The sequence below is a fragment of the Streptomyces sp. 378 genome (assembly GCF_030124145.1).
Lineage (GTDB): Bacteria > Actinomycetota > Actinomycetes > Streptomycetales > Streptomycetaceae > Streptomyces.
Map to the genome: position 1 here is coordinate 56,345 of NZ_JASKMS010000014.1, position 56,927 is coordinate 113,271.

General features: G+C 72.8%; 48 protein-coding genes (1 of these 48 cut by a window edge). 19 read left to right on the plus strand and 29 right to left on the minus strand.

The features are described from left to right. The 4 genes from QNO09_RS20110 to argG form a co-directional block, all read left to right on the plus strand. Positions 1 to 688, plus strand: the end of a protein-coding gene (locus tag QNO09_RS20110) for a methylmalonyl-CoA mutase family protein (protein WP_283971593.1). The gene continues 1,121 nt to the left of window position 1, outside the view; only the last 688 of its 1,809 coding nucleotides appear in the window; its start codon lies beyond the left edge, outside the window; its stop codon occupies positions 686 to 688. Then, positions 688 to 2,880: a methylmalonyl-CoA mutase gene (gene scpA, locus QNO09_RS20115; RefSeq protein WP_283971594.1), complete on the plus strand. Its 2,193-nt coding sequence runs from the start codon at positions 688 to 690 to the stop codon at positions 2,878 to 2,880. The genes QNO09_RS20110 and scpA overlap by 1 nt, the downstream gene beginning before the upstream one ends. Next, the gene (gene meaB / locus QNO09_RS20120) at positions 2,877 to 3,872 is read left to right on the plus strand and encodes a methylmalonyl Co-A mutase-associated GTPase MeaB (RefSeq protein ID WP_283971595.1); all 996 of its coding nucleotides are present in this window, start codon (positions 2,877 to 2,879) and stop codon (positions 3,870 to 3,872) included. Before scpA ends, meaB begins: the two co-directional genes overlap by 4 nt. Before the next feature lie 84 nt (positions 3,873 to 3,956). Then, positions 3,957 to 5,411: an argininosuccinate synthase gene (gene argG, locus QNO09_RS20125; RefSeq protein WP_283971596.1), complete on the plus strand. Its 1,455-nt coding sequence runs from the start codon at positions 3,957 to 3,959 to the stop codon at positions 5,409 to 5,411. Between the two features lie 81 nt (positions 5,412 to 5,492). Here the strand turns inward: argG and pntB are convergent, their stop codons facing one another. Next, positions 5,493 to 6,926, minus strand: a complete 1,434-nt coding sequence (pntB, locus tag QNO09_RS20130) for a Re/Si-specific NAD(P)(+) transhydrogenase subunit beta (RefSeq protein ID WP_283971597.1) — start codon at positions 6,924 to 6,926, stop codon at positions 5,493 to 5,495. Between the two features lie 6 nt (positions 6,927 to 6,932). Next, positions 6,933 to 8,486 carry a Re/Si-specific NAD(P)(+) transhydrogenase subunit alpha gene (locus tag QNO09_RS20135; RefSeq protein ID WP_283971598.1) on the minus strand — a complete coding sequence of 518 codons (1,554 nt, stop codon included), beginning with the start codon at positions 8,484 to 8,486 and terminating at the stop codon, positions 6,933 to 6,935. Positions 8,487 to 8,786: 300 nt separating this feature from the next. Between QNO09_RS20135 and QNO09_RS20140 the strand changes: the two genes are divergently transcribed. Beyond that, entirely contained in the window at positions 8,787 to 10,316 is a 1,530-nt protein-coding gene (locus QNO09_RS20140; protein ID WP_283971697.1) for an MFS transporter, read from the plus strand. A gap of 42 nt (positions 10,317 to 10,358) precedes the next feature. Here QNO09_RS20140 and QNO09_RS20145 read toward each other — a convergent pair whose 3' ends face one another. Genes QNO09_RS20145 through QNO09_RS20180 form a run of 8 tightly spaced genes read right to left on the minus strand, consistent with a single transcriptional unit; the run spans position 10,359 to position 18,772 of the window. Beyond that, entirely contained in the window at positions 10,359 to 11,780 is a 1,422-nt protein-coding gene (locus QNO09_RS20145) for an NADH-quinone oxidoreductase subunit N (RefSeq protein ID WP_283971698.1), read from the minus strand. A gap of 5 nt (positions 11,781 to 11,785) precedes the next feature. Beyond that, positions 11,786 to 13,294: a complex I subunit 4 family protein gene (locus QNO09_RS20150; protein WP_283971599.1), complete on the minus strand. Its 1,509-nt coding sequence runs from the start codon at positions 13,292 to 13,294 to the stop codon at positions 11,786 to 11,788. A gap of 5 nt (positions 13,295 to 13,299) precedes the next feature. Beyond that, positions 13,300 to 15,150, minus strand: coding sequence for an NADH-quinone oxidoreductase subunit 5 family protein (locus tag QNO09_RS20155; RefSeq protein ID WP_283971600.1), 1,851 nt, complete (start codon positions 15,148 to 15,150; stop codon positions 13,300 to 13,302). Next, positions 15,147 to 15,452, minus strand: a complete 306-nt coding sequence (nuoK, locus tag QNO09_RS20160) for an NADH-quinone oxidoreductase subunit NuoK (RefSeq protein WP_283971601.1) — start codon at positions 15,450 to 15,452, stop codon at positions 15,147 to 15,149. The genes QNO09_RS20155 and nuoK overlap by 4 nt, the downstream gene beginning before the upstream one ends. Then, entirely contained in the window at positions 15,449 to 16,012 is a 564-nt protein-coding gene (locus tag QNO09_RS20165) for an NADH-quinone oxidoreductase subunit J (RefSeq protein ID WP_283971602.1), read from the minus strand. The genes nuoK and QNO09_RS20165 overlap by 4 nt, the downstream gene beginning before the upstream one ends. An 18-nt stretch (positions 16,013 to 16,030) precedes the next feature. Then, entirely contained in the window at positions 16,031 to 16,975 is a 945-nt protein-coding gene (locus QNO09_RS20170) for an NADH-quinone oxidoreductase subunit H (RefSeq protein ID WP_283971603.1), read from the minus strand. Continuing rightward, complete coding sequence (locus QNO09_RS20175) at positions 16,968 to 18,398, minus strand: hypothetical protein (RefSeq protein WP_283971604.1); 1,431 nt, start codon at positions 18,396 to 18,398, stop codon at positions 16,968 to 16,970. Before QNO09_RS20175 ends, QNO09_RS20170 begins: the two co-directional genes overlap by 8 nt. Before the next feature lie 23 nt (positions 18,399 to 18,421). After that, positions 18,422 to 18,772, minus strand: coding sequence for an NADH-quinone oxidoreductase subunit A (locus QNO09_RS20180; RefSeq protein ID WP_283971605.1), 351 nt, complete (start codon positions 18,770 to 18,772; stop codon positions 18,422 to 18,424). A gap of 160 nt (positions 18,773 to 18,932) precedes the next feature. Between QNO09_RS20180 and QNO09_RS20185 the strand changes: the two genes are divergently transcribed. Continuing rightward, a complete protein-coding gene (locus QNO09_RS20185; protein ID WP_283971606.1) occupies positions 18,933 to 19,148 on the plus strand; it encodes a heavy-metal-associated domain-containing protein in 216 nt (71 codons plus the stop codon). A gap of 130 nt (positions 19,149 to 19,278) precedes the next feature. Here QNO09_RS20185 and QNO09_RS20190 read toward each other — a convergent pair whose 3' ends face one another. Next, positions 19,279 to 20,310 (minus strand): DUF8832 domain-containing protein, encoded by a 1,032-nt coding sequence (locus QNO09_RS20190; RefSeq protein WP_283971607.1) that lies wholly within the window; start codon positions 20,308 to 20,310, stop codon positions 19,279 to 19,281. Between the two features lie 174 nt (positions 20,311 to 20,484). Between QNO09_RS20190 and QNO09_RS20195 the strand changes: the two genes are divergently transcribed. The 4 genes from QNO09_RS20195 (at position 20,485) to QNO09_RS20210 (ending at position 24,701) form a co-directional block, all read left to right on the plus strand. Next, complete coding sequence (locus QNO09_RS20195) at positions 20,485 to 20,757, plus strand: heavy-metal-associated domain-containing protein (protein ID WP_283971608.1); 273 nt, start codon at positions 20,485 to 20,487, stop codon at positions 20,755 to 20,757. 30 nt (positions 20,758 to 20,787) lie between these two features. Then, positions 20,788 to 23,061 carry a heavy metal translocating P-type ATPase gene (locus QNO09_RS20200; RefSeq protein ID WP_283971609.1) on the plus strand — a complete coding sequence of 758 codons (2,274 nt, stop codon included), beginning with the start codon at positions 20,788 to 20,790 and terminating at the stop codon, positions 23,059 to 23,061. 216 nt (positions 23,062 to 23,277) lie between these two features. Further along, the gene (locus QNO09_RS20205) at positions 23,278 to 24,204 is read left to right on the plus strand and encodes a polysaccharide pyruvyl transferase family protein (RefSeq protein ID WP_283971610.1); all 927 of its coding nucleotides are present in this window, start codon (positions 23,278 to 23,280) and stop codon (positions 24,202 to 24,204) included. Between the two features lie 176 nt (positions 24,205 to 24,380). After that, a complete protein-coding gene (locus QNO09_RS20210; protein WP_283971611.1) occupies positions 24,381 to 24,701 on the plus strand; it encodes a DUF3040 domain-containing protein in 321 nt (106 codons plus the stop codon). Between the two features lie 218 nt (positions 24,702 to 24,919). Here QNO09_RS20210 and QNO09_RS20215 read toward each other — a convergent pair whose 3' ends face one another. After that, on the minus strand, positions 24,920 to 25,528 hold the full coding sequence (locus QNO09_RS20215) for an HAD-IIIA family hydrolase (RefSeq protein WP_283971612.1): 609 nt from the start codon (positions 25,526 to 25,528) through the stop codon (positions 24,920 to 24,922). Further along, positions 25,525 to 26,526, minus strand: coding sequence for a glycosyltransferase (locus QNO09_RS20220; protein WP_283971613.1), 1,002 nt, complete (start codon positions 26,524 to 26,526; stop codon positions 25,525 to 25,527). Before QNO09_RS20220 ends, QNO09_RS20215 begins: the two co-directional genes overlap by 4 nt. Before the next feature lie 144 nt (positions 26,527 to 26,670). On the opposite strand from QNO09_RS20220, the gene QNO09_RS20225 reads away from it, so the two are divergent. Together QNO09_RS20225 and QNO09_RS20230 are read left to right on the plus strand one after the other, a co-directional pair. Further along, complete coding sequence (locus QNO09_RS20225) at positions 26,671 to 27,459, plus strand: polysaccharide deacetylase family protein (protein WP_283971614.1); 789 nt, start codon at positions 26,671 to 26,673, stop codon at positions 27,457 to 27,459. A gap of 28 nt (positions 27,460 to 27,487) precedes the next feature. Next, on the plus strand, positions 27,488 to 27,928 hold the full coding sequence (locus tag QNO09_RS20230) for an SRPBCC family protein (protein ID WP_283971615.1): 441 nt from the start codon (positions 27,488 to 27,490) through the stop codon (positions 27,926 to 27,928). A gap of 50 nt (positions 27,929 to 27,978) precedes the next feature. Here the strand turns inward: QNO09_RS20230 and QNO09_RS20235 are convergent, their stop codons facing one another. The 5 genes from QNO09_RS20235 to QNO09_RS20255 form a co-directional block, all read right to left on the minus strand. Then, the gene (locus QNO09_RS20235) at positions 27,979 to 29,130 is read right to left on the minus strand and encodes an XdhC family protein (protein WP_283971616.1); all 1,152 of its coding nucleotides are present in this window, start codon (positions 29,128 to 29,130) and stop codon (positions 27,979 to 27,981) included. A 37-nt stretch (positions 29,131 to 29,167) separates the two neighbouring features. After that, positions 29,168 to 30,625, minus strand: coding sequence for an NCS2 family permease (locus tag QNO09_RS20240; protein WP_283971617.1), 1,458 nt, complete (start codon positions 30,623 to 30,625; stop codon positions 29,168 to 29,170). 111 nt (positions 30,626 to 30,736) lie between these two features. Continuing rightward, the gene (locus QNO09_RS20245) at positions 30,737 to 33,136 is read right to left on the minus strand and encodes a xanthine dehydrogenase family protein molybdopterin-binding subunit (protein WP_283971618.1); all 2,400 of its coding nucleotides are present in this window, start codon (positions 33,134 to 33,136) and stop codon (positions 30,737 to 30,739) included. A gap of 2 nt (positions 33,137 to 33,138) precedes the next feature. Continuing rightward, positions 33,139 to 33,723 carry a (2Fe-2S)-binding protein gene (locus tag QNO09_RS20250; protein WP_283971619.1) on the minus strand — a complete coding sequence of 195 codons (585 nt, stop codon included), beginning with the start codon at positions 33,721 to 33,723 and terminating at the stop codon, positions 33,139 to 33,141. Then, the gene (locus QNO09_RS20255) at positions 33,723 to 34,613 is read right to left on the minus strand and encodes an FAD binding domain-containing protein (RefSeq protein ID WP_283971620.1); all 891 of its coding nucleotides are present in this window, start codon (positions 34,611 to 34,613) and stop codon (positions 33,723 to 33,725) included. The genes QNO09_RS20250 and QNO09_RS20255 overlap by 1 nt, the downstream gene beginning before the upstream one ends. 378 nt (positions 34,614 to 34,991) lie before the next feature. Here QNO09_RS20255 and QNO09_RS20260 point away from each other — a divergent pair, with 378 nt between their 5' ends. After that, on the plus strand, positions 34,992 to 36,665 hold the full coding sequence (locus QNO09_RS20260) for a PucR family transcriptional regulator (RefSeq protein WP_283971621.1): 1,674 nt from the start codon (positions 34,992 to 34,994) through the stop codon (positions 36,663 to 36,665). A gap of 155 nt (positions 36,666 to 36,820) precedes the next feature. After that, positions 36,821 to 37,588, plus strand: coding sequence for a hypothetical protein (locus tag QNO09_RS20265; RefSeq protein ID WP_451523873.1), 768 nt, complete (start codon positions 36,821 to 36,823; stop codon positions 37,586 to 37,588). 375 nt (positions 37,589 to 37,963) lie between these two features. On the opposite strand, the gene QNO09_RS20270 is transcribed toward QNO09_RS20265, so the two are convergent. Next, positions 37,964 to 38,770, minus strand: a complete 807-nt coding sequence (locus QNO09_RS20270) for a GntR family transcriptional regulator (RefSeq protein ID WP_283971623.1) — start codon at positions 38,768 to 38,770, stop codon at positions 37,964 to 37,966. 178 nt (positions 38,771 to 38,948) lie between these two features. Here QNO09_RS20270 and QNO09_RS20275 point away from each other — a divergent pair, with 178 nt between their 5' ends. Then, positions 38,949 to 39,800 (plus strand): (2Fe-2S)-binding protein, encoded by an 852-nt coding sequence (locus QNO09_RS20275; RefSeq protein ID WP_283971624.1) that lies wholly within the window; start codon positions 38,949 to 38,951, stop codon positions 39,798 to 39,800. 302 nt (positions 39,801 to 40,102) lie between these two features. Further along, the gene (locus tag QNO09_RS20280) at positions 40,103 to 41,143 is read left to right on the plus strand and encodes a DUF2637 domain-containing protein (protein WP_283971625.1); all 1,041 of its coding nucleotides are present in this window, start codon (positions 40,103 to 40,105) and stop codon (positions 41,141 to 41,143) included. A 56-nt stretch (positions 41,144 to 41,199) separates the two neighbouring features. Here QNO09_RS20280 and QNO09_RS20285 read toward each other — a convergent pair whose 3' ends face one another. After that, a complete protein-coding gene (locus QNO09_RS20285) occupies positions 41,200 to 41,682 on the minus strand; it encodes an ATP-binding protein (protein WP_451523870.1) in 483 nt (160 codons plus the stop codon). Between the two features lie 426 nt (positions 41,683 to 42,108). Beyond that, the gene (locus tag QNO09_RS20290; protein ID WP_283971626.1) at positions 42,109 to 42,732 is read right to left on the minus strand and encodes a hypothetical protein; all 624 of its coding nucleotides are present in this window, start codon (positions 42,730 to 42,732) and stop codon (positions 42,109 to 42,111) included. Positions 42,733 to 42,964: 232 nt separating this feature from the next. Between QNO09_RS20290 and QNO09_RS20295 the strand changes: the two genes are divergently transcribed. Beyond that, on the plus strand, positions 42,965 to 44,311 hold the full coding sequence (locus tag QNO09_RS20295) for a helix-turn-helix domain-containing protein (RefSeq protein ID WP_283971627.1): 1,347 nt from the start codon (positions 42,965 to 42,967) through the stop codon (positions 44,309 to 44,311). A 60-nt stretch (positions 44,312 to 44,371) separates the two neighbouring features. On the opposite strand, the gene QNO09_RS39990 is transcribed toward QNO09_RS20295, so the two are convergent. Beyond that, the gene (locus QNO09_RS39990; protein WP_502962324.1) at positions 44,372 to 45,349 is read right to left on the minus strand and encodes a protein phosphatase 2C domain-containing protein; all 978 of its coding nucleotides are present in this window, start codon (positions 45,347 to 45,349) and stop codon (positions 44,372 to 44,374) included. A 1,531-nt stretch (positions 45,350 to 46,880) separates the two neighbouring features. On the opposite strand from QNO09_RS39990, the gene QNO09_RS20305 reads away from it, so the two are divergent. Beyond that, entirely contained in the window at positions 46,881 to 47,363 is a 483-nt protein-coding gene (locus tag QNO09_RS20305) for a DUF456 domain-containing protein (protein ID WP_283971629.1), read from the plus strand. 3 nt (positions 47,364 to 47,366) lie between these two features. On the opposite strand, the gene QNO09_RS20310 is transcribed toward QNO09_RS20305, so the two are convergent. The 6 genes from QNO09_RS20310 to QNO09_RS20335 form a co-directional block, all read right to left on the minus strand. After that, complete coding sequence (locus QNO09_RS20310) at positions 47,367 to 47,861, minus strand: methylated-DNA--[protein]-cysteine S-methyltransferase (RefSeq protein WP_283971630.1); 495 nt, start codon at positions 47,859 to 47,861, stop codon at positions 47,367 to 47,369. Beyond that, positions 47,861 to 49,273 (minus strand): DNA-3-methyladenine glycosylase 2 family protein, encoded by a 1,413-nt coding sequence (locus QNO09_RS20315; RefSeq protein WP_283971631.1) that lies wholly within the window; start codon positions 49,271 to 49,273, stop codon positions 47,861 to 47,863. The genes QNO09_RS20310 and QNO09_RS20315 overlap by 1 nt, the downstream gene beginning before the upstream one ends. Before the next feature lie 87 nt (positions 49,274 to 49,360). Then, positions 49,361 to 50,476: a ribosome small subunit-dependent GTPase A gene (rsgA, locus tag QNO09_RS20320; RefSeq protein WP_283971632.1), complete on the minus strand. Its 1,116-nt coding sequence runs from the start codon at positions 50,474 to 50,476 to the stop codon at positions 49,361 to 49,363. Between the two features lie 208 nt (positions 50,477 to 50,684). Then, positions 50,685 to 52,178 (minus strand): cellulose binding domain-containing protein, encoded by a 1,494-nt coding sequence (locus QNO09_RS20325; protein ID WP_283971633.1) that lies wholly within the window; start codon positions 52,176 to 52,178, stop codon positions 50,685 to 50,687. A gap of 236 nt (positions 52,179 to 52,414) precedes the next feature. Beyond that, on the minus strand, positions 52,415 to 53,734 hold the full coding sequence (locus tag QNO09_RS20330) for a radical SAM protein (protein WP_283971634.1): 1,320 nt from the start codon (positions 53,732 to 53,734) through the stop codon (positions 52,415 to 52,417). Positions 53,735 to 53,866: 132 nt separating this feature from the next. Continuing rightward, positions 53,867 to 54,874 (minus strand): hydroxyacid dehydrogenase, encoded by a 1,008-nt coding sequence (locus QNO09_RS20335; RefSeq protein WP_283971635.1) that lies wholly within the window; start codon positions 54,872 to 54,874, stop codon positions 53,867 to 53,869. Positions 54,875 to 55,051: 177 nt separating this feature from the next. Between QNO09_RS20335 and QNO09_RS20340 the strand changes: the two genes are divergently transcribed. After that, on the plus strand, positions 55,052 to 56,311 hold the full coding sequence (locus QNO09_RS20340) for an FAD-binding protein (protein WP_283971636.1): 1,260 nt from the start codon (positions 55,052 to 55,054) through the stop codon (positions 56,309 to 56,311). Positions 56,312 to 56,441: 130 nt separating this feature from the next. Here QNO09_RS20340 and QNO09_RS20345 read toward each other — a convergent pair whose 3' ends face one another. After that, complete coding sequence (locus QNO09_RS20345; RefSeq protein WP_283971637.1) at positions 56,442 to 56,792, minus strand: helix-turn-helix transcriptional regulator; 351 nt, start codon at positions 56,790 to 56,792, stop codon at positions 56,442 to 56,444. Positions 56,793 to 56,927 lie beyond the last annotated feature (135 nt).

The following is a 56,927-nucleotide window of genomic DNA, read 5'->3' on the forward strand; positions in this document are numbered from 1 at the left end:
CATCGACCCGGCGGGCGGCTCCTGGTACGTGGAGCGGCTCACCGACGAACTCGCCCACGCCGGCTGGGAGTTCTTCCAGCGCGTCGAGCGGCTCGGCGGCATGGCGGCCGCCCTGCGGTCGGGCGACGTCGAGCGGGATCTCGCCGAGACCTGGCAGGCCCGCACGGCCCGGCTGGCCAAGCGGCGCGAACCCGTCACCGGGGTCAGCGAGTTCCCGTTCCTCGCGGAGAAGCCGGTCGTCCGCCCGAGCGCTCCCGAGCCGCGCTCCGGAGGGCTGCCGCGCGTACGCCGGGACGAGGCGTACGAGACGCTGCGCGCCCGGTCCGACGCCCACCTCGCCGCGACCGGCTCCCGGCCCCGGATCTACCTCGCCGCGCTCGGCCCGGCCGCCGCGCACACGGCACGCCTGACCTTCGCCTCGAACCTCTTCCAGGCCGGCGGCATCGAGCCGGTCACGGAGGGCACCTTCGAGCAGAGCGGGGCGACGGAGGCCGTGCTGTGCTCCAGCGACGCGCTGTACGCGGAGCGGGCCGAGGCCGCCGTCCGGGAGCTCAAGGCCGCCGGGGCACGGCATGTGTTCCTCGCGGGCCGCCCCGGGGAGTACCCCGGAGTCGACGACCACGTCTTCGCGGGCTGCGACGCCGTGGCCGTGCTGTCCGCGACCCTCGACCGCATGGGAGTGTCCTGATGTCCGCCCCTACCGGCCCGTCCGTCCCCGACTTCTCCGGGATCGAGCTGGGCACCCCGGCCCCCGACGGTGGCGCCGACGAGTGGCGCACGGCGGTCAAGAACGCGTCCGGCGGGGACGACCTGCTCTGGGAGACGCCGGAGGGCATCGCCGTCAAGCCCCTCTACACCGGCCGTGACCTGGAGGGCCTGGACTTCCTCGACACGTACCCGGGCACGGCGCCGTCCCTGCGCGGCCCGTACCCGACGATGTACGTCAACCAGCCCTGGACGATCCGCCAGTACGCCGGCTTCTCCACGGCCGAGGAGTCCAACGCCTTCTACCGGCGCAACCTCGCGGCCGGCCAGAAGGGCCTTTCGGTCGCCTTCGACCTGCCCACGCACCGCGGTTACGACAGCGACCACCCGCGTGTGACGGGTGACGTCGGCATGGCGGGCGTGGCCATCGACTCGATCTACGACATGCGGCAGCTGTTCGGCGGCATTCCGCTGGACAAGATGACCGTGTCGATGACGATGAACGGCGCGGTGCTGCCGGTGCTGGCGCTGTACATCGTGGCGGCCGAGGAACAGGGCGTGCCGCCGGAGAAGCTGGCGGGGACGATCCAGAACGACATCCTCAAGGAGTTCATGGTCCGCAACACCTACATCTATCCGCCGAAGCCGTCGATGCGGATCATCTCCGACATCTTCGCCTTCACCTCGCAGCGGATGCCGCGCTACAACTCCATCTCCATCTCCGGCTACCACATCCAGGAGGCGGGTGCGACGGCCGATCTGGAGCTGGCGTACACGCTCGCGGACGGCGTGGAGTACATCCGCGCGGGACGTGAGGCCGGCCTGGACGTGGACGCGTTCGCGCCCCGGCTGTCGTTCTTCTGGGCGATCGGCATGAACTTCTTCATGGAGATCGCCAAGCTGCGTGCGGCGCGCCTGCTGTGGGCGAAGCTGGTCAAGCAGTTCGACCCGCAGAACGCCAAGTCCCTGTCACTGCGCACCCATTCGCAGACCTCGGGCTGGTCGCTCACCGCGCAGGACGTCTTCAACAACGTGACGCGCACCTGCGTCGAGGCCATGGCGGCCACCCAGGGGCACACACAGTCGCTGCACACCAACGCCCTGGACGAGGCGCTCGCCCTGCCCACCGACTTCTCGGCGCGCATCGCCCGCAACACGCAGCTGCTGCTCCAGCAGGAGTCCGGCACGACCCGCGTGATCGACCCGTGGGGCGGCAGCGCGTACGTGGAGAAGCTGACCTACGACCTGGCCCGGCGCGCCTGGCAGCACATCGAGGAGGTCGAGGCCGCGGGCGGCATGGCCAAGGCCATCGACGCGGGCATCCCCAAGCTGCGCATCGAGGAGGCCGCGGCCCGCACGCAGGCCCGGATCGACTCGGGCCGCCAGCCCGTCATCGGGGTCAACAAGTACCGGGTGGAGACCGACGAGCAGATCGACGTCCTGAAGGTCGACAACTCCTCCGTGCGGGCGCAGCAGATCGAGAAGCTGCGGCGGCTGCGCGCGGAGCGGGACGAGCAGGCCTGCCAGGACGCGCTGGACGCGCTGACCCGGGCCGCCGGCGGCGAGGGCAACCTGCTGGAGCTGGCGGTGCGCGCGGCACGCGCGAAGGCCACGGTCGGGGAGATCTCCGACGCCCTGGAGAAGGTGTACGGACGGCACGCGGGGCAGATCCGTACGATCTCCGGCGTGTACCGCAACGAAGCAGGGGAGTCGCCGTCCGTGGACCGCACCCGAGCGCTGGTCTCCGACTTCGAGGAGGCCGAGGGCCGCCGCCCGCGCATCCTGGTCGCGAAGATGGGCCAGGACGGCCATGACCGCGGCCAGAAGGTGATCGCCACGGCCTTCGCCGACCTCGGCTTCGACGTGGACGTCGGCCCGCTGTTCCAGACGCCCGCCGAGGTGGCCCGGCAGGCCGTCGAGGCGGACGTGCACATCGTCGGCGTCTCCTCGCTGGCGGCCGGTCACCTCACCCTCGTCCCGGCGCTGCGCGAGGCACTGGCCGAGGAGGGCCGCGAGGACATCGTGATCGTGGTCGGCGGGGTGATCCCGCCGCAGGACGTGCCGACGCTGCTGGAGATGGGCGCCGCGGCCGTCTTCCCGCCCGGGACGGTGATCCCGGACGCGGCGTACGACCTGGTGAAGCGGCTGTCGGACGACCTCGGGCACGACCTGTGATCGATGTCGACGCGTATGTGAAGGGCGTGCTCGACGGGAAGCGGGCGATCGTCGCCCGTGCCATCACACTCGTCGAGTCGACGCGGCCCCAGCACCGGGCGCTGGCCCAGGAGTTGCTGACCGCGCTGCTGCCGCACAGCGGCCGGGCCCGGCGGATCGGCGTCAGCGGGGTGCCCGGCGTGGGCAAGTCGACGTTCATCGACGCCTTCGGCACGCTGCTGACCTCGCTCGGGCACCGGGTGGCGGTCCTGGCCGTCGACCCGTCCTCCAGCCGTACGGGCGGCTCCATCCTGGGTGACAAGACCCGGATGGAGCGCCTGGCCGTGGACCCGGCGGCGTTCGTACGCCCCTCCCCCACCGCCGGCACGCTGGGCGGGGTCGCCAAGGCCACGCGCGAGTCGATCGTGGTGATGGAGGCGGCCGGCTACGACGTGATCCTGGTGGAGACGGTCGGCGTCGGCCAGTCCGAGACGGCCGTGGCGAACATGGTCGACTCCTTCCTGCTGCTCACCCTCGCCCGCACCGGCGACCAGCTCCAGGGCATCAAGAAGGGCGTGCTGGAGCTGGCCGACGTGATCGCCGTCAACAAGGCGGACGGCCCGCACGAGCGCGACGCCCGTGCCGCCGCGCGGGAACTGGCGGGCGCGCTGCGCCTGATGCACGGCAGGGACGCGTTCTGGACGCCCCCGGTCCTGCACTGCAGCGCCCGGGAGTCGACCGGCCTGGACACCGTCTGGGAACGCCTCGAACAGCACCGCACCCTGCTGGACTCCACCGGCCGTCTCACCGCCAAGCGCCGTGACCAGCAGGTCGACTGGACCTGGAACATGGTCCGCGACGAACTCCTCGGCCGCCTCACCGCCGATCCGGCGGTACGGGCGCTGGCGCCGGTGCTGGAGCGGCGGGTCAGGGCGGGCGAGCTGACCCCGACGCTGGCCGCCGAGCGGATCCTCGGTGCGCTGGGCGGCGGCTCCGAGGCAACGGGTTCCTGAACCGAACCGCGACCGGAAGCAGCCGGAGCGGCGACTTCACATACCCGGCTTGCATGAGTATGCAATGTGATACATACTCTTTCTATGTCCAAGGTCCTCACCTCCCTGCCCGCCGGCGAGCGCGTCGGCATCGCCTTCTCGGGCGGTCTCGACACCTCCGTCGCGGTCGCGTGGATGCGCGACAAGGGCGCCGTCCCGTGCACCTACACCGCCGACATCGGCCAGTACGACGAGCCCGACATCGCCTCGGTGCCCGGCCGTGCCCAGACCTACGGTGCCGAGATCGCGCGTCTGGTCGACTGCCGCGCGGCACTGGTCGAGGAGGGCCTGGCCGCGCTGACCTGCGGCGCGTTCCACATCCGCTCGGGCGGACGGGCGTACTTCAACACCACCCCGCTCGGCCGCGCCGTCACCGGCACGCTGCTGGTCCGGGCGATGCTGGAGGACGACGTCCAGATCTGGGGCGACGGCTCGACCTTCAAGGGCAACGACATCGAGCGGTTCTACCGCTACGGCCTGCTCGCCAACCCGCACCTCAGGATCTACAAGCCCTGGCTGGACGCGGCGTTCGTGACCGAGCTCGGCGGCCGCAAGGAAATGTCGGAGTGGCTGCTCGCCCACGGCCTGCCCTACCGGGACAGCACGGAGAAGGCGTACTCCACGGACGCCAACATCTGGGGCGCCACCCACGAGGCCAAGACCCTGGAGCACCTCGACACCGGCGTCGAGACGGTCGAGCCGATCATGGGCGTGAAGTTCTGGGACCCGTCGGTCGAGATCGCCGCCGAGGACGTCACCATCGGCTTCGTCGAGGGCCGCCCGGTGTCGGTCAACGGCAAGGAGTTCGCCTCCCCCGTCGACCTGGTGATGGAGGCCAACGCCATCGGTGGCCGGCACGGCCTGGGCATGTCCGACCAGATCGAGAACCGCATCATCGAGGCCAAGAGCCGCGGCATCTACGAGGCCCCGGGCATGGCCCTGCTGCACGCCGCCTACGAGCGGCTGGTCAACGCCATCCACAACGAGGACACCGTCGCCCAGTACCACACCGAGGGCCGGCGCCTCGGCCGGCTGATGTACGAGGGCCGCTGGCTGGACCCGCAGGCGCTGATGATCCGCGAGTCGCTGCAGCGGTGGGTCGGCGCGGCCGTCACCGGCGAGGTGACACTGCGGCTGCGGCGCGGCGAGGACTACTCGATCCTCGACACCACGGGCCCGGCGTTCAGCTACCACCCGGACAAGCTGTCCATGGAGCGCACCGAGGACTCCGCGTTCGGCCCGGTGGACCGGATCGGCCAGCTCACCATGCGCAACCTGGACATCGCCGACTCCCGCGCCAAGCTGGAGCAGTACGCCGGCATGGGCCTGATCGGCACCGGCAGCCCCACCATCGGCGCCTCCCAGGCCGCCGCGACCGGGCTGATCGGCACCATGCCGGAGCTGCCCGAGGGCGGCGCCGAGGCCATCGCCTCGCGCGGCGCGGTCTCCGAGGAGGACGCGTGGCTGGACCGCGCGGCGATGGAGTCCGGCACGGACTGACCGCACGGCGGCACGCGGGAAGACACGGGAAGGCCGGCTCGACGGTGTCGAGCCGGCCTTCGCGTTCGGGTGCCCGGTGGTTCAGCGTGACGTGCCGGCCATCTCGCGGACCGGAGCGTCAAGGGCGTCGAGGCCGCGCAGGATGTCCTCCACCCGCTGCTTGGCGTCGCCGAAGAGCATCTGGGTGTTCTCGCGGAAGAACAGCGGGTTCTGCACGCCCGCGTACCCGGCGGCCATGGAGCGCTTGAAGACGATCACGTTGGCCGCCTCCCACACGTGCAGGACCGGCATGCCGGCGATGGGGCTGGACGGGTTGTCGGTGGCGGCCGGGTTGACCGTGTCGTTGGCGCCGATGACCAGGACGACCGAGGTGGCGGCGAAGTCGTCGTTGATCTCGTCCATCTCCAGGACGATGTCGTACGGCACGTTGGCCTCGGCGAGCAGCACGTTCATGTGCCCGGGCAGCCGGCCGGCGACGGGGTGGATGCCGAACCGCACCTCCACGCCCCGCTCACGCAGCTTGCGCGCCAGTTCGGCGACCGGGTACTGGGCCTGGGCGACGGCCATGCCGTAGCCGGGCGTGATGATGACGGAGCCGGCGTCGCGCAGCAGTTCGGCGGTCTCCTCGGCGTTGATCTCCCGGTGCTCACCCTGCTCGCCGTCGTCGGCGGTCGCCGCCGGTGTGCCGAATCCGCCCGCGATCACCGAGAGGAAGGACCGGTTCATCGCCTTGCACATGATGTACGACAGGTAGGCGCCGGAGGAGCCGACCAGCGCGCCGGTGACGATGAGCAGGTTGTTGGCGAGCAGGAAGCCCGAGGCGGCGGCCGCCCAGCCCGAGTAGCTGTTCAGCATGGAGACGACCACCGGCATGTCACCGCCGCCGATGGAGGCGACCAGGTGCGCGCCGAGGGCGAGCGCGATCACGGTGACCGCGATGAGCAGACCCATGCCGGGGCGTACGACGAACGCCGCCGTGAGCCCCACGAACGCGACGAGCGCGCCGATGTTGAGGACGTGCTTGCCCGGCAGCGTCAGCGGACGGGAGTTGATGCGGGCGGAGAGCTTCAGGTAGGCGACGACGGAACCCGTGAAGGTGACGGCGCCGATGAACACCCCGATGAACACCTCGGCGTGGTGGATGCCCAGCAGCGAACCGGAGAGTCCGGGGTCGACGTCGAGGTAGCCGTTCCAGCCGACGAACGTGGCGGCGAGGCCGACGAGGCTGTGCATGATCGCGATCAGCTCCGGCATGCCGGTCATCTCGACGACCCGGGCCCGCCACAGGCCGATGCCCGCGCCCACCGCCGTGGCGACGGCGATCAGCACCAGCCCGGTGGCGGTGATACTGCGGGAGGCGAGCCCGACTGTGGCGGCCAGGGCGACGACCATGCCCGCGATGCCCCAGACGACTCCGGAGCGGGACGTCCTGTGCTGGGAGAGGCCGGCGAGGCTGAGGATGAACAGCAGCGCGGCGACGACGTAGGCGGCCTGGGCGGCCGTGTCTGTGGTCATCCCTGATCAGCCCTTCGAGAACATGCCGAGCATGCGGCGGGTGACGGCGAATCCGCCGAAGATGTTGATGCTCGCCAGCAGGATCGCGGCGAACGACAGCACGGTGACGGCGGTGTCGCCGTGCCCGATCTGCAGCAGTGCTCCGACCACGACGATGCCGGAGATGGCGTTGGTGACGGACATCAGCGGGGTGTGCAGGGCGTGGTGCACATTGCCGATGACGTAGAAGCCGATGACGATCGCCAGGACGAACACCGTGAAGTGGCCGAGGAGTTCGCTCGGTGAGAAGGCCGTCACCAGGAAGAGTGCGAGCGCTCCGGCGGCGACGAGGGCGTACGAGGACCAGGCCGGGCGGGAGGGCTTCGCCGGCGCCTCGGACGGGGCCGCGGCTTCCGGGGCCGGTGCGGCGGCGGGCGCGGCGGACACCTGGACCGGGGGCGGCGGCCAGGTCTTCTCGCCCGCGCGGACCACGGTCATCGAGCGCTGCACGACGTCGTCGAAGTCGAGGACGAGTCGGCCGTCCTTGCCGGGGGTGAGCAGCTTCAACAGGTTGACGATGTTCGTGCCGTACAGCTGCGAGGCCTGGGCGGGCAGCCGGCCGGGCAGGTCGGTGTAGCCGATGATCGTCACGTCGTTGTCGGTGACGACGGCCTTCCCGGCGACGGTGCCCTCGACGTTGCCGCCCTGGGCGGCCGCCATGTCGACGATCACGCTGCCCGGCTTCATGCGCGCGACGTCCTCGGCGCTGATCAGCCGCGGTGCCGGGCGGCCCGGGATGAGCGCGGTGGTGATGATGATGTCGACGTCGGCGGCCTGCTCGGCGTACAGCTGCGCGGCGAGCCGGTTGTAGTCGTCGGAGGTGGCCTTGGCGTAGCCGTCGGTGCTCACCTCCTGCTGGACGCCCACCGCGAGGAACTCCCCGCCCAGGGAGCGCACCTGCTCGGCGACCTCGGGGCGGGGGTCGGTGGCGCGGACCACGGCACCGAGGCTGCGGGCCGCGCCGATCGCCGCGAGCCCCGCCACTCCGGCCCCGGCCACGAGCACCTTGGCGGGCGGCACCTTGCCGGCGGCGGTCACCTGGCCGGTGAAGAAGCGGCCGAAGGCGTGCGCGGCCTCGACGACGGCCCGGTATCCGGCGATGTTCGCCATCGAGCTGAGGACGTCCAGGGACTGGGCGCGCGAGATGCGCGGGACGGCGTCCATGGCGAGCACGGTGATCGGACGGCTCGCCAGTTCCTCGACCAGTTCCGGGTTGAGGGCGGGGCTGATCAGCGCGATCAGCGTCGCCCCGTCGCGCAGCCGGCCGATCTCCTCGCCGGAGGGGGCGTTGACCTTCAGCACGATCTCCGCCTGCCACGGGTCGCCGAGCCGGGCTCCCGCCTCCTCGTAGGCCGCGTCGGAGAAGCGGGACGAGGCTCCCGCTCCCGGTTCGACCGTCACGTCGTAGCCGAGCGCGACGAGTCTGCCCACGGTGGCCGGTGTCGCCGCCACCCTGGTCTCGCCCGCAGTGGATTCGGCCGGTATGCCGATCCCCTGGGGTTGCGGTTCCGCTGGGACCATCGTCTGCCTCTCCCGTCGTTCGACTGCCTGTCCTGCTTGGTGCCCGCATCCTGCACGTTCGACGCGGCATCCGTGGCGGGCCGTGGTCACATGGCGCAGGAGGCCGTCCTCACACCACCGAGGGGTTGCCGTGGGACGCGTTCGGGGGGTATGGGTGTGTCGCCCGGGGCCAAAGAGTCCTGTGATGCGAGACGACGGGGCCCGGCGCAGACTGATGGCGTGAGCAGCACGCGCCCGGGGCGCGGCGAGGCCGCGCCCCCCTCCCGATCCGCATCGCAGCAGTCCGTGGCACTGGCGGCGATGATGTTCGCCGTCGCCATGACCTTCATCGACCAGACCATCGTGTCCATCGCGGCCCCGGACATCGACCGCGAACTGGGTCTGTCGTCCTCCGGCCTGCAGTGGGTGGTCAACGCCTACCTGCTCGCCCTCGCCGCGTTCTTCGCCCTCGGCGGCCGGCTCGCGGACCTCTACGGGCCGCGCCGGATCGTCGTCATCGGCACCCTGGTGTTCGTCGTGTCGTCGGTGCTGTGCGGCTGTGTCCCCGAGGGCGACGCCGCGCAGACCTGGCTGATCGTCTTCCGCTCCACCCAGGGGCTCGGGGCGGCCTTGCTGTTCCCCGCGGCCCTGGCCGTGGTGGTGTCGGTGTTCCCGGTCGAGCGGCGGGGCCGCGCCCTCGCCCTGTTCTTCGGGGTCACCGGCGCGCTGACCGCCGTCGGCCCGCTGCTGGGCGGCTGGCTGACCAGTTGGACGTGGCGCGCCGTGTTCTGGGTGAACGTGCCCGTGGCGATCGCGGCGCTGGTCCTCACGGCCCTGGCGCACATCCCCGACCGGCGGCGCTCCGGCACCCTGGACGTCCCGGGCGCCGTCCTGATCGCGGCCGGTATGGGCCTGAGCGTCCTCGGCTTCCAGCAGGCCTGGTCCTGGGGCTGGGACAGCTGGGCGACCTGGGTGTGCATCGCGGGCGGCCTCGCGATCCTCGCCGGGTTCGTCCGCTTCGAGCGGCGGGTGGAACATCCGCTGATCGACCTGCGGGTCTTCCGGGACAAGGCGTTCACCGTGGACGCGGCGGTGCTGTTCTTCTCGATGCTCGCCTTCGTCCCGCTGTTCTTCTTCACCTCCGTGTACGCCCAGGTGTCGCTGAGCGCCTCGCCGAACCAGGCGGCCCTGTTCCTGTTGTACTTCTTCGTCGGTTTCGCCATCGCCTCGCAGTGGGGCGGCCGGATCCTCGACAAGAAGGGCGCGCGTCCGGCCCTGAAGCTGGGCACGGCCGTGGGCTGTGTCGGTTTCGCCCTGTGGGCGGGCAAGCTCACCGACCTGTCCATGCACGACCAGTGGCCCTACGCCGCCCTCGCCGGGGCCGGTATCGGCTTCGTCCTGGCGCCGGCCTCCACGGACGCCGTCAACCGGGCCATCGGCGCCTCGTACGGCGAGGACACCGGCATCACCCAGACCGTGCGCAACTACGCGGCGAGCGTGGGCCTGGCCGTCTACGGCACGATCCTGACCCACGTCACGACCGACAACGTGGTGGGCACCCTGACGTCCCGGGGCATGTCCGCCGCCGACGCGGACACCGTGGCCCGCGACGTCACCGAGTCGATCACCGGCAGCGGCGACTCCCGGCCGCTCACCGGCACCGGCCCCGCCGCCGAGGCGGCCCGGGAGTCGATGTCCGCGATCCGCATGGACTTCGCCGAGGCCAACCAGTGGGTGTTCTACGGCATGGCCATCGCCCTGGGCATCGGCTTCCTGTGCGCCCTGCGGCACCCGGGTGGCAAGGTGGCCGACACCTCCTCGGTGGAGGAACCGTTCGAGCGGACGCACTGACCGGTGCCCCGCCTCCGTTCCAGGACGTGACACGGACGGCCGTCAGGGCGCGAGCGGACCGCCCAGGACGTCGAGGACGGTCCCTCCGAGCAGTCCGAGAACGACGGATCCGGCGGCCGCGCCGCCGGCGACCGCAGCTGCCGTCCGTGACGTCCTGCGGGCGTCACCCGCGGGTCCGCGTGCGAGGAACGCCGGGGCGATCCAGCGCAGGTAGTAGAAGAGGGACGCCACGGTGTTGACGGCCGCGACGACGGCCAGCCAGGCGTAGCCGCCGTCGATGGCCGCGCTGAACGCCTCCAGTTTGCCGAGGAAGACCGCGGTCGGGGGCGTGCCCACCAACCCCAGCAGGCAGACGACGAGCGAGGCCAGCAGGGCCGGGTGCGTCCGTGCCAGGCCCCGGTAGTCGTCGATGGCGTGGGCGCCGGGGAGTGCGCAGACGACGGCGAAGGCCCCGAGGTTGGTCAGCGCGTACCCGGCCAGGTAGTACAGCAGCGCCTCCTGGCCGAGGTCGGTGCGTCCGGCGACGGCCACCGGGAGCAGAAGGTAGCCGACCTGGCTGATGGTGGAGTACGCGAGCAGCCGTTTGACGTCCTGCTGGAAGAAGGCCGCCAGGTTGCCCAGGGTCATGGAGGCGACCGAGAGCACCGCCACCAGGTCGGCCCAGGGCAGGTCGGCGTCCGCCAGCGGCACCGCGCCGAGCCGGTAGAGGGCCGCCAGGGCGCCGATCTTCGGGATGGTGGTGAGGAAGGCCGCGACCGGGGCCGGGCTGCCCTGGACGGCATCCGGTACCCAGAAGTGGCCGGGCACGCCTCCGGCCTTGAACAGGACACCTGCGAGCAGCGCGAGCGTGCCGACCGCCACCAGTCCGGCCGGTGCCTCGGCGAGCTCGGAGCGCAGCACGGGGTACGCGGTCGCCCGGCCGGCGGCGAGCAGGACGGTGACGCCGGTGAGCATCAGGACGCCGAGGAGCGCCCCGACCACGTAGAACTTCAGGGCCGCCTCGGTGCCGGGGCCGTCCTTGCGGAACCCTGCGAGCGCGTAGGCGGGCACGCTGGCCAGCAGGTAGCCGGCGGCGAGGAGCAGCAGGTCCTGGGCTCCGGCGAGTACGAGGGCACCTACGGCGGCGAGCTGGAGGAGGACGTAGAACTCGGTTTCGCGCGGGTCGGCGTACAGGCGGGGCATGGCGAGCGCGAGGACGAGCAGAGTGCCGCCGAGGATGACGATCCTGCTGGTGGCGGTGACCGGATCGATGGCGAAGGACTCGCCGAAGGCCGTCTTCACCGGCCCGGCCGCGGCGATCGCGGCAGCCGCGATCCCTCCGATACAGGCCGCGCCCGCCAGAGCCCCGGTCAGCCACTGGCGGTGACGCGGAAGCCACGCCCCGAGCAGCAGCCCGAGCACGGCCGAGGCGGCGAGCAGGACCTCGGGCAGGAGGTCGAGGGGGTTCTCGTTCATCGCGGTCATCTCGTTCATCGCGCGAGCAGCTCCAGCACGGCGCGGGAGGCCGGTTCGATGACGTCGAGGACAAACCGGGGTGCGAGGCCGAGGACGACTCCCAGGGCCAGCAGGGGGACGATCGCGAGTCCTTCGTGGAGGCGGATGTCCGGGAAGGGCCGGTCGGTGCCGGGCGCGGCAACCGGCAGCCGCAGCGGTCCGAGGAAGATCTGTTGCAGGGCGCGCAGGAACAGGCCCGCGGTGAGCAGGATCCCGAGGACGGCGAGGCCGGTGGCGACCGGCTCGGGCCCGAGGCTCCCGGTGAGGATCTGGAACTCGGCGATGAAGCCGGAGAAGCCCGGCAGCCCGAGCGAGGCGAAGGCGGCGACGCCGGTCAGCGCGGCGAAGACGGGCGCCCGCCCGGCCACGCCGGAGTACGCGGACATCTCGTACGTGCGCCCGCGCTCGTACAGCACGCCGGACAGCAGGAACAGCGCGCCGGTCAGCAGGCCGTGGCTGACCATCTGGAAGACCGAGCCGGTCACGGCGAGGCGGCGGGCCTCTTCCTGGCCGTCAGCGACGGCCCCGGCCGCGCCGATCGCCAGGAGGATGTAGCCCATGTGGTTGACCGAGGTGTAGGCGACCATCCGCTTGAAGTCGGACTGAGCGAGGGCGACCAGGGCGCCGTAGAGCACGGAGACCACGCCGACGACCACGAACACGAGCGCGTAGTCGCGCCAGGCGCCGGGCAGGACGGGCATGGCGATGCGCAGGAAGCCGTAGGTGCCCATCTTCAGCAGCACGCCGGCGAGGATCGCCGACCCGGCGGCCGGGGCGTCGGTGTGGGCGGGGGGCAGCCAGGTGTGGAAGGGCACGGTCGGGGTCTTCACCGCCAGTCCGACGGCGATGGCGAGGAGGACCAGGGCTCCGTAGGCGGAGCGTCCGGCGAGGGGGTTGGCGTCGGCCAGTTCGACGATGTCGAAGGTGTGCGGGTCGGCGGCCAGGTAGAGGCCGATGAAGCCGAGCAGCAGGGCCAGGGAGCCGATGAAGGTGTAGAGGAAGAACTTCAGCGCGGCGCGGGCCGCGTTCTTGTGCCCCCATCCGGCGATGATGAAGTACATCGCGACGATCGACAGGTCGAAGAAGACGAAGAAGAGGATCAGGTCGAGGGCGACGAACAGGCCGAGGCAGGTGGTCTGGAGGAAGAGGAACAGGGCCGCGAACTCCCGGGGCCGTCGGGTCTCACGCCACGCGTACAGGGCGCAGGCGAGGAACAGCACGCAGGTGACGGCCACCAGCGGCAGGGACAGGCCGTCGACTCCGACGTGGTAGCTGATGCCGGCGCTGGGGATCCAGCGGGCCCGCGTCTCGTACTGCATGCCGCCGTCGGACCGGTAGCCCGCCCAGACGATCACCGTCAGGATCAGTTCGGCGGCGGCGGTCGCCGCCCATGCCGTCAGGAACAGCCTGCGGGGCGCGCTGCGCGGCACGCACAGCAGGAGGGCCGCGATGGCGGTCGGGAGCAGGACGATGGCCGTGAGCACGGCGGTCACCTCACGAGGACGAGGACGACGGCGAGGACGGTGAAGGCGGCGACCGCCTGGGCGAGGTACTGGTGCAGTTGCCCGGTCTGCGGCCGGCGCGCCAGGCGGCCGAGCGCGCGGGCACCGCCCGCCACGCCCTCCACGGTGCCGTCGACCAGCCGCTCCGCCTGGGCGTCGGTCCACCGCGCCAGCCGGACCGAGCTGCGGGCGGTGCCTTCGGCGGCGCGGTCCAGCACCCGGTCGTCGAAGGCGGCGAGCGCGTCGGCGAGGCGCAGCACCGGGTTCACCAGGAGCGTGCGCGCGGCGGACTCCATGCGGAGCCACTCCGACGCCGGGGAGGCGATCCGGCCGGGCAGGGCGAGCAGTTGCGGACCGCGGAACCAGACCACGGCGGAGACGGCCACCGCGAGCGCGCCGGGCAGGGCGAACTCCCATACGTGCGGGCCCGGTCGGGCCTCGCCGCCGAGCACCCGCCCCACCGCGTCCCGTACGGGCGGGAAGGACGTGACGGTCAGTGCGGCGCAGGCGACGGCCAGCGCCACGAGCGGCAGCCGGGCCGCGAACGGCGGCGGCTGCTCACGGCCGGCCGGTACGGCGACGGGCTGCCAGACGAACCACAGGGCCTTCGCACTGTAGACGGCGGAGATCACCGCACCGGCCAACCCGACCACGTAGAGCGCCGCGTTGTCCTCCAGGGCACCGGCGAGGAGTACGTCCTTGGCCGCCCACAGCGCCAGGGGCGGAACCCCTGCCAGTGCAAGGGCCGCGACGGTGAAGGTGATTCCGGCCGTACGGTGCCGCCGGGCCGCGCCGCGCAGGGCGGGCAGCGCCTTGGTGCCGAGGGCCGTCAGCCAGGCGCCCGCGACGAGGAAGGCGAGACTCTTCGCGGCGGCGTGGGCGATGAGCTGCATAGTTCCGCCGGTGACCGCGCCGGTCCCGGCGGCGAGCACCATGAAGCCGATCTGTGCGCAGGTCGAGGCTGCGAGGAGCTGTTTGAGGTCGGTCTGCGCCACGGCGACCAGGCCGAGCACCACCGCCGTCACCGCGCCCGCCCACGCCACCACCGGTCCGCCCCAGCCGGACTGCGCGAGAAGCGGCTCCAGCCGGAGCAGCAGATACGCCCCGGCCACCACCATGGTCGCCGAGTGCAGCAGGGCGGAGACCGGGCTGGGGCCCTGCATGGCCCTGGACAGCCAGAAGCTGAACGGCAGTTGGGCCGACTTGCCGAACGCGGCCGCGATGACGCCGGCGGTGATGATGTCGGACCACGCGCCGGTGGCGGCCGTGAGGTCCTCCAGGGCGAGGGAACCGGCCTGTCCGCTCGCCAGCGCCGCCCCGGCGGCGAGATAGAGGCCGAGGTCGGCGGCGCGGGTGGTGAGGAAGGCGGTGTTGGCGGCGTCCCCGCGCTCGGGGTCGCGCCACCAGTAGCCGATCAGCGCCCAGGAGGTGGCGCCCATCACCTCCCACGCCATCAGCAGGACCGGCAGCGTGGTCGCGGTGACCGTCGTCAGCATCGCGCCGCCGAACAGCAGCATCAGCCCGAAGAACCGGGCGCGTGCCTCGCCGGGTCCGATGTCCGTGACACTGAACAGCAGGACGGCCGCGGTCACCGCCGTGACGGTCACGACCATGAGGCCCGACAGCCCGTCGACCGCGAGTCCGGCGGGAAGCCCTTCGAGCAGCGGCGCCTCGACCCGCGGGTGCCCGAACGCCACCGCGACGGCCAGGCCGAGCGCGACGACGGCCGTGCCGACCGCGACGCCGGGGGCGTACCGGTCCGCCGGGCGGCCCGCGACCGCGAGCAGCGTCCCCACGGTCAGCGGCAGCGCGACGAGCACCCACAGCAGCGCGCTCACTCCTTCAGCTCCGCGGCCATGTCGGTCATGTCGACCTCACGGGATCGGAACAGCGCGGTCACGACGGCGAACCCGATGGCCATCTCCACCGCCATCACGGTGACCGCGAGAACCACCAGCACCTGCCCGTCGGCGGTGCCCGGGGCGATGTAGTGCCAGACGGCCGCCGCGCCGACGATGATGCCGCCCAGCATCAGTTCCAGTCCCATCATGAGCATCACGATCGACTGCTGGGTGAGCGCGCCGAACAGACCGATGCAGAACAGCGCGGCGGCGAGCAGCAGGAACAGTTCCAGGGTCATCGGCCCGTCCCTCCCCGGACCGGGTCGTCGGCCCTCCGTGCTTTCAGGTCGTCGCCGAAGCGGTCGTAGCGGCCCCGGCGGGTGGACAGGACGACGGTCGCGACGATGGTGGCGAACAGGGCGAGTCCCAGGGTCATCATGGTCAGCATCTGAGGACCCATCAGCGACATACCCAGGTCCATGGTGGGATCGTCCGACGGCCTGCCGCGCCGGGACGGCCACGGGGCGAGCAGGATCCCGGCGGCGAGCACGGCGAAGAGCGCCGCGCTGATCGCGACCGCGCCCTTCGTGTTGTGGACCATGGTCATCGGCATGAGCCCGGCCGGGTTCATCATGTACATCACCATGAACACGGCCATGATGGCCATCTCGATGGTCATCATCAGCACGATCACCACGCCGAGGTAGTCCAGCCCGAGCAGCAGCACCTCGCCGCCGACGCAGAGCAGCGAGGTCAGCAGCGCGTACGTCGCCCGGGCCATCGAGTCGAACCGGAACACCATGACTCCGGCGGCCACCGCCAGGAGAGCCAGCACCCAGAAGATCAGGTCATCGAGCATCGGCGGCATACCTCCCTCTCATCGGTTCAGGACGACGACGGCCACGAACAGCGCCTGAAGCAGCGTCAGCGGTACCAGCACCATCCAGGCCAGCTCCATGTACCGCTCCATCCGCAGTACGGGCAGTGCCCGGCGAGCGGCCACCAGCAGCGCCAGGACGGCGGCGGTCTTGATCAGCGTCCACGCCCAGCCCGGCAGCAACGGGCCGTGCCCGCCGCCGAGGAACAGCGGCACACTGAAGCCGGCGGTCACCACGAGCAGCACCCACCGCCCGCCCAGGAACACCAGCCGGTCCACACCCGCCAGTTCGGCCGCCGCACCACCGGCCGCGTCCCGCGACACCGGGTACGCGAACGGCCCCCAGAAGGACATCGCGAGCGCGCTCAGCAGATAGACGACGAACGCGGCCGGCATCCACACCACGAACCACAGGCCGTCCTGGGCCGCGACCACGTCCCCCACCCGCAGGGACTCGGCTCCCAGGGCGGCGGTGGTGAGCGCGAACATGTGCGGCAGTTCGTACGCGAGACCCTGCGCCAGGAACCGGTACCCGCCGATCAGCGACAGCGCCGAGTTCGGTCCCCAGCCCGCCATCCACACCGCCGCCCAGGCCAGGGCCTCCATCGCGTTGAACCACACGATGCCGACGGACGGATCGCTCACGGCACGGAAGCCCCACGGCAGTACGGCACCCGCGAGCACGGCGGCCACCGGAACCAGCGCCACGCCGAGCCTTCCGAGCAGCCGGTCGGCGGCCGTCGTACGGCGCGGCCGCTGAACGAGCAGCCGCAGCGCCTCGCGTAACGGAGCCGTCGCCCGCAGCCCGGCCTCCCGGACACTTCCGGCGGGCCCGCGCTCGGCCGATCCGGACAGCACCGCGTCGAATCCGGCCGCGACCACGGCCCCCACGGCCAGGGCGACAGGAAGGACGAGGGTCGCCCACAGGGGCGCTGCATCAGGCATGGACCACTCCGGGCACGGGTGCGAGGGCGAGTTCGTCGAGGTCGGGGTCCAGGCTGGCCACGATGATCCGTGCGCAGGCGAACTCGGCACCGGTCAGGAGGTCGGGGAGAACGTCGAGCAGCGCTCGCGACGGCGGCTGTGGCCCGTCCAGCCGGCCACGTGGGCCGGTCCGGTCGTCCGGCGCCAACGGCCGTGTGTCGTCGAGCCCTTGGAGGCCGCGCTCGGTCTCGCTCAGCCACCTCAGCAGCCGGTCGTACGCGTCCCCGTCCGCGGCGAGCGCCGGTCCGGTCACTCCGGCAGCCCGCGCCCTGTCCGCCGGCAACTCCCCGAGTCCGGCGATCGACCAGCGCAGGGACCCGGACCGTCCGACTCTGCGCACCGTCCTGCGCAGATCGCCGCCGACCCGCTCGCGCGGCGCCCCCGACAGCAGCTCGTCCCGCAGCCGACGGCACCGCGCCGCGACGTCGTCCCAGCCGACGACGGCGAGCAGCCGTCCCGCGCTGTCCAGATGCGCGGCACAGCGTCGGCGTGCCGCGCCCCCTCTGGCGACTTCCTCGCCGTGCGCGGCCCGCAGCCAGGGCTCGTCCCAGAACGGCGGTCGCGGGCCGTGCGCCACGGAGAGGTGGTCCACCTCGACGTCCTGTACGACGTCTCCCTGCAGGGTGAGACGGAGAATGAGACCCGTCGGCCAGTCGCTCAGCGCGGGACCGATCGGCACGTGCAGCCGGTCGAGCCGCAACTCGTCCCGGTCGTCCGCCCGATCGGCCATCGGCAGGCCCGCCACCTCGCCCATGGCGTGCATGTCATGACCCATGTGATCCATGTGGCCGCCGTGCCCTTGGTGGTCCATGTTGCCGCCATGGTCGTCACCCGTGCCGTGGTCGTCATGACCCTGGCCGTCGGATGCTTCGGGCGGCGAGCCGTCGTGGTGTGCGCCGTGGCCGTGCCTGTCTTCGTGTCCCTCGTGGTCGCCGTGGCCGTGCTCGTGGTCGTCCCCGTGTTCCTGCGAACCGGACGGGTGGGGCTCGTCCTGGTGAGATCCGGGCTCGTGCCCCGCGTGTCCGTGGCGCGGGCTCGGCGTCTGGTCCGCCATGGCGCGATGGTGCGCGGAATCGGCTGCCGCGTCGGCGCCGTGCGGAGTCGCCGCCCTGTCGGCCAGGTCCCCGCGCGCCGTGCCGAGGGCGTGTGCGACCTGCCCGCTCTCCCCCACCACGACGCGCACGGCGGGCTCCGGCATCGACCGCTCGATGCGGTCCAGCCACTCCGCGTCCTCCGGCGCCGGAACGCCGCAGACGACCAGCAGATCCGCGGCGGCCGGAGCGCCGACCACGGGCCACCCCCGCCGGCGCACCTCCGCCTCCGTCTCCAGCCGGAGTTCCGTCGCTCCGGGCAACGTGACCGCGAGCACCGCCGGACGGTTCATCGCCGTACGCCGGACAAGCCCCCTCAGGTCCACCTCAGAGCCCCCTCACGCCACGCGTACGCCACCGCCGCGAACAGGATGCCGAGGAAGAGGAACATCTCGACGACGGCCGAGGTACCCACCTCCGAGACGACCTTCACCCACGGGTACATGAAGAGCATCTCCATGTCGAAGGCGAGAAAGATCATGGTGACCGGGTACCAGCGCACATGGAACCGGGACACGGCGTGCTCTCCCGGCTCGAGCCCTCCGGCGAAGGGGCCGGTTTCGAGGGGAGCCCGCGCTGCCGCCAGCCACAGGCCCAGCCCGTACAGGCCGATCAGACCGGCCCCCACCACACCGAGGAGGACCAGCATCGGCTGCCATGAATCCATTCCGCCCGACCTCCGTTCTCGGCGTCCTACCGCACATGGTGCGGGACCGTCCGGTCCGGGCCCTGGAAGCAGGGCCCGGACCGCCGGGAACAATCCCGCCCAGGACCCGGTTACCCCCCAGGGGTATGGTGATGCCTCCTTCTCGAGAAAGGAGAAGCACATGGTTCAGAAGGTGTACGACGTCAAGGGCATGACGTGCGCTCACTGCGTTCAGGCCGTCAGCTCCGAACTCGCCGGTCTCCCCGGGGTCGATGACGTCCAGGTGGATCTGCCGTCGGGCAGGGTCACGCTGCCCAGCGAACAGCCGCTGGATCGCGCCGTCGTCGCCGCGGTCGACGAGGCCGGTTACGAGCTCGCCGGCGGAGAGGCCCGGTAGCCCGGCGGGCGGACCCGCTGCGCCGGGCTGCCGGTCGCCCCGTCGTCAGGCTCACGACGGCGGCACTGCTCCCGGCCACGGCCTCCCATCGGCGGCTCATCGGCCGCGCTCGCCCACCGTCCCGCGCGCCTCAGTGCGTGTGCCCGGCCTCCTCCTCGGCGGACCGGGTCCGCGAGGGCTGCCCGGACGCGTCCGCCGCACCGCCCGCGTGCACCGTGAAGGCCGCGGTACGGACCTTGCCCTCGTGCTGGAAGTCCAGGAACAGGCGGTACGCGCCGGCGCTCGGCGCCGTCGCCGTGAACGAGACGTCGGGGCCGGGCTTCGTCCTGCCGTCGCCGGGCTCGCCGTTGGGGTGGACGTGCAGGTAGGCGAGGTCACCCGAGCGCAGGGCGACAAGGTGGCCGTAAGCGCCCAGGTAGGGCTGGAGGTTGCGGACCGGCTTGCCGTTCTTCGCCACGTTCAGCGTGAGTTCGCCGGCCTTGCCGGGGGTCAGCGCGCCGCGCAGCCTCACCTCGTAGCCGTCGACCTTCGCCGTGGTGTTGCGCTCGGGCAGTTCGCCGGGCTCGTACGGCCCGGACGCGGCGAGGTCGGCACCGAGGGTGAGCGCTTCGCCCCCCTTCGGCTTGAAGTCGGCGAAGACGCGGTAGCCGCCGGCCTCGGGCAGGTTGACGGGCGTCGACCAGGTGCCGTCCGCGGCCCGGGTGGGGTGCAGGTGGCGGTAGACGGCAAGGTCACGTGAGGCGACGATCAGGTGCAGATCCTTGCCGTGCTCGCGCTGGTACCCGGTGACCTTGCGTCCGGTCCCGTCCCGGACCACGGCGAAGCGCAGGTCGGTCTTCTTGCCGGCCTCGACGCGCGGGGTCTTCAGGTCGAGCGTGTAGCCGCCGCTGGAGATCTCGAGGCCGCCTGGCGGTGCCGCCTCGTGACCGCCGCCCTGCGCCTCGCGGTGCCCGGCCGTCTCTTTCTCGTGCCCGGCCGTCTCTTTCTCGTGCCCGGCCGTCTCTTTCTCGCGGCCGGCGGACGCGTGGCCTCCACCGTCACTGTGCGTGCCGCTCTTCGGCTCGGGCGAGATCGGGCCGACCACGCCGCCCACGCCGTAGGCGGTGCCGAACGTCGCGGCGAGCGCGGCGGCGAAGACGGTGATCCTCAGTCCGGTGTTCATGACCACTCCTACTCTCCGGGCCGCTCATGCAGGCGACCGACGCCTTCAACATACCCCCATGGGGTATCAAGTCAAGTCCGGGCAGTGCTTGCCATGCTATACGGGAGGGGGGTATACATGAAGGCGTTCCTGAATACCCCCTAGGGGTATAAGCCACTAGTTGCCGGAGGACCCGTGTCGAACTGCTGCACCCCCGACGGAAGCTGCCACACCACGGCGGAGAACAAGACCACCTACAAGGTCGACGGCGTGGGCAGCGCGCACTGCCAGGGCGTCGTCGCCAAGGCGGTGGGCGGCCTGGAGGAGGTCGCCGCGGTCGAGGTCGAGATCGGCACCGGCCTGGTCACGGTGACGACCGCGGCCGAGCCCGACGAGGCGCTCGACGCGCTGATCGCCAAGACCGTCGACGAGGCCGGCTACGACTTCGCCGGCCGCGTGACCGCCTGACATCGCATCCGTGAGCTCCGGGGAGCAGACATGACCACCACCACGTCCGGCGCCGCCGAGGTCGAACTCGCCATCGGCGGCATGACCTGCGCCTCGTGCGCCGCCCGGATCGAGAAGAAGCTCAACCGCCTGGACGGGGTCGAGGCCACCGTCAACTACGCCACCGAGAAGGCGAAGGTCACCTTCCGCGAGGACGTGACCGTCTCGGACCTGATCGCCACGGTCGAGGCCACCGGCTACACCGCGCGGGAGCCCCGGCCCGAGACCGCCCGCTCCGACGACTCGGCGTCCGGTGAGGGCTCGGCCCAGGAGGAGAGCGACGAGCTGCGGCCGATGCGCCAGCGGCTGACCGCCGCCGTCGCGCTCGCCGTCCCCGTGATCGCGATGGCCATGGCCCCGGCGCTGCAGTTCGAGTACTGGCAGTGGCTCTCGCTCACGCTGGCGGCGCCCGTGGTGACCTACGCCGCCTGGCCCTTCCACAAGGCCGCCTGGACCAACGCCAAGCACGGTGCCGCCACGATGGACACGCTGATCTCCGTCGGTACCTCGGCGGCGTTCCTGTGGTCCCTGTGGGCACTGTTCTTCGGCACGGCCGGTACGCCCGGCATGACGCACCCCTTCGAGCTGACCATCGCCCGCACCGACGGCGCCGGGAACATCTACCTGGAGGCCGCGGCCGGCGTCACCGCCTTCATCCTGGCCGGGCGCTACTTCGAGGCGCGCTCCAAGCGAAAGGCGGGGGCGGCGCTGAAGGCCCTGCTGGAGCTCGGCGCCAAGGAAGTCACGGTGGTGCGTGACGGCCGGGAAGAGCTCATCGCCGTCGGCGAGCTGAAGGTCGGCGACCGGTTCCTGGTGCGGCCCGGTGAGAAGATCGCCACCGACGGTGTGGTCGTCGAGGGATCGTCCGCCGTGGACGCCTCCATGCTCACCGGCGAGTCCGTACCCGTGGAGGTCGGCACCGGGGACGCCGTCACCGGTGCCACGCTGAACGCCGGCGGCCGCCTGGTCGTCGAGGCCACCCGTGTCGGCGCCGACACCCAGCTCGCCCGCATGGCCAAGCTGGTGGAGGACGCGCAGAACGGCAAGGCCGCCGCACAGCGGCTCGCCGACAGGATCTCCGCGGTCTTCGTACCGGTCGTGATCGCCCTGGCGCTCGGCACCCTGGGCTTCTGGCTCGGCAGCGGCGCCGGACTGACCGCCGCCTTCACCGCCGCGGTCGCCGTCCTGATCATCGCCTGCCCGTGCGCCCTGGGCCTGGCCACGCCGACCGCCCTCATGGTCGGCACCGGGCGCGGCGCCCAGCTCGGCATCCTCATCAAGGGCCCGGAGGTCCTGGAGACGACGCGCAAGATCGACACCATCGTCCTGGACAAGACCGGCACCGTCACCACCGGCAAGATGACCCTGCTCGCCGTGCACACCGCCGACGGCACCGGCGAGGACGACGTCCTGCGCCTCGCCGGCGCCCTGGAGCACTCCTCGGAGCACCCCATCGCCCAGGCCGTCGCCTCCGGCGCCGCCGCCCGGGTCGGCACGCTCCCCGCTCCGGAGGACTTCGCCAACATCGCCGGCCTCGGCGTCCAGGGCATCGTCGAGGGCCGCGCGGTCCTGGTCGGACGCGAGAAGCTGCTGGACGAGTGGGCCATGTCCCTGCCGGAGGAGCTGCGGCGCGCCAAGGCCGAGGCCGAGGCGGCCGGGCGTACCGCCATCGCGGTCGCCTGGGACGGCGAGGCCCGCGCGGTCCTGGAGGTCGCCGATGCCGTCAGGGAGACCAGCCCCGAGGCCATCGAGCGGCTGCGCGGGCTCGGCCTCACCCCCATCCTGCTGACGGGCGACAACAAGGCGGTCGCCGAGGCGGTCGCCGCGGAGGTGGGCATCGCCCCCGAGCACGTGATCGCCGAGGTCATGCCGCAGGACAAGGTCGACGCCGTCAAGCGCCTGCAGAGCGAGGGCCGTTCGGTCGCGATGGTCGGTGACGGCGTCAACGACGCGGCCGCGCTGGCTCAGGCCGATCTGGGCCTGGCGATGGGAACGGGTACGGACGCCGCGATCGAGGCGGGAGACCTGACGCTCGTGCGGGGCGACCTGAGGGCCGCGGCGGACGCCATCCGCCTGTCCCGCAGGACGCTGGGCACCATCAAGTCCAACCTCTTCTGGGCCTTCGCCTACAACGTCGCCGCGCTGCCGCTCGCCGCCGCCGGCCTGCTCAACCCGATGATCGCCGGAGCGGCCATGGCCTTCTCCTCGGTCTTCGTGGTCGGCAACAGCCTGCGGCTGCGCGGCTTCCAGCCCGCCGACCGCTGAAGCGGCCGACGACCAGGACGGGAAGGAGGCCGCCGCGGCCGGAGAGCAGACGACGGCAGCGCCGGGTTCGCGTCCGACACGGGGAGTTCCTGCTGGAGGTACAGGCGGTGAGCACGGCCACCGACCGGGCGGACGTCACCTTCTACACTCGGTGACGGCACGGCATATAGCCGTAATGCCCTGATTGCCTTCTCGCGGGGCGGGCACTCAGGGCATGTGCACACACAAGAGCGCGAGCGACCGCGCAGGGTGCTGCTCACCGGGTGGTTCAGCTTCCGGGACGGGGAAGCCACCGCCGGGGACGTGTTGGCCCTGCGCCGGGTGGAGGACGTGCTGCGGGGCACGGGCCTTCCCTACGACGTGGCCTGGAGTCCCCGCTTCCGTCCGGAGGCGCTGCATCTGGACCGGCTGTGGCCCGAGGACTACACCCATCTGGTGTTCGTGTGCGGCCCGCTGCACGGGCCGCAGATCGAGGAACTGCACCGGCGGTTCGCGCACTGCGTGCGGATCGCCGTCGGCACCTCGGTGATCGATCCCGCCAGCACGGCCGTGACCGGCTTCCATCGGGTGCTGCCCCGGGACGGACCGGACAGTGAGCCGGTGGAGGACCTCGCGGCGCGCGCCCCGGACGTACCGGCACGGCCCGTCGTCGGGGTGATCCTCACCCACGGGCAGGCCGAGTACGGGCATCTGCGGCGGCACGGGCAGGTCGCCGAGGAGGTGACGCGCTGGCTGGCCGGGAAGGACTGCGGCCGGCTGGAGCTGGAGACCCGGCTGGACACGCACGACTGGCATCTGAGCGCGACACCCGCGCAGTTGCAGTCCGTGCTGGCCCGCCTGGACCTCGTCGTCACGGACCGGCTGCACGGTCTGGTGATCGCGCTGCGCGTCGGCACGCCGGTGCTGGCCGTCGACCCGGTCGCCGGCGGCGCCAAGCTGACCGCGCAGGCCCGCGCGTGCGGCTGGCCCGCGCTGGTGCCCGCCGAGCGGCTGGACGTGCGGCAGCTGGACCGCTGGTGGGACTGGTGCCTGACCGGCGGCCGGGTGACCGCCCGGCAGATCCGTGACGGGTTCCGCGAGGGCACCGTGCCGGACAGCGCGGACCGGCTCGTCGAGGCGCTGGCACGGCCGGTGCCCGGTTAGCCCGAGGGCACGGCCGGTGCCCGGTTAGCCCGAGGGCACGGCCGGTGCCCGGTTAGCCCGAGGGCACCACGGGGCACCCGGTGGTACGTCCCCTGCTGTACGTCCCCCCGCTGCACTTCCCCCGCCGCACGTCCCCCTCGGAGGAGAGACGGTCCGGCCGCCCGGAAGGAGAGAGCGTGTCCATCGGTCGACTTCCCGAGAACGAGCAGCGCATCCTCGACGAGATGGAGCGGGCCCTGCGCCGCGACCGTCGCCTGGCCCGCAGGTTGCGCACCCACCGAGTGAGCCGCCGCCCCGACCCCGCCCGCGTCCTGGCCCGCCTGGGTTCCTACCGCCCCCGTGGCTGGACCGTGGCGGTCCTGCTCGCGGTGTCGGTCGGGCTGATGGTGGCCGGCATCGTCACGTCCGAGCCAGGTGTGATCTGGGCGTTCGCCGCGCTGTGGCCCCTGACGCTGTTCGCCGCGTTCCGGCTGATGTGCCGGTGGTGCGAGGACTGAACCCCCTCTCCTGGCCGTACCGATACCCAGCCGCTGGGCGCGACCGGCCCGAACAGGGTGACGGAGCGCGTGGCGTGGGTGGCCGCGAGGTGGGGGCCCGGGGCGGTCAGGGGTGCCCGGAACCGTCACGGGCCCGGCACCGTCACGCACGATCCAGCGCCGTCAGACGCCCAGGGCGGTCACCCGCGCCCGGGACCGTCACGGGCGCCCGGGAGCGGTCACGCGTGTCCGGTGTGCCCGCCCGGACCAGGGTCGGCCGTGAACGCCTGCCGGATGGGGCGTTCGTCGACGAGGACGCGGCCTTTCGGCGGTCCGTCCAGTACCGCGCGGACGGCCGTGAGCAGGTCCGGCGCGACGTGGTCGGCCCGCGTGGTCTCCTCGGGGCGGGTGCGCCCGTTCGGGACGAGGATGCCGTGGGCGCCCGCCCGGCGCGCGGCTTCCGCGTCGGCGGCGGTCGCGCCGACGACGACGAGCTCGGCGGGCCCGGTGCAGATCCGCCCGCCCGCCCAGAGCAGCATGCCGGGCTGCGGCCTGCGGCAGCCGCAGCCGTCGTCGGGGTCGTGTGAACAGACCGCGAACACGTCGAAAGGGCCGAGGAGTTCGTCGACGCGGTGGTTGACGCGGCGGACGTCGGCGTCGGTGAGCAGCCCGCGGGCGACGCCGGGCTGGTCGGTGACGACGCCGGTGCGGATGCCGTGCTCGCGCAGCAGGGCGAGCGCCTCGCGGGCGCCGTCCACGGGACGTACGCGGTCGGGGTCGGCGTTGTGAGGGACGTCCTCGACGAGTGTGCCGTCGCGGTCGAACAGCACGGCCTTGACCGGGCTCACGGGGTGGCCTCCTCCTGCCAGGCGGGGGTGTGTCGGTGGCGCCAGGCACCTGCCAGCCGGTGCCAGGTCGCGGTGGGCGGGATGAGCACACTGGTGGCGAGCACCGTCGTCACCTCGTGGCGGGTGCGCGGGCCGGGGGCGATCCGGGCGCGGGCGAACTCCGCGGTGCCGGCCGCCCAGCCGAGGGCGCAGGCCGTCGCGGCCCGTCCGTGGCCGGTGGCGGCGAGGGCGCAGGCGGCGATCCCCGCGGTCGTGATGGCCGCGTGGCCGCGGATCCGGCCGCGCGGCGCGACGGCCTTGCCCCACCAGTCGGGGCCGTGCAGCTGCCGCATGAGGGCGTCGTCGGCGTTGCCGCGCTGCCGGCGCACGGAGGCCCAGCGGGAGGCGGAGCCCACGGGGTGGCGGGTGGTGCGGCGGCCCTGCCGGATGCGCCGGCCCGAGTCGAGGACGCGCAGCGCGAGGTCGGCGTCCTCGCGGAAGGCCCTCCGGAAGCGTTCGTCGAAGCCGCCGACCTGCTGGAGGACCTCCGTGCGGTAGGCCATGTCGGCGGTGACCCAGTGGGCCCTGGCGAGTCCGGCGGTGCCGCGTTCCCAGTCGGTGGGGCGGCGTTCGCCGGGCAGCGGCACGACGAGGACGCCCTGGACGCCGGCGGTGTCGGGGGACGCCTCGGCGAGGTCCTCGGCCAGCTGGTCGCACCAGTGGGCCCCGACCTGGACGTCGTCGTCGAGGAACACGGTCCACGGCGCGCGCACGGCGCGCAGCCCGGTGTTGCGGGCGGCGGCGGGCCCACGACCGCCGCCGCCCAGCACGGTGGTCCGCTCCCGCAGGTCGCCGAGGACGCTCAACGGGTGCTGGAGCGGACCGGGTTCGGGGTCGGTGCGGTCGTCGACGAGGACGATCTCCTCGGGGCGCGGCCCGGTCGCGGCGGCGAGGGCGGCGAGACAGTCGGCGAGGGTGTCCGGTACGAGAGTGGGGATCACGACGGCGTACGAGGTCATGCGGGCGGGCCTCCCTCCGACGTGTGCGCGGACCACGGTGCTGGCGGGTGCCGCGGTACGGCTTCCTCAAACACCTGGTCAGGCCGTCGGGGCACGCCTCGACGACTGTACATAGCGCGTATACACGCGATGTATAGTCCCGGCATGCCTTCTCTGACCAGGAAGACGAAGAAAACGGGGACCGCGTTCCGAACGGCGGGAACGCTCGCGGTGACCGCCGCCCTCACCCTCGCCCTGAGCGGCTGCACGGGGGCCGACACCACGGCTCCCAGCGCCGCCCGGGCCCGCCCGGCCACGGACCCGCAGGCGGCCCGTCTCGGCGCCGTCGACTGCCGCGGGGTCAAGTGCATCGCACTCACCTTCGACGCCGGACCGAGCGAGCACTCCGCGCGGCTGCTGGACATCCTGAAGGAGAAGCAGGTCCCGGCGACCTTCTTCCTCCTGGGCAAGCGGCACATCGAGAAGTACCCGGAGCTGGTGCGGCGGATGGCCGACGAGGGCCACGAGGTGGCCAACCACACCTGGGACCACAAGATACTGACGAAACTGAGACCCGAGGAGATACGCGAGGAACTGGAACGCCCCAACGAGGAGATAGCACGCCTCACCGGCCGGCGCCCCACCCTGATGCGCCCGCCGCAGGGCCGCACCGACGACACGGTGCACGCCGTCTGCCGCGAACTGGGCCTGTCCGAGGTGCTGTGGAGCGTGACGGCGAAGGACTACCAGACGACGGACTCCGACCTGATCACCCGCCGCGTCCTCGACCAGTCCTCCCGGGACGGGATCATCCTCCTGCACGACCTCTACGACGGCACGGTGCCGGCCGTACCGGGGATCATCGACGCGCTGAAGGAACGCGGCTTCGTCTTCGTCACGGTGCCCCAGCTGCTGGCGCCGGGTATGGCGGAACCGGGTGAGGTGTACCGATGACGCGCCATGGGTTCCCTACGATCGGGGAGTGGCGAACTTCCTGCTCGAACGCACCGTCCCGCTCCCCCTCGACGAGGCCTGGCGGCGGATCACACGGTGGCCGCGGCACGGTGAGGCGGTGCCGCTGACGGTGGTGCGGGTGGTGCCGCCCGGGCCGACGCGCGAGGGCACCCTCGTCGTGGCCCGCTCGGGCGCCGGGCCGCTGGTCTTCGACGACCCGATGGAGGTCACGATGTGGCAGCCGCCCGAGGGCGGGGCCGCGGGGAGGTGCCGGCTGGAGAAACGGGGCCGGGTGGTGCTGGGATGGGCCGAACTCGACGTGCGGCCCGGGCCGGGGGGCCGTACGCGGGTGATCTGGCGGGAGGAGATCCGCATCCGGTTCCTGCCGCCGCTCTTCGACGGTGTGGTGCGGCGCTCCTCGCGGTACGTGTTCGGGCGGGCCCTGAACCGCCTGCTCAGACAGCCCTGACGGACCGGCCGCCGGGACGGGGACGCACCGGCGTCACCCGGGCAGGGCCCTCAGGCCACCGAGCCGATCCGCTCCACCGTCTGCGACTCCGGGTCGTGGTGGATCGGCGTGTGCGCCCCGGTCAGGGAGACGCCGCTGCCGCCCCGCCGGCCGGCGACGATCTCCGACGCGATCGACAGGGCCGTCTCCTCGGGGGTGCGGGCCCCGAGATCCAGGCCGATCGGCGAGTGCAGGCGGCTCAACTCCATGTCGGTGACGCCCACGTCCCGCAACCGGGCGTTGCGGTCCAGGTGGGTGCGCCGGGAGCCCATGGCACCGACGTACGCCACCGGCAGGCGCAGCGCCAGCTTCAGCAGGGGCACGTCGAACTTGGCGTCGTGGGTGAGTACGCACAGGACCGTCCGCGCGTCGACGTCCGTGCGCTCCAGGTAGCGGTGGGGCCAGTCGACGACGATCTCGTCGGCGTCGGGGCAGCGTGTCCGGGTCGCGAAGACGGGGCGCGCGTCGCACACGGTGACGTGGTAACCGAGGAACTTGCCCATGCGGACCAGGGCGGAGGCGAAGTCGATCGCCCCGAAGACGATCATGCGGGGTGCGGGGACCGACGACTCGACCAGAACGGTGAGGGGCGCTCCGCAGCGGGAGCCCCGCTCACCGATCTCCAGGGTTCCCGTGCGGCCGGCGTCGAGGAAGGCTCCGGCCTCGGCGGCGACCGTGCGGTCCAGCTCCGGATGGGCGCCGAAGCCGCCGTCGAAGGAGCCGTCGGGCCGCACCACGAGGGCCCGGCCCGTCAGTTCGCGCGGGCCCGACACGATCCGCGCCACCGCCGCCGCCTCCCCTCGGGCGGCGGCGGTGAGCGCGGACGCGACCACCGGGCGGACCGGATCGGCGGCCCGTACCGGGGTGACCAGGATGTCGATGACGCCGCCGCAGGTCAGGCCCACGGCGAAGGCGTCGTCGTCGCTGTATCCGAAGCGCTCCAGGACGGGTTCGCCGTCCCGCAGCGCCTGCTCGCACAGTTCGTAGACCGCGCCCTCCACGCAGCCGCCGGACACCGAGCCGATCGCCGTGCCGTCGGTGTCCACCGCGAGCGCGGCGCCGGGCATGCGGGGCGCGCTGCCGCCGACGGCCACCACGGTGGCCACGGCGAAGTCACGGCCCTGCTCGACCCACCGGTTCAGCTCCTCGGCGATGTCCAGCATCTGTCTCGGTCTCCTCGGGGTTGCGGCGGGCAGGGCGTCAGTGGACGCCGAGCCAGCTCTCGATCGGGTTGAGGGCGAAGTAGACGAGGAACACCGCCGTGAGGATCCACATGAAGGCGCTGATCTCGCGCACCTTGCCCTGCGCGGCCTTGATGGCGACGTAGGAGATGACGCCCGCGGCGACACCGGTGGTGATGGTGTACGTGAACGGCATCAGCACGACCGTGAGGAACACCGGGATGGCGGTGGCCCGGTCGGCCCAGTCCACGTGCCGGGCGTTCATCAGCATCAGCGCGCCGATGACGACGAGGGCCGCGGACGCGACCTCCTGCGGCACGATCGCCGTGAGCGGGGTGAAGAAGAGGCAGGCCGCGAAGAACAGGCCCGTGACCATGGAGGCCAGACCGGTGCGGGCGCCCTCGCCGACACCCGTCGCCGACTCGATGAACACCGTCTGCCCGGAGCCGCCGGACACGCCTCCGATGGCGCCGCCGGCCCCGTCGATGAACAGCGCCTTCGACAGGCCCGGCATACGGCCCTTGTCGTCGGCGAGCTTCGCCTCGGTGCCGACGCCGATGATGGTGGCCATCGCGTCGAAGAACCCGGCGAGCACCAGGGTGAAGACGATCATCCCGACCGTCATCGCGCCGACCTCGCCCCAGCCGCCGAACTCCACGTCCCCGAAGAGCGAGAAGTCCGGCATGGAGACGGCGCTGCCGTGCAGTTCGGGCGCGCCGCCCGCCCACTGCTTGGGGTCGACGACGCCGGCGGCGTTCAGGACCGCCGCGACGACCGTGCCGCCGGCGATGCCGATGAGGATGGCGCCCGGGACGTTCCGGGCCTGGAGCATGAAGATCAGCAGCAGGGTGCCGGCGAAGAGCAGGACGGGCCAGCCGGCCAGTTCGCCCGCCGGGCCGAGTGCGAGGGGCGTGGCCTCGCCCTGGTGCACGAAGCCGGACTTGTAGAAACCGATGAGGGCGATGAACAGGCCGATGCCCATGGTGATGCCGTGCTTGAGGGCGAGCGGAATCGCGTTCATGATCATCTCGCGCAGGCCGGTGACGACCAGCAGCATGATGATCACGCCGTACATCACGCACATGCCCATCGCCTGCGGCCAGGTCATCTCGGGCACGACCTGGGAGGCGAGCACCCCGGAGACGGACAGGCCGGCGGCGAGGGCCAGGGGCACCTTGCCGACGAAGCCCATCAGCAGGGTGGTGAAGGCCGCCGCGAACGCGGTCGCGGTGATCAGGGCCGGCTGGGCGAGGGTGACTCCCGCCGCGTCCTTGCCGGACAGGATCAGGGGGTTGAGCAGGAGGATGTACGCCATCGCCATGAAGGTCGTGATGCCGCCGCGCACTTCACGGGCGACCGTGGACCCTCTGTGGGATATGTGGAAGTACCGGTCGAGCCAGGACCGTCCGGCCGGGACGCGGGTGCCTTCGCCCGCGTCTTCGGCTGTGGCCCTCGGCTCCAGTGATTGCTGGGTCATGGGTGCCGTCTCCCAAGTTTCAAAGGGGGTTGGGATGTTCACGACCCGGGGGACGGCCCGAGACGAACTGGGGACCCGGGGGGTGGCGCCCCCCGGGGGGAACGAGACTGCTCAGCCCTCGGAGAGCTGCGTACCCGTCAGGTGTTCGGGCCTCACCGGAGTCCGGTTCAGCTCGAGCCCGGTCGCGTCGCGGATGGCCGCGAGCACGGCCGGGGTCGACGACAGGGTGGGTGCCTCGCCGATGCCGCGCAGCCCGTACGGGGCGTGCTCGTCGGCGAGTTCGAGGACGTCGACCGGGATGGTCGGCGTGTCGAGGATGGTCGGGATCAGGTAGTCGGTGAAGGAGGGGTTCTTGACCTTCGCCGTCTTGGGGTCGACGACGATCTCCTCCATGACCGCCACGCCCAGGCCCTGCGTGGTGCCGCCCTGGATCTGGCCGAGCACCGACAGCGGGTTGAGCGCCTTGCCGACGTCCTGGGCGCAGGCCAGTTCGATGACCTTGACCAGGCCGAGTTCGGTGTCGACCTCGACGACAGCCCGGTGCGCGGCGAAGGAGTACTGCACATGCCCGTTGCCCTGGCCGGTGCGCAGGTCGAAGGGTTCGGTCGGCCGGTGCCGCCATTCCGCCTCGACCTCGACGGCCTCGCCCTCCAGGACGTCGACCAGGTCGCCGAGGACCTCACCGCCGTCGGTGACGACCTTGCCGCCCTCCAGGAGCAGCTCGGCCGTCGCCCAGGCCGGGTGGGAGGAGCCGAACTTGCGGCGCCCGATCTCCAGGACCTTCTCGCGGACCAGCTCGCAGGAGTTCTTCACGGCGCCGCCGGTGACGTACGTCTGCCGCGAGGCCGACGTCGAACCGGCGCTGCCCACCTTGGTGTCGGCCGGGTGGATGGTGACCTGCGTGACGCCCAGTTCGGTGCGGGCGATCTGCGCGTGGACGGTGACGCCGCCCTGGCCGACCTCCGCCATGGCGGTGTGCACGGTGGCGACGGGCTCACCGGCGACGGCCTCCAGGCGGACCCTGGCGGTGGAGTAGTCGTCGAACCCTTCGGAGAAGCCGACGTTCTTGATGCCGACCGCGTAGCCGACCCCGCGGACGACGCCCTCGCCGTGCGTGGTGTTGGACAGGCCGCCCGGCAGCTGCCGTACGTCGGCGCCCTCGCTGGACTCCCACTGGCGCTCCGGCGGCATCGGCATCGCCTTGACGCGGCGCAGGAGTTCGGCGACCGGGGCCGGGGAGTCGACGGGCTGGCCCGTCGGCAGGAGCGTGCCCTGCTCCATGGCGTTGAGCCGGCGGAACTCCACCGGGTCCATGCCGAGCTTCGCGGCGAGCTTGTCCATCTGCGCCTCGTAGGCGAAGCACGCCTGGACGGCGCCGAAACCGCGCATCGCGCCGCAGGGCGGGTTGTTGGTGTAGAGGGCGATGGCCTCGATGTCCACGTCCTCGACCACGTACGGGCCGACGGACAGGGAGGAGGCGTTGCCGACGACGGCCGGGGAGGCGGAGGCGTAGGCGCCGCCGTCCAGGACGATCCGGCACTTCAGGTGGGTGAGCTTGCCGTCCTTGGTGGCCCCGTGCTCGTAGTGGAGCTTCGCGGGGTGGCGGTGGACGTGCCCGAAGAAGGACTCGAACCGGTTGTAGACGATCTTGACGGGCTTGCCGGTGCGCAGGGCCAGCAGGCAGGCGTGGATCTGCATCGACAGGTCCTCGCGGCCACCGAACGCGCCGCCGACGCCGGCCAGCGTCATCCGCACCTTGTCCGTGGGCAGTCCGAGCACGGGCGCGATCTGTCGCAGGTCGCTGTGCAGCCACTGCGTGGCGATGTAGAGGTGGACGCCGCCGTCCTCCTCCGGCACGGCGAGGCCGGACTCGGGGCCGAGGAAGGCCTGGTCCTGCATGCCGAAGGTGTACTCGCCCGTGACGATCACGTCCGCCCGTTCGCGTGCCGCCGCGACGTCACCGCGGATGATCGGCTGGCGGTGCACGATGTTGGGGTGCGGGACGTGGCCGGCGTGGTGGTCGTCGCGGTGCTCGTGGACGAGGATCGCGCCGGGGGCGGTGGCGGAGGCCTCGTCGGTGACGACGGGCAGCTCGCGGTAGTCCACCTTGATCTTCGCGGCGGCGCGGCGCGCGGTCTCCGGGTGGTCGGCGGCGACCAGGGCGACCGGCTCGCCGTGGTGACGGACCTTGCCGTGGGCGAGGACCGGGGTGTCCTGGATCTCCAGCCCGTAGTTCTTCACGTCGGTGGGCAGGTCGTCGTAGGTCAGGACGGCGTAGACGCCCGGTGTGGCCAGCGCCTCGCCGGTGTCGATGGACACGATCTCGGCGTGCGCGACGGTGGAGCGCAGGATCTGCCCCCACAGCATGTCCTCGTGCCACATGTCGGACGAGTACGCGAACTCGCCGGTGACCTTGAGGGTGCCGTCGGGGCGCAGCGTGCTCTCGCCGATGCCGCCCTTGGTCCGGGATCCCTGGGTGATCTTCGTGGGGGTTCCGCTGGGGGAAGCCATGATCAGACCGCCTCTCCCTGCCGGGCGGCCGCGAGACGGACCGCGTCCATGATCTTCTCGTAGCCGGTGCAGCGGCACAGGTTGCCCGACAGCGCCTCGCGGATGTCCGCGTCGGTCGGGTTCGGGTTGCGCTCCAGCATCTCGTCGGCGGCGACCAGCAGACCGGGGGTGCAGAAGCCGCACTGCACGGCGCCGGCGTCGATGAACGCCTGCTGGATCGGGGAGAGTTCGGTGCCCTCGCCGGTCTGCGAGTCCTGCCCCTTCGCCGCCCACTGCCGGGCGTCCTGGAGCGAGGTGCCGCAGGCGCCGGTGGCGCAACCGCCGTGTTCCGCACGCTGCTTGGCGAAGTCGGCGAGCCCCTCGACGGTGACGACCTCCCGGCCCTCCACCTGCCCGGCGGCGACCAGGCACGAACACACCGGCACACCGTCCAGCCGGACCGTGCACGAGCCGCACTCGCCCTGCTCGCAGGCGTTCTTCGAACCCGGCAGCCCGAGCCGCTCCCTCAGCACGTACAGCAGGGACTCGCCCTCCCACACGTCGTCGGCTTCCTGCGGACGGCCGTTGACCGTGAAGTTGACGCGCATCACGCAGCTCCCTCGATGGTGCGGCGGGTGCCGCGGTAGGACTCCCAGGTCCAGGTCAGCGTGCGGCGGGCCATGACGCCGACCGCGTGGCGGCGGTAGCTCGCGGTGCCCCGGACGTCGTCGATCGGGTTGCAGGCGGCGGAGCACAGGTCCGCGAACTGCTTGGCGACCGACGGGGTGATGATCTGCCCGTTGTCCCAGAAGCCGCCCTCCTCCAGCGCGGCGTTCAGGAATTCCTCGGCGGCCTTGGCCCGGACGGGTGTGGGAGCGGCCGAGCCGATCCCGGTCCGCACCGTCCGGGTCCGCGGGTGCAGGGCGAGCCCGAAGGCGCAGACGGCGATGACCATGGCGTTGCGCGTGCCCACCTTGGAGAACTGCTGCGGTCCGTCGGCCTTCTTCACGTGCACGGCCCGGATCAGCTCGTCCGCCGCCAGCGCGTTGCGCTTCACGCCCGTGTAGAACGCGTCGATGGGGATACGGCGCGTGCCGCGCACCGACTCGACCTCCACCTCGGCGCCCGCGGCGAGCAGGGCGGGGTGGGCGTCACCGGCCGGGGAGGCGGTGCCGAGGTTGCCGCCGACGCCGCCGCGGTTGCGGATCTGCGGGGAGGCGACCGTGTGCGAGGCGAGGGCGAGACCCGGCAGCTCGGTGCGCAGGTTCTCCATGATCTTGGTGTACGGCACGGAGGCACCCAGCCGCACGCTCTCCTCGCCGACCTCCCACTCGGAGAGATCGCCGATGCGGTTCAGGTCCAGGAGGTACTCGGGCCGGCGGTGGTCGAAGTTGATCTCGACCATCACGTCGGTGCCACCCGCAATCGGCACAGCCGAGGGGTGCTCCGCCTTCGCGGCGAGCGCCTCCTCCCAGCTGGCGGGGCGAAGGAAGTCCATGACCGGCTCTCTTCTTCGTCTTCTCGTGGGGCGTTCAGATTGAGCCAATCCGTGTGCGGCGGTCCCGGCTCGTTCATGTGCTGTTGACGCGTAGTGGAGCCAGTACACAGCGCGTTGCGCCGAGCGAGTCAGTCACGGAAACCATGAAGGAGTTGGCTGGCCAGGACAGGCATCTTGTAGATTCGTATGAACGGAGGTCATCGGAAACCTCCTCGTTCTCCTGGGGAAACGCGCGACACAGCCGCGTGACCTGGGACACAGCCCGGATGCGGTCCGGGGGCCGACGGGCGCCGCCCGCCGACTCTCCGAACAGGCGTTCCTCGCATTTCCCTCCAAGATCCACCATAGATTTCGAGACAGAGAACGGCGGCGACGAGAATGCGGCTGCGCGCACTGCTGGACACCGACGCGCTGGGCCTCAAGCTGCTCGGCGGCGAGGACGAGCTGGACCGCACCGTGCGGGGTGTGATGACCACCGACCTGCGCGACCCCAGCCGCTACCTCGCGGGCGGTGAGCTGGTGCTCACGGGCCTGGCCTGGCGCCGGGACGCCGACGACTCCGAGCCTTTCGTCCGGATCCTGGTGCAGGCGGGCGTGACGGCGCTCGCCGCGGGCGAGGCGGAGCTCGGGGACGTCCCCGAAGACCTGGTGGTGGCCTGCGCCCGCCACCACCTGCCGCTCTTCGCGGTGCACGAGTCGGTGGCGTTCGCGACGATCACCGAGCACGTCGTACGGCAGGTCTCCGGCGAGCGCGCCGGAGACCTCGCGGCGGTCGTCGACCGCCACCGCCGGATGATGACCTCCGGCCCGGCGGGCGGCGGCCCGGACGTGGTCCTGGACCTGCTCGGCACGGACCTGGACCTGCGGGCCTGGGTCCTCTCCCCCACCGGCCGCCTGATCGCGGGCTCGAAGGCGGCGGGCCCCGCCCTGCCGGCCGGGACGTGCGCCCGGCTCGCGGGAGAGCACCTGGCCGCCGCCCGCACGGGCCGCCGCGGCCCTCACCGCGCCGTCCTGGGCGCCACCACGTACTCCCTGTTCCCGGTCCGCTCCACGGGCCGCTCCCCGCAGCCGTCCCGGGACGTCCGCGAGACCGTCCTGTCGGACTGGCTGCTGGCCGTCGAGGCGGACGCCGGGGACTGGCCGGAGGAGCGCCTGGACCTGCTCTACGGCGTCACCCAGCTGATCGCGGTCGAACGGGACCGCCGCGACGCCGCCCGCACGGTCCGCCGCCGCCTCGCCCAGGAGGTCCTGGAACTGGTCCAGGCGGGCGCGGCACCCGCCGAGATCGCCGCCCGGCTGCGCGTGGCGGCGCCGGTGCTGCTGCCCGGCCTGGGCACCGCGCCGCACTGGCAGGTGGTCGTGGCCCGCGTCGAGTGGGACGGCGAGGAGATCGAGGGCGGCCCGGTGGCGCAAGCCCTGCTGGAGGAGGTCCTCGTCGACCCCGCTGCCGCCGGGCCCGAGCACTCCGACCGCATCGCCGTGGCCCACACGGGCGACGAGGCCATCGCCCTGGTGCCCCTTCCGGCCGTCTCGACGGAGCACGACGGCTCGGAGACGGGCGTCCTCGCCGACGCGCTCCTGGAATCGGTGCGAGACCCCCTGACGGCGGGTCTCGACGGCGACGGCCGTCTCACCCTGGGCGTCAGCGCGGCCGTCCACTCGGCGGAGGGCCTGCGCGGCGCGCTGGAGGAGGCCCGCCACGCCCGCCGCGTCGCCGCGGCCCGCCCGGGCCGGGTCTGTGCGGCCGGCCACCAGGAACTGGCCTCGCACGTCCTGCTGCTGCCGTTCGTCCCGGACGACGTCCGCCGGGCCTTCACGGCCCGCCTCCTGGACCCCCTGCGCGACTACGACCGCCGCCACCGCGCCGAGCTGATCCCCACCCTGGAGGCCTTCCTCGACTGCGACGGCTCCTGGACCCGCTGCGCCGGCCGTCTGCACCTGCACGTCAACACGCTGCGCTACCGGGTCGGGCGTATCGAGCAGTTGACGAGTCGCGACCTGTCGCGCCTGGAGGACAAGCTGGACTTCTTCCTGGCGCTGCGCATGAGCTGATACGCGGGGCGGACCCGGGACCCCCCCCGCGTCCCACGACTTTGTGAAATCCTTCACCCGCCCTCTTGGCCCGGCCCGCCGATTCGTGCTGAGATGCCGCCACCACTCAACAGCTCGATGGCGTGCTCGGGGAGGGCAACGTGGCGCATACCGCCATGTCTGGTAACGGAACGACCGCCGGTGACGATCCCCTCCAGACCGCGGTATGGCGGCTGCGCTCCCGCGGGTGCTGGGCCGACGCGGCCGCCCTGCTGCTGCCGGCCACACCGGCGGCGGCCCTGCAACGCGCGTCGCTGCTGGTGGAACGGTGTCTCTACACCGAGCAGGGCTGGGAGGAGGCCGAGGACGCGCTGCGCACGGCCGAGGCGATGGCCCACAGCGACGACGAACGGGGCGCGGCCGCTTGTGAACGCGGGTACTTGGCCTACGCGGCGACCCTGCTCGCGGTGCGGGACCGGGCCGACGAGGCGCGGGCCGCGCTGGGGCGGGCCGCGGCGCTGGTCCCTCCGGGGGCTCCGGCGCGGGCCCTGCTCGACTTCCGTCGCGGGCTCCTGGCGGAGAACCTGACGAGCGCGCCTCAGGCCGCGCGGGCCGCGTACCGTCGCGCCCATGCGGGGGCGACCGCGCACTCCGATCCGCTGCTGCTGTCCTTCACGTGGCGTCACCTCGCGGGACTGGCCCTGCGGGACGGGGAGTTGGCGGAGGCCCGGCACGGTTTCGCGGAGTCGCTGCGGATCCGGGAGGAGCTGGGGTACCTCGTCGGTACGGCCCCGGCGCTGGTGTCCCTCGCCGACGCCGAGACGGAGCCGGAGGCCTCCCGGCTGCGGGAGGAGGCCCGGCGGTTGTTCCGGCTGCTCGGGGGCGTACCGACGTGGCTGTCCCGCCAGTTGGCACCGCCGGTGCCACCGGCCGCGACGGCTTGAGGGGGTGCGGAGGGCTCGGCGCTGTCGCTGAGGGCGGGTAGACCCGCGGCCCGGCGTGACGGGGCACACCCGTGCCGCCCTCGGCAGCCCGATGGCCCGCGGCTCAGCGGAAGCGGCGGCCCGCCCCCGCGCGCCCACAGCCGCCGTACGACGGAAGGGGACGTGTGGGGGGGTGTCCGCCCGCGGCGGTTGGCGCGTCAACGACCAGTCAGTCGGTATGAGAGTCCATCGCGCCGTTCCGAGGACGAACACCCCCCCCCGGCGCGGCCCCGACCCGCACCCGGCGCACGGCGAAGACGCGCACTCCCGGTGCGATCCCGCCCCACCACCCGGCGAAGAGGCGCAGACGACGCGCACCCTCACCACCGCTCAAGCTCAACCGGCCGCAGCCGCCCCCGCGAAGTGCTCGCCCACCAGCGCCCGCACCACATCCAGGTCCCGCGCGATCAGCGCGTCCAGCAACGCCGTGTGCTCGTGCGCGTCCGCCACCAGCTCGGCCCGCCCCCGGCCCCCCGGCGCACCCCCGACCAGCGGCCATTGCGCCCTGCGGTGCAGATCCTCCGCGATCCGGACCAACTGCTCGTTACCCGAGAGGGACAGCACGGCGCGGTGGAATCCCCGGTCGGACTCCGCGTAGGTCGCGCGGCAGCCGGAGGACGCCGCGCGGACCGTCGCCTCGGCGAGCGGGCGCAGCGCGGCCCAGCGTTCGGCGGGGACGGTACGGGCCAGCCGCAGCATCACCGGGACCTCGATCAGCGTGCGGATCTCGGCCAGTTCCGCCAGTTCCCGCACTCCCCGTTCGACCACCCGGAACCCACGGTTGGGCACGACCTCGACGGCCCCTTCGAGGGCCAGTTGCTGCATGGCCTCCCGGACCGGCGTCGCCGAGACCCCGAACCGCTCGCCGAGCACCGGCGCCGAGTACACCTCTCCCGGCCGCAGATCCCCGGCCACCAGCGCGGCCCGCAGCGCGTCCAGGATCTGCCCGCGCACGGAGGCCCGCTGGATCACCGTCCGAGCCCGTGGCGCGGGCGGTTCACTGTGCGTGTGCTCCCCCCGCACCGCCCCGGACTGCTGCGGCACGCGCGCCTGCCCGGCCGGCGCACCCGGCGCGGCCGACGCACCCGGACCGGCCGCCCACGGAGTCCCCGTTTCCGCGGAGCCCTGCGCTCCCTGCTTCACGGGTCCTCCTCCGGACGTATCGGTACTTGGGGTCATTGCGGCGGGTTGTTACTCGTCCGTCAAGCACCATAAGCGCCCCGGCCCTCAGAACACATCCCCGTTCAATCCCCACGGGCCATGAGTAAGGTTAGGCTTACCTTCAAGAAGCCCCGTTTCACTCCGACGGATCGGTGATCACATGCCCGCGCCCCTTTCGGCCGTCTCCGGCGCCTACACCCGCCTGGCCGAAGTCCTCCCGGGGCTCGCCGTCACCGAACTGGCCGGCGAGGACCGGGCGCCGCGGGGCGGCGGCTGGACCGCGGCGGCCGACCTCGCGGCCGCCGGCCCCGCCCTCGACCGCTTTCTCGCGTGGGACGTGGACCAGATCGAGCGGGACTACGCCGCGCAGGCCCGCCCCGACGTCGTCGCCGGCTTCGGTCTGCACCGCTACGCCTGGCCCGCCTGCCTCCTGATCACCGTGCCGTGGTTCCTGCACCGCCGGGTCCCCCGCTACCCCGTGACGCACGTCTCGTACGACCGCACCGCCCCCGGCCACGCCCTCGGGCACCTGGCCGTCCGCCCCTCCGGCTTCGCCTGCCTGCCCGGCGACGAGGCGGCCGCCCTGCCCGGCGCCCGGATCGTCCCGGACGAGGAGGCGCTGCGGGCGGAGGTACGGTCGGCGGTCGCCGAGCACCTGGAGCCGGTCCTGACCGGCTTCGGCCCCCGGATGCGGCGCCGCGGCCGCGCCCTGTGGGGGATGGCGACCGACGAGATCGTCGAGGGTCTCTGGTACGTCGCCCAGTTGCTCGGTGAGACCGAGGAGCGGCGCGCGATGCGCGACCTGGAGCTGCTCCTGCCGGGCGCGACCAAGCCGTACGTGGGCACGGCCGCGTTCCGGGAGCTGACCGGCCCCGGCGGTGAGCCACTGCTCACCCGCGACCGCGCGAGCTGCTGCATGTTCTACACGCTGCGCCCGGAGGACACCTGCGCCACCTGCCCGCGCACCTGTGACGCGGACCGGGTCACCAGGCTGCTGGCCACGGCCAGTTGACGCACGAGCGGTCGATCAGCCCCGGCGTCCCGTAAGATCACCGCGGAACCGGTCACCCACACGCCCACAGGCGATTCACATCTTCCTCACGCGTCACGGGAACTTTCCGGAGAACCACTCGTACGGGTAGTCTTGTTCGAACTCAACTCCCGCCCCTCAAGCGGCAGTTCGAGCAGAACGCCGCCCTGGGCATTCCCTTGCACTTCCTTGGCGGCCTCTTGCCCCGAAACCCCCTGAGGGCCAATGGGATTGGGCCAATATGGCGGGCGTTACGCCCTATCCCAATGCAAGGGACCACCCAGATGAGACTGACCGACATATCGCTGAACTGGCTGCTTCCGGGCGCCGTGCTTCTCCTGGGCATGCTGGCGGCGGTGGCGGTGCTCGCGCGCGGCAAGCGCTCCTCGGTCAAGGACACGAGCGCGGACGACTCCTGGGAGCGCAGCGAGGAACGCCGCAGACGCAAGGAAGCCCTTTACGGCACCCTCTCCTACCTCCTGCTCTTCTGCTGTGCGGCCGTCGCCGCCCTGCTCTCCTTCCACGGCCTGGTCGGCTTCGGTGAGCAGAACCTCGGCCTGTCCGGCGGCTGGCAGTACCTCGTCCCGTTCGGCCTGGACGGTGCGGCGATGTTCTGCTCCGTCCTCGCGGTACGCGAGGCCAGCCACGGTGACGCGGCACTCGGCTCCCGGATACTGGTCTGGACGTTCGCCTTCGCCGCGGCCTGGTTCAACTGGGTGCACGCGCCCCGGGGCGCCGGCCACGCGGGTGCCCCCCACTTCTTCGCCGGCATGTCCCTGTCGGCGGCGGTCCTCTTCGACCGCGCTTTGAAGCAGACCCGCCGAGCCGCCCTGCGGGAGCAGGGCCTGGTGCCCCGCCCGCTGCCGCAGATCCGTATGGTGCGCTGGGTGCGGGCCCCCCGGGAGACCTACCGCGCCTGGTCGCTGATGCTCCTCGAGGGTGTGCGCAGCCTGGACGAGGCGGTAGACGAGGTACGCGAGGACAAGCGCAAGAAGGAAGAGACCCGGCAGCGGCGGCGCGACCAGCAGCGCGTGGAGCGGGCCCAGCTGAAGGCGATCAGCCGCGGTCACCGCGGCCACTTCGGCCGGGGCGGCGGACGGCAGCTCGAGGTGCAGGTGGAGCGCGGCTCCTCGCAAGTCTCCGCGGAGCCTGCCATATCCGCGCCGGAACCCCTGCCCGTCCGCTCGCGTCCCTCCCTTCAGCCGGTCCGCAAAGGCGCTGACCCGGTGACCGTGGACCTCACCGCGGAGGACGACACCATGGCACTGCCGCGGCTGGACTCCCTGGAGCGCAAGCTCAAGGACCTTGAGCAGCAGTTCGGTTAGCCGAGCCGCAGAACGGCGGTGAGGGGCGTGGCCTGCGGGCCGCGCCCCTTCGGCGTTCAGGCCGCCTCGGCCTCCAGCTCGAACCAGACGGCCTTGCCCACTCCGTGCGGCCGGACCCCCCAGGCGTCCGCGAGGGACTGCACCAGGAGCAGGCCCCTGCCGTTCGTGCCCTCGTCGGGGACCGCCACCCGCAGCCGGGGCCTGCGGGCCACGAAGTCCCGCACCTCCACCCGCAGTCCGCGGGGTAAGAGGGTGACCGTGAGGACCGCGTCGTGGTCGGTGTGGACGATCGCGTTGGTGACGAGTTCGCTGGTGAGCAGTTCCGCGACGTCCGATTGTCCGTGCTTCCCCCACTGTCCGAGCAGTTCCCGCAGGGCCCGGCGGGCCTCCGGGACGGCCCGCAGGTCCGCCCGCCCGAGTCTGCGCCTCAACTGGGGCGCCGGCGCCTGCTCCGTGACGTCGTCGGTCCTGTCCACCACCGTCTTCGTCGAGAAGCCCCCGATCGCTATGGGACCGCCTCGTCGTGCCTGCCTCTCCATGACCCCCGCCCGCGTGCCGATGTCGGTTCCCCTCCTGCTCGAACACGTTCACGGGGATCCATGCCCCAACGGGCACGCGGCAGTCATGTCGAAGCGTCAACGACCAGGTGTTCGGCCACCGGGGCGGAACGGGCGGTCCGGGCGGCGGGTCGCCGAGCGGTAGGCGGGTGGAGGGGAGGGGGACAAGAGGTTAGCCGATCGGAGTCCTCGGGTGGAGCCTGACCGCCGGAGATCGGACGATGGGCCGAGGGCCGACTGCCGCTCCGCGCGTACGCGGCGAAGAGCCGGGGCGGCGGGCCGGAGTGCGCGGCGCCGCGGTGAAGTTGGCCGAAGTACGACGGTCCGCACGGCCGCCACGAGCGGTAGGGGGCCGCCCTCCCCCACCCCCGTGGCGGGAGGACGGCCCCTGTCTTCCGTCGGCCGCGGTCAGTACAGCTTGTTGACGGCGGTGGTCGTCGTCTTCTTGAAGGCGCCGACGGGGGCGTCCCCGAAGTCGCCCATCTGGCCCCACCCCACGACGGTGACCGTCCTGCCGTCGCGCCCGACGGACAGCAGCGAGATGTCCGTGGCACCCCAGGACGTCTCGGTGTGCAGGCCACGGACGCGGGCGCCCTCCTCGACCGGCAGTGAACCGTAGTCCCGGCCCTCGGCCTTGACGTCCGGGTTGTTCCTCTCGATGCGCTCGGCACAGGTGCGGATCAGGTCGTCGTAGTGCTTCGCCAGGGCCTTCGCCAGGGCTGCTGTGTCCGCCACGACGGTCAACTGCTCGGCGCTGGTCTCCAGATCGGTCCGGAACTCCCGGTACCGGTAGTCGTAGGAGGTCACGCTCTCCGTATCCACGCAGAAGCCGAGTCCGTCCGGGAACCCTTCGGTGACCGGGCCGGCGGTCCAGGACGAGGTCGGGTGCGGCGGCAGCTGGGACGCCGACAGGAACTTCGGTGCGGCGGCCTTCGGCGCGGCACCGGCGGCCGGTGCCGTGAGGACCGTGCCCGCCGCGAGGGCGGCGACGGTGAGGGCGGTGAGCGCGCTGGCTCGGACGTGCTTGGACATGGGTGTCCCCCGTGGGTGAATGCGTGGATGGTCGATGCCGCTGCCGGGCCGGCTGGGCGGCCCGGACCTGGTCGGTGCGACACCAGAAGCATCAGCGGTCACGCCGGGCGGACGCAACAGCCCGCGTCCGATCCGGCACGGTGGAACCATCCCAGCCCGTCTGACGTGCAGGTACATGAGGTGCCTGGGATGCCGTTTCCGGGCCGGGTCGGACCTTGAGGACGGGGGAACGGTGTCGGCACAGCACGACGTGGACGACGTCGGGGAGTTCGCGGCGCTGCTGAGAACGCTGAAGGAGCGCACGGACCGCAGTTACGGGTCACTGGCCCGGCGCCTGGCGATGAACACCTCGACCCTGCACCGCTACTGCGCGGGCGAGGCGGTCCCGGTCGACTTCGCCCCCGTGGAGCGCTTCGCCGCCCTGTGCGGGGCGTCCCCGGAGGAACGTCTGGAGCTCCACCGCCGCTGGCTCCTGGCGGTGGCGGCGCGGCAGCGGCCCCGTACCGCCGGCGCGGCCGGTACGGCAGAGGAGGGCGCGGTCGCCGCCGTGGCGGAGGAACCGGAGGCCGCGGTCGCCGCCGTGGCGGAGGAACCGGAGGCCGCGCCGGCCGATGTCGAAGGTCCAGCCGATGAGGCGCCGCCGCCTCCCCGCCGCCCCTGGTACCGCCGCGGACGCGTCGCGGTGGGCCTGGCGGCCGCCGGCGCGGTGCTCGCGGTACTCGGGAGCCTGGCCGCACTGCCGGACGGGCGGCGTGCGTCCGCCGACGGCCGTGTCCCGTCGGCCGGTCCGGCCCCGTCCGGTACGGCGGGGTCGGAGGCCCCGGACCGCGAGAGCGCCTCCCCCGCTCCGAGCGACAGTTCCCCCACCGCCCGGCGGCCCTCGCCCTCCGCCCCTCCGAAGCAGAAGCCCTCCCCCTCCCCGTCCGGCCGCACCACCCCGCCCGCCGGCGCGGCCGACCCCGCCGTCCCCCTCACCTGGTCAGCCGACTCCCAGGCCTGGAAGCTCGGCTGCGGCCACGACTACGTCGTCGCCAGGCCACCCGGGCAGGTGGCACCGCCGCCCGTCCCGCAGGACGCCGGAGTCTGGGCCGCCGCACACAACGCGGTGCACGGCGGCGAGACACTCGTGCGGCTGTCCGTGCAGGGGCGCACCGACACGGCGGTCGTACTGGAGGCGCTGCGCGTGCGCGTGGTGGGGCGTTCGGCGCCCGCCCCGGGCAACGCCTACTCCATGGACCAGGGCTGCGGCGGTTCGCTCACGCCGCGCTCGTTCGACGTGGACCTCGACAAGGACCGCCCCATCGCCCGCTCGGTCGCCGGGGGCGACGCGGGTACGCCGATCCCGGCGATGCGCATGCCCTACCGCGTCTCCGCGCAGGACCCCGAGGTGCTGCTCGTCAACGCCCGGACCCAGGCATGCGACTGCCGCTGGTACCTGGAGCTGGACTGGTCCTCACAGGGCCGCACGGGCACGGTACGGATCGACGACGGCGGTCGCCCGTTCCGCACCAGCGGCATCAAGGACCTGCCCCGCTACACGTACGACACCTCCGCGCGCGAGTGGACGCCCTACCGCTAGAACCGGGACACGTCGCGCTCACCACCCCCTCCGGGTTCCATCAGGTCACACGAGCGGCGCTCACGCCTCCCACACCGCGGCGGCCGTGCGGTCGTCCGCATAACCCTTGACCCGTACTTGGGAGTCGGCGAGGAACGCGGCGAGGCCGGGCGGCTCGGGCCGGGACCACCGCTCGGCGAGGTACTCGCCCAGTTCGGGCTCACCGCGCAGCGGTTCGGCGAGACCGGCGCTGCACATCAGGAGCGTGTCACCCGGGCGGGCGACGGAGGTCCGGAACCGGAAGGGCTCGCGGGGCGGCTCCGGGGCCGGTTCGTACGGGCTGGGTGGTGTCGGGATGCCCAGGTCCATGGTGAGCCGGTCCCCCTCGGGGGTCTCGGAGGGCGGCGAGCCGAACCCCACGACGGGTTCGCCCTTGAGATCGGCGACCTGCGGCTCGATGTCCTGCCACTCCCCCTCCCGCAACCGGAACAGTCCGCCCGGCCCGACCCCGAAGAACACACGCGTACGGCAGGCGGGATCGGCCGGCAGCAGCAGGCAGCGCAGGCTGGCCGCGTACTCCTCGGGGTCCACGCCCTGCTCGGAGGCGCTGGCCCGCAGCTTGCCGAGACTGCGGTCCGTGAGCCGGTGCAGCCCGGACTTGAGGTCGCCGCGCCGGCCGTCCCTTATGTCCTCGACCAGACGCGCGTGACTGCGCCCCACGGCCCGCCCGATCCAGCCACAGGCCTCGGCGGCGGCCCGGTGCGCACCCCGCGTGGCCCGGGCCCCGGTCGCCATCGCCACCAGCAGCAGCGCCTGCTCCCCCGCGCCGAACCGGGCGTTGAGCAGCGCGTCCCTGCGGGGCTCCCCCCGGTACCGAGCGGAGTCCCCCCGCACGGAAACGGCCCGCAACGTGCAGGCTCCGTACCGGGCCCCGTCCAGCACGGTGTCCGCCACGAGGTCGTCGAGATCATCCGGATCCGCGGCCGGGAGAGCGGTGGGTTCGGCGTCGTAGGTGGGCGGCCGGGTCCCGACGTGGCCACGGGGCCCGGGGGTGCGCACGGGGCGCTCGATCCGGGGGCCGGGATGGTCGGTCGCGGGAGGGGGGACGGGGGGCGAAGACAGAGGCGGCGGCGGAGTCGACTGCAGGGGCTCGGCGGGGCGTTGCGCCGCGGGCGGCGGCTCGGCCGGGCGGTACGCCTCGGACGGCGCGTCGGCGGGCTGTCGCACGCCGGACGCCGACTCGGCCGGGCGCGGCGGCGCCGAGGGCGGGTCCGTAGGGCGGCGGGCGGCGGTCGGCGGCTCGGGAGGACGTGGGGGCACGGGCGGCTGATCGGGGCTGCTCGTCGGCGAGGCACCGGACCGTGGCGGCACGGGCGGCCAGGCGGCCGTGGCCGGGTGCGCCGTGGAACCGGGCTCTGCGGCAGGCAAGGCCCCGTGACCCGCCTCGGGTGGTGCGGACACGGGTTCGTCGGGGGGCGGGGCGGCTGCCGGAGGGGTGGGACTCTCGGGTGTGCCGGCCGCCGTGCCCGGGAGGGCCTCGGGGCCCGGCCAGGCCGGGGGATCCGCGGGGGGCGGAGGGGCCGGGGGATCCGCGGGGGGCGGAGGGGCCGGGGGATCCGCGGGGGGCGGAGGGGCCGGAGGCGTTCGCGACGCGGGGAACGCCGAGGCGGGGGACTGCCCCGGGCTCGCGGCGGGCCCACGGGGACCGGCCGCGGGCGGCGCGTCGCCTGCCCGCTCGGCCGAGGGTGTGCCGGGCGCCGCCGCGGGCGAGGCCGGTCCACCCGGGCGCTCTCCGGCGGGCCTACGGAAGCCGGTCGGCGCGTTCGCATCGCCCGGGTGCCCGTCCGCGGGCGCACGGAAGCCGGTGGACGGGACCGCGCCGCCCGGGTGCCCGTCCGCGGGCGCACGGAAGCCGGTGGACGGGGACGCGCCGCCCGGGGGCTCGTCCACGGGCCCACGGAGGCCGGTCGGCGCGTTCGCATCGCCCGGGTGCTCGTCCGAGGGCGGGCGGTCGGCGGGGCGGCCGGGTGGTTTCGCCGCCGTCGGGAAGCTCACGGGACCCGGGGGGCGGGCCGGGGGTGGTTCCCAGGGGGCGCGCTGCGGGGTCCGGTCGCCGGGGCGGAGCACGTCCATCATGTCGTCGGCCCCGGACCGGGGCGCCGGGACCACCGGCTCCGCCCGGGAGGGCCGCCGCACCGGCCCGGCCGCGGATCCGGACCGTCCTTCCGGACCGTCTCCCACGGCCCCGGACGCGGACGCGAACCGGTCGTCGAGGGAGTCCGGTGCCGGTGTGGGTCCCGTGTCGTCGGTGGAGTCGTCGTACAACTGCCTCCACCAGTCGTCCTCGGGACCGGTGGGCCTTCCCCCCTGCTGGCTCATGCCGGTCATTGTCCACCGCACGAGCGGGATGAAAACGGGGCTTGTGGAAAAAACCGGCCGGTCACCCGCCGGTGAACGACACGTCGAGTGAGCCGTAGAACGGTCATGCGATATTCGGCGTCCGGCGGTCCGCGAGCGGCTGACCTGTGGGTCTGAGCCCCGGCCACGCTGCTGACCTGCGCGTTCTCGCGTATTCCGGCAGTCTGGTCAGATGGGAGTGTGGGACCTCCTGCTGGTCGGACTGGTCATCCTGTTCGGGCTGTGCGGAGTGCTGCTGCCCGCCATGCCGGGATCGTGGCTGGTGTGGGCCGCGGTCATGTGGTGGGCGCTGAAGGATCCGCAGCCCGTCGCCTGGTGGGTGCTGGTCGGCGCCACGGCCCTGCTGCTCGTCTCGCTGGGCGTGCGCTGGGCCCTGCCGCCCCGGCGGCTGCGCGTGAACCGCACCAACAGCCGCATGCTGGCCTACGCCGGAGCCGGTTCCGTCCTCGGTTTCGTCCTGGTTCCCGTCCTCGGCGCGATCCCCGGATTTCTGGCCGGTGTCTACCTCTTCGAACGGCTGCGCCTCGGCCGTCACGCCGACGCGGTCGCCGCCCTGCGCACGGTCATGCGCGCGGGCGGCTCCCGCATCCTGGCCGAACTGTTCACCTGCCAGCTGATCGCGGCGGCCTGGGCGGGCGCGGTCGTGTGGGTCTGAGTCTCACGCCGGCAGCACCCCCTCGTGGGTCAGCAGCCGCACCTTGCGGTCCAGGCCCCCGGCGTATCCGGTCAGTGCGCCGTCCGCCCCGATCACCCGGTGGCAGGGGCGGACCACCAGCAGCGGATTCGCCCCGATCGCACCGCCCACGGCCCGCACGGCCGCCCGGGGCGCCCCGATGCGCGCGGCGATCTCGCCGTACGTCACGGTCGAGGCGTAGGGGATGTCGTCCAGGGCGGCCCAGACCTTCTCCCGGAAGGCGGTGCCCTCGGTGCGCCAGGCCAGATGGAACTCCTTCAGCTCCCCGGCGAAGTAGGCGGTGAGCTGTTCCTCGGCCTCCCGGAAGGGCCCGGCGTCGCGTCGCCAGTCGTCGCGCACCTCGCGTCCGCCTTTCTGGCCGGGCACGGACACGGAGGTCAGTTCGCCGGTCGGGGCGGCGGTCAGGAGCAGCGGCCCGAGGGGGCCGGGCACGCTCGTCCAGTAGGTCGGGTCGGTCATCACAACTCCCACTCCCCTGCTGCGCGCAGGTGGTTCACAGCGTACGAGCGCCAGGGGCGCCAGTGGTCGGGGGCGTCGAGGCCCGGCAGGGCCACGTCCGGGTCGCCCAGGGCGCGGGTGCGGATGACCGCGACCGTGCGGGCGTCCAGCCCGGGCACGGCGCGCAGGGCGTGCCACGTGTCCTCCCGGTCGGCGCCGGGGTCCAGCCGGACGGCGTGGTCGGCGAGGGCGGTCGTGAGCGCGCCGAGGGTGCCGTCGGGTTCGGCCCCGGCGAGGACGGCGGGCTCGGGGAAGAGGTGGGTGAGGCTGCCGCAGGGGGCGTCGAGGGCCTTGCCGTAGCGCCGTACGAGCCGTTCCGTCTCCGCGGGCCCCACCAGCGCGCGTACGGCGAGTTCCTCCGGGTCGGCGGTGCCGGGTGAGCGCAGACCGGGCCGGGCGGCGACCAGGGGTGCCAGCCGCGGGTCGGCGGCGAGGCGCCCGTCGACGGCGAACGGGTCGGCGTCGAGGTCGAAGAGCCTGCGCAGCCGCTGGACGGCGGTGGTCAGGTCGCGCGGGTCGGTGAGGTGAAGCCGGGCGTCGAGCCAGCCGCCCGGGTGGGCGCCGGGTCCGGTCCGCGTGGTGCCGGGGCGTTCGCCGACTGCGACGATGCCGGTGCCGTACGGGAGGCGGAGGGTGCGCCGGTAGGTGCGGGTGCCGGGCGGGCCGCTCACCTGCTCGATGCCGGGCACGGCCTCGCGTTCCAGCAGGTCGAAGACGGGCCCGGCCCGGTAGGGGCCGCGGTGGGCGAGCCGGAGCGGGATGCCGGCGTTCGGGGTGGCCGTACGGCGGCCCCGGCCGTTCTTCGGTGCGGCGGCGCGCAGCTCGCTCGGGGTCGCCGCGTACACGGCCCGGATCGTGTCGTTGAACTGCCGCACGCTGGCGAATCCCGACGCGAACGCGATCTCGGTGATCGGCAGTTCGGTGGTCTGCACCAGGACGCGCGCGGTGTGGGCCCGCTGGGCCCGGGCGAGGGCGACCGGCCCGGCGCCGAGCTCGGCGGTGAGCTGCCGCTGCACCTGTCGTGCGCTGTAGCCGAGGCGTCCGGCGAGCCCTGGGACGCCCTCCCGGTCGACCACGCCGTCGGCGATCAGCCGCACGGCCCGGGCGACCACGTCCGCGCGGACGTTCCACTCGGCGGAGCCGGGCACGGTGTCCGGGCGGCACCGCCGGCAGGCCCGGAATCCCGAGCCCTGCGCGGCGGCTGCCGTGGCGAAGAACCGTACGTTGGCCCGCTTCGGGGTGACCGCGGGGCAGCTCGGCCGGCAGTAGATGCCGGTCGTCTCGACGGCGAAGAAGAACACGCCGTCGAAACGGGCGTCGCGGCCGCGTACGGCCTCGTACCTGGTGTCCGCGTCCGTTCCCTGGTCCGTCACAGGTCCAGTCTCCGCCGTGGGCCGGGTGGCCGCTGGCGGAAATCGGACAGCACGCTCGACACGGTCGGCGGCCCGTCGGCGGCCTTTTTACGAACGCCAGTGCGGTCCGCGCTTCGCCTCCATCGCGGCCCTGCCGATCGCCCCCTTCCGCTTCCAGTCCTTGCGGATCTCGGCCCGCAGGCGGGCGTCGGTCTTGGCGACGATGCGCTGGTTCTCGCGCAGGAGCTTGCGGTAGCTCTGCAACCGTCGTTCCGGCAGTGCGCCGGTCTCGATGGCGGCCAGCACGGCACAGCCCGGCTCGGCCTCGTGGGCGCAGTCGTGGAAGCGGCACCGCTCGGCCAGTTCCCCGATCTCGGAGAACACCTGCCCGACACCGGTTTCGGCGTCCCACAGGCCGACGCCGCGCAGTCCGGGGGTGTCGATCAGGACGCCCCCGCCGGGCAGCGCGAGCAGGTTGCGCGTGGTCGTGGTGTGGCGGCCCTTGCCGTCGATGTCCCGGGTGGCCTGGACGGCCATCACGTCCGCGCCGAGCAGCGCGTTGGCGAGGGTCGACTTGCCCGCGCCGGACTGCCCGAGCAGCACGGACGTCCCTCCGCCGACGATCGCGGCGAGCACGTCGAGCCCTCCCCTGTCGTCGACGCAGCTGACCGGCAGGACCGGCACGCCGGGCGCGCTCGTCTCCACGTCCTGGACGAGGTGCGAAAGGGTCACGGCGTCCGGCACGAGGTCGGCCTTGGTGAGGACGACGACGGGCTGGGCCCCGGACTCCCAGGCGAGCGCCAGGAAGCGCTCGATGCGGCCGAGGTCCAGCTCGACCGCGAGGGACACGGCGATGACGGCGTGGTCGACGTTGGCCGCGAGGATCTGCCCCTCGGAGCGCTGGGAGGAGGTGGAGCGGACGAAGGCGGTACGGCGCGGCAGACAGGTGCGCACGTAGCGCGGGTTCCCGCCGGGCTCGACGGCGACCCAGTCGCCGGTGCACACGACCCGCAGGGGGTCGTGGGGGGTGACGAACGCGGTGTCGGCCCGCAGGAGTGCGTCGGCGGTGACGACGTCGCACTGCCCACGGTCGACCCGGACGACGCGGCCGGGCAGCAGCCCTTCGGTCGCGTAGGGGGCGAACGCCTCGGCCCAGGCCTCGTCCCAGCCGTAGGGAGCGAGCGCGGAGGAAACGGATGAAGCGGATGAGGAAGAGGAAGACAAGGGTGACCCTTTCCAGGTCGGCCCCGGCCCGACAGTCGGTCGGATCAGCCGGCGGCCGCGGAGGTGGACGTGATGAACTGGACGCGGGCAGCGCTCATCGCAGTGACAGCCATCGGTCGACACCTCCTCGTTCTTCTGCTTCTTCTCGTCGTGGAACCGCCGTGTGCGCGGAACCGCCGTCACGCTATCCGTTCACGGCGGAGGTGCGTCAACCGCTTTTCGCGCAGGCTCGGCCGTTCAGCTCGAAGTCGTACGGCGGGGAGTTCTTCCCGCGCCAGGAGGCGAGGAAGCCGAAGGCCAGGTCGCCGCCCGCGGGGACCGCCTTGTTGTAGTCGGCGGCGGTCGCGGTGACGCGGGAGCCGTTCTGGGCGACGGAGGCGTCCCACATCTGGCCGACCTGCTGGCCGTCCCGGAAGGACCAGGCGAGGCGCCAGGAGTCGAGGGACTCGGCGCTGGTGACGGTGACGGTGGCCTGGAAGCCGTCGGGCCACTGGTTGACCAGGTCGTACTCGACCCGGCAGGCGGGTTCCCCGCTCTCGTCGGGCTCGGCCCGGTGGGTGGGTGAGGAGGTGCCCTGCGGTTCGGTGTGGCGGTTCTCGTCCTCCGGCGTGCCGGAGGGGTCCGGCCGCTCGGTCCTCTGGGCGTTGCGGGTGTCCGGCTTCGAGGTCGCGGGCGGCAGGGAGGGGGCGGAGGGCAGGGACGGGCCGGGATCGGCCACCGGCTGACGGTCGACGCCCTCGCGTGCGCCGAGGTCGTCGCCCTCGCCGCCGAAGGGCATCAGGGAGACGCCGAGGGCCAGCACGGAGACCAGGACCGCGGCGACGAGGAGGCCGTTGCGGGCGGCACGCGCCTTCTGCTCCACCTCCTCCGGCTCTCCGGCGGCCTGGTCGGCGGCGCCGGGGCGTCCCGCGCCGAGCCGCACCTCGGCGGCGCGGCGGCGGCGCTCCAGGTAGGCGAGGCCGCCCCAGCCGATCACTCCGCCGGCCAGCGCACCGGGCAGTCCGCCGCCGTGCAGGCGCAGACAGGCGGCGGCCTCGGCGCACTGCACGCAGGTGGCGAGGTGGCGGGAGAGGTCGCCGGGCGTCTCGGCGGCGGAGGAGCGGGTGACGGCGTCCAGCAGCCGGGCGTAGCTGCGGCACCGGGCGTCCATCGGCGTGTCGAGGTGGTTGCGGTGGCAGCGTTCCCGGAACAGGGTGCGTACCTGCTGGAGTTCCTCGGCGGCGCCGGCCGGGTCGAGGCCCAGACGGCGCGCGACCAGGGGCAGCGGCAGCGCCTCCACCTCGGCGAACCAGAGCAGTTCCGCGTCGGGCTGCTGCAGATCGCGCAGGCCGCGCAGTGCGAGCGGGCGCTGCAGGGGCGGGCCGGTGTAACGGGCGGCGTTGTCCGAGTTGAGCCACAGGCGCAGGTCGGGGTCGAGTTTGTGGCCTTGCCCCTCCTCTTCCCAGGCCGCGGCCGTGGTGCGTACGGCGGTCAGCAGCAGGGGTATGCGGGGCAGCCGGGCCGGGCGGCGGCCGGTGCCGCGGACCGGGCCGGATTCGGCGGCCCGGGCCTCGCGTATGCCGTGTGCGAACGCCTCGCGGCCCAGCTGTGCGGCGGCGGTGGAACCGGAGGTGCACAGGTCGGCGTACGCGAGGACCGCGTCCCAGCACTCGGAGAACAGCGCGGCCTCGGTGGCGTCCTGAGGGGTCGGCAGGTCGGGCATGAGTCTCCTGCATCCACAAGCGAGGTCAACTCACCACATCGGCATTGGAGTTGGGGGGAACCTCGCGGCAGGGCAAGAGCTTTTCACGCCTCTCACACAACTGACAAGCGCCCTGTTCAGATATCACGACAGGGCGGCCGCACCCCCGTGGCTCCGGCCTCGGAGTGTCATACGGGTACGACCGCCCTGCTGCTCAATGTCGTGCCGCCGCGAAGGACGACGTCATCGAAGCGTTATCAAACAGCGGTCGATTCGTCGGCCGGGAGGCTGTCCATGAAGGAGCTGACCGAGAAGACCGCGTTGCCGGCACCGGGCGGCCCGTAGCCGGGGGGCGAGGAGAGACCGAAGTCCTCCATCGTCTGCCGGTAGGCCTGGAGCAGGCGGATGTGGTACTCCAGGGGCGCACCCTGCGGGTTGGCCTTGCCGAGCGGCGTCGTGGGCTCCGGGCACCAGGTCGTGAAGCGGGGCGTGATGCCGTGCGACATGAAGAAGCGCAGGCCCTCGGTGGTGGAGGCGATGGCCTCGTCGACCGTCTTGAAACCGAACGGCTCGGCCATCTCCACGCCCGCCACGAAGTTGGGGATGACGTTGCGCGCACCGAAGATCTCGGCCGAGTCGAGGATCCGCTTGTGCCACTCGTCGCGGCCGACGTACCGCTCCTTGCCCGGGCAGTACATCTTGAAGAGGTACTCGTCCCACACCTCGTAGTTGGGGTGGTAGATCTGCACCCCGTAGTCCTTGAAGCGCTGGACGTCGTCGCGGGGCAGCGCCTGGGCGACGACCTTGCCGATCCAGCGGCCGGGGAAGCGCTCCTCGATGGCCTTGGCGTAGTGGCCGTAGAAGTCGGCCTCGTCGCGGCCGGAGACCGTCTTGGTGATGGCGCCGCCGGTGAGGGTGTAGGCGGTGGAGGCCTTCGCCGTGTCGTACCGGTCGATGATCTCCAGGGCCTCCAGGACCTCCTCGACGTCCTTCACGCCCGTGTAGGGCCGGCCGGCGGCCTTGTGCTGGCGCCAGTTGTGGTTGATGTCGCAGTACTGGCACTCCTCCTTGGCGCCGAAGTACTGGCAGACCCGGAAGACGGTCAGGTAGATCAGGTAGCCCCACTGGATGGTCGGGGCCACCTCCATGACCGACTTCCCGTTGGAGAGGGTGTGCCGGTAGTACTCGGGCATGGGCGGCACGCCGACGTCGGAGATCCGCTTGCCGTCGAGGTAGAGGCCGAGCACCCCGTCCTCGTTCGCGGCGACGCGGTACGGCGAGGAGGGGTTCACCCTTACCGAGACGACGGTGCGGCGCAGGTCGTAGGGGCCGCCGGTGAGGATGATCTCCTCGGGCGGCCGGCGCAGCGCGGCCTCGCCCAGTTCGGGCAGGGTGCCGTGGTCGAAGGAGAAGATGAAGTACGACTTCGGCTTGACCTCGCCGCCCTCGTTGTCGCTGAGCGCGGACGGGTCGAAGGCGACTCCGCCGCGGAGCAGGTCCTCCTTGAAGACGGCCTCCCGCGGCACGTGCGGGAACCGCTCCATCAGATCCTCGACCAGCGCGGTACGGCTGCCCATCCCGTGTCTCCTCCCGGTTCGGACGTACGACTCCTCACGGTATGCCCATGGGTGTACGCGGCCGGTACCGGGTCCCCCCGAGCCGATGGAATGTCCTGTTCGTGATGCCTTTCCGCCGGGGTGGCGAGCGGGTCAGGCTTCGCGCGCCAGTACCGCCCAGTCGACCCCGTGCGCCGGCTCCTCCCCGGCCAGCAGCCGTTCCGCCTCCTGTGCGACCGTCAGGCCGAGCCGGGCCAGCTCGTTGCCCTGGGAGCCCGCGAGGTGGGGGGTCACGAAGGCGCCGGGCAGGTCGTAGAGGGGCGAGTCGGCGGGGAGCGGCTCCGGGTCGGTGACGTCGAGGATCGCCGTCAGGCGCCCGGCGCGCAGTTCCGCCACCAGGGCGTCGTGGTCGACCAGCGCGCCGCGCGCGGTGTTGATCAGCACGGCCCCGTCGGGCATCAGGGCCAGCTCGCGGCGGCCGATCATGTGGTGGGTCTCGGGCGTCTCGGGGGCGTGGACGGTGACGATGCCGGACGTACGCAGCAGCTCGTCCAGGGGCAGCAGGGGGACGCCGAGCTCGGCGGCCTGCCGCTCGTCGACGTACGGGTCGGTGAGGGCGGGGCGCAGGTCGAAGGGGCGCAGCAGGTCGAGGACGCGGCGGCCGATGCGGGAGGCGCCGATGACGCCGACCCGGCGGCCGTAGTTGCCGATACCGGGGATGACGCCCCAGCCGGTGGACGTGCGGGAGGTGCGCAGGCGGTCGCGGGCGGCGAGGACGTCCTTCCCGGCGAGCAGGATCATGGCGAGGGTGTACTCGGCGACCGGCAGCGCGTTGGCGGCGGCGGCCGAGGAGACGGTGACGCCGCGCTCCCGGAGGACGTGAGTGGCGAAGGACTTCACGGAGCCGGCCGAGTGGAGCACCGCCCGCAGCCGGGGAGCGGCGTCCAGGACCGCCGCGTCGAGGCGGGGGCACCCCCAGCCGGTCACCAGGATCTCGGTCCGGGCCAGCGCGTCGAGGACACGCGGCTCGGTGAAGTCCTGGGCCACGAGGTCCGGATCGACGTCCACGGACTCGCGCAGCCGCGCCAGCACCCCGGGCGGGAAGACCTGCGGCACGTTCTCGGCGGCCATGGCGAACAGTGCCTGGGGGCGCTGGCTCAAGGAGGTGACCTTCCGGCTCGGGGGACGCATGCGGAACGGCTCCCGCCACACGGGTAGAAACCGCTCTCTACCCTGCCTACGGTAGGCCGGGTCGGGCGGCAGCGGCAACGGACACCGGGCGGGGTAGGTTCCGGCGGGGGCTTCCCGGCCCCCGCTGTCTCGGGGAAGGACGACGCGATGAACGGGACCGTGACCAACTGGGCGGGCAACATCACCTACGCGGCCAAGGAACTGCACCGGCCCGGTTCGCTCGCCGCGCTGCGCGCGCTCGTCGCGGACGGCGACCGGGTGCGGGTCCTGGGCAGCGGGCACTCGTTCAACGAGATCGCCGAACCGGGTCCCGAGGGCGTCCTGCTGTCGCTGGCCGGCCTGCCCCCTCAGGTGGACGTCGACACGGCCGCCCGTACGGTTCGCGTCGGCGGCGGCGTGCGCTACGCGGAGCTGGCCCGCCAGGTGCACGGGCAGGGGCTCGCACTGCACAACATGGCGTCCCTGCCGCACATCTCGGTGGCCGGATCGGTCGCCACCGGCACCCACGGCTCGGGGGTGCTCAACGGCCCGCTCTCGGCGTCCGTGCGGGAGGTGGAGCTGGTCACGGCCGACGGTTCGGCGGTCACCATGGGCCGGGACGAGGAGCGGTTCGGCGGGGCCGTCACCTCACTCGGCGCGCTCGGCGTCGTCACCGCGCTCACCCTCGACCTGGAGCCGGCCTACGAGGTCGAGCAGCACGTGTTCACCGAACTGCCGCTGGAGGGCCTGGACCAGGGGGCGTTCGAGACGGTGATGGCGACGGGGTACAGCGTCAGCCTGTTCACCGACTGGCGGGCGCCGGGCTTCCGTCAGGTGTGGCTCAAGCGGCGCACCGACCAGCCGCTGCCCGCCTTCCCCTGGGCCACTCCCGCCACCGAGAAGATGCACCCGGTGCCGGGCATGCCCGCGCTCAACTGCACCGAGCAGTTCGGTGTGCCGGGGCCGTGGCACCAGCGGCTGCCGCACTTCCGGGCGGAGTTCGTCCCGAGCAGCGGGGCGGAACTTCAGTCGGAGTACCTGCTGCCGCGCGGGCACGCCGTGGAGATGCTGCACGCGCTCGACGCGATCCGCGCGACGATCGCGCCCGTGCTGCAGACCTGCGAGGTGCGCACGGTGGCCGGCGACGACCAGTGGCTGAGCCCCTGCCACGGCCGGGACACCGTCGCGGCACACTTCACCTGGGTCGAGGACACCCCGGCGGTGCTGCCGGTGGTGCGGCGGGTCGAGGAGGCGCTGGCCCCCTTCGGGGCACGGCCGCACTGGGGCAAGGTGTTCGCCGTACCCGCCCCCGCCGTGCGCGCGCTGTATCCGCGGCTCGGCGACTTCCGGGCGCTGACGCGGGAGCTGGACCCCCGGGGGAAGTTCACCAACACCTTCGTGCGGGAGGTGCTCGCAGCGGGGGCGTAGGCGGGCACCGGGGCCGGTCGGCCGTCCGCGGGGGGCGGCCCGCCGAGTCGGGTTCATGACGTGCGTCCGCGCGGCACGCCCGCGCGGACGCCGCACCCGGTCTTGCGAGGAACCCCAAGGCCTGCGTCGGTCAGGTGGTGACGTGGGGGCGGACGCGGGAGGTGGAGTTCGTGGCGCGGTCGGCCTCGTCCTTGACGAGCAGGGACATCAGGGACGCCACGGTCAGCCCCGCCTCGGCCGGGTGACGCAGCACCTTGCCGGGGTCGATCCGGTACGTGTTGGAGCGCCCCTCCCGGGTGTGGGAGAGGTATCCGTCCTGCTCCAGGTCGGCGATGATCTTCTGCACGGCTCGTTCGGTGAGCCGGCAGTGGGCCGCGATGTCCCTGATGCGGGCGCTGCGATTGTCGGCAATGGCGGCCAGCACGCGGGCGTGGTTGGTGAGGAACGTCCATCCGGTGTGTGGCTCGGGCACTCCATCCATGCTCCAACTCTAGCGACATCACATTCACGCACTCAAAAACACGTACTCCATTTCATGTATCAGTTGACGTGTATGGGGTAGAGGGGCAACGCTGGAAGCGGAGGCAAGGCGGACAGACGAGGGAGAACAGGGCCA

Coding starts and splice junctions, on each gene's coding strand:
- nuoK (WP_283971601.1), bottom strand. CDS start 15,452: ATGACCCTGGAACTGTTCCTGCTGCTCGCCGCCGCGCTGTTCTGCATC.
- QNO09_RS20185 (WP_283971606.1), top strand. CDS start 18,933: ATGGTTCAGAAGGTGTACGACGTCAAGGGCATGACGTGCGCTCACTGC.
- QNO09_RS20135 (WP_283971598.1), bottom strand. CDS start 8,486: ATGGTCCCAGCGGAACCGCAACCCCAGGGGATCGGCATACCGGCCGAA.
- QNO09_RS20225 (WP_283971614.1), top strand. CDS start 26,671: ATGCCTTCTCTGACCAGGAAGACGAAGAAAACGGGGACCGCGTTCCGA.
- QNO09_RS20290 (WP_283971626.1), bottom strand. CDS start 42,732: ATGTCCAAGCACGTCCGAGCCAGCGCGCTCACCGCCCTCACCGTCGCC.
- argG (WP_283971596.1), top strand. CDS start 3,957: ATGTCCAAGGTCCTCACCTCCCTGCCCGCCGGCGAGCGCGTCGGCATC.
- QNO09_RS20340 (WP_283971636.1), top strand. CDS start 55,052: ATGAACGGGACCGTGACCAACTGGGCGGGCAACATCACCTACGCGGCC.
- scpA (WP_283971594.1), top strand. CDS start 688: ATGTCCGCCCCTACCGGCCCGTCCGTCCCCGACTTCTCCGGGATCGAG.
- QNO09_RS20220 (WP_283971613.1), bottom strand. CDS start 26,526: ATGACCTCGTACGCCGTCGTGATCCCCACTCTCGTACCGGACACCCTC.
- QNO09_RS20170 (WP_283971603.1), bottom strand. CDS start 16,975: ATGCCTGATGCAGCGCCCCTGTGGGCGACCCTCGTCCTTCCTGTCGCC.
- QNO09_RS20245 (WP_283971618.1), bottom strand. CDS start 33,136: ATGGCTTCCCCCAGCGGAACCCCCACGAAGATCACCCAGGGATCCCGG.
- QNO09_RS20285 (WP_451523870.1), bottom strand. CDS start 41,682: ATGGAGAGGCAGGCACGACGAGGCGGTCCCATAGCGATCGGGGGCTTC.
- QNO09_RS20175 (WP_283971604.1), bottom strand. CDS start 18,398: ATGAACCGTCCGGCGGTGCTCGCGGTCACGTTGCCCGGAGCGACGGAA.
- QNO09_RS20330 (WP_283971634.1), bottom strand. CDS start 53,734: ATGGGCAGCCGTACCGCGCTGGTCGAGGATCTGATGGAGCGGTTCCCG.
- QNO09_RS20235 (WP_283971616.1), bottom strand. CDS start 29,130: ATGCTGGACATCGCCGAGGAGCTGAACCGGTGGGTCGAGCAGGGCCGT.
- pntB (WP_283971597.1), bottom strand. CDS start 6,926: ATGACCACAGACACGGCCGCCCAGGCCGCCTACGTCGTCGCCGCGCTG.
- QNO09_RS20260 (WP_283971621.1), top strand. CDS start 34,992: ATGCGGCTGCGCGCACTGCTGGACACCGACGCGCTGGGCCTCAAGCTG.
- QNO09_RS20240 (WP_283971617.1), bottom strand. CDS start 30,625: ATGACCCAGCAATCACTGGAGCCGAGGGCCACAGCCGAAGACGCGGGC.
- QNO09_RS20190 (WP_283971607.1), bottom strand. CDS start 20,310: ATGAACACCGGACTGAGGATCACCGTCTTCGCCGCCGCGCTCGCCGCG.
- QNO09_RS20305 (WP_283971629.1), top strand. CDS start 46,881: ATGGGAGTGTGGGACCTCCTGCTGGTCGGACTGGTCATCCTGTTCGGG.
- QNO09_RS20310 (WP_283971630.1), bottom strand. CDS start 47,861: ATGACCGACCCGACCTACTGGACGAGCGTGCCCGGCCCCCTCGGGCCG.
- QNO09_RS20145 (WP_283971698.1), bottom strand. CDS start 11,780: ATGACCGCGATGAACGAGAACCCCCTCGACCTCCTGCCCGAGGTCCTG.
- QNO09_RS20180 (WP_283971605.1), bottom strand. CDS start 18,772: ATGGATTCATGGCAGCCGATGCTGGTCCTCCTCGGTGTGGTGGGGGCC.
- QNO09_RS20255 (WP_283971620.1), bottom strand. CDS start 34,613: ATGGACTTCCTTCGCCCCGCCAGCTGGGAGGAGGCGCTCGCCGCGAAG.
- QNO09_RS20275 (WP_283971624.1), top strand. CDS start 38,949: ATGCCCGCGCCCCTTTCGGCCGTCTCCGGCGCCTACACCCGCCTGGCC.
- QNO09_RS20250 (WP_283971619.1), bottom strand. CDS start 33,723: ATGCGCGTCAACTTCACGGTCAACGGCCGTCCGCAGGAAGCCGACGAC.
- QNO09_RS20345 (WP_283971637.1), bottom strand. CDS start 56,792: ATGGATGGAGTGCCCGAGCCACACACCGGATGGACGTTCCTCACCAAC.
- QNO09_RS20325 (WP_283971633.1), bottom strand. CDS start 52,178: ATGCCCGACCTGCCGACCCCTCAGGACGCCACCGAGGCCGCGCTGTTC.
- QNO09_RS20280 (WP_283971625.1), top strand. CDS start 40,103: ATGAGACTGACCGACATATCGCTGAACTGGCTGCTTCCGGGCGCCGTG.
- QNO09_RS20140 (WP_283971697.1), top strand. CDS start 8,787: ATGATGTTCGCCGTCGCCATGACCTTCATCGACCAGACCATCGTGTCC.
- QNO09_RS20265 (WP_451523873.1), top strand. CDS start 36,821: ATGTCTGGTAACGGAACGACCGCCGGTGACGATCCCCTCCAGACCGCG.
- QNO09_RS20200 (WP_283971609.1), top strand. CDS start 20,788: ATGACCACCACCACGTCCGGCGCCGCCGAGGTCGAACTCGCCATCGGC.
- QNO09_RS20165 (WP_283971602.1), bottom strand. CDS start 16,012: ATGCTCGATGACCTGATCTTCTGGGTGCTGGCTCTCCTGGCGGTGGCC.